The sequence below is a fragment of the Paraburkholderia sp. genome (genome assembly GCF_004298475.1).
In the GTDB taxonomy this organism is placed as follows: domain Bacteria; phylum Pseudomonadota; class Gammaproteobacteria; order Burkholderiales; family Burkholderiaceae; genus Paraburkholderia; species Paraburkholderia denitrificans.
On the sequence record NZ_SCRP01000033.1, the window covers coordinates 1 to 55,080 of the forward strand.

Annotated in this window: 55 protein-coding genes and 1 pseudogene; 33 read left to right on the forward strand and 23 right to left on the reverse strand. The window is 64.8% G+C overall.

Features of this window, described 5'->3' with window-relative positions; genetic code table 11:
- Positions 1 to 83: IS3 family transposase (locus EPN59_RS16320; protein ID WP_293032843.1), on the forward strand; the 83-nt coding region annotated here is incomplete at its 5' end.
- A 199-nt stretch (positions 84 to 282) separates the two neighbouring features.
- Positions 283 to 759 carry a carboxypeptidase-like regulatory domain-containing protein gene (locus EPN59_RS16325; RefSeq protein ID WP_293043214.1) on the forward strand — a complete coding sequence of 159 codons (477 nt, stop codon included), beginning with the start codon at positions 283 to 285 and terminating at the stop codon, positions 757 to 759.
- Between the two features lie 121 nt (positions 760 to 880).
- On the opposite strand, the gene EPN59_RS16330 is transcribed toward EPN59_RS16325, so the two are convergent.
- Both EPN59_RS16330 and EPN59_RS16335 read right to left on the reverse strand, forming a co-directional pair.
- On the reverse strand, positions 881 to 1,147 hold the full coding sequence (locus EPN59_RS16330; protein WP_293043217.1) for a Txe/YoeB family addiction module toxin: 267 nt from the start codon (positions 1,145 to 1,147) through the stop codon (positions 881 to 883).
- A complete protein-coding gene (locus tag EPN59_RS16335) occupies positions 1,144 to 1,404 on the reverse strand; it encodes a type II toxin-antitoxin system prevent-host-death family antitoxin (RefSeq protein ID WP_293043220.1) in 261 nt (86 codons plus the stop codon). Before EPN59_RS16335 ends, EPN59_RS16330 begins: the two co-directional genes overlap by 4 nt.
- 151 nt (positions 1,405 to 1,555) lie before the next feature.
- On the opposite strand from EPN59_RS16335, the gene EPN59_RS16340 reads away from it, so the two are divergent.
- From EPN59_RS16340 to EPN59_RS16370, 7 genes are all read left to right on the forward strand, one after another.
- The gene (locus EPN59_RS16340; RefSeq protein WP_293043223.1) at positions 1,556 to 1,759 is read left to right on the forward strand and encodes a hypothetical protein; all 204 of its coding nucleotides are present in this window, start codon (positions 1,556 to 1,558) and stop codon (positions 1,757 to 1,759) included.
- Between the two features lie 164 nt (positions 1,760 to 1,923).
- The gene (locus tag EPN59_RS16345; protein ID WP_293043225.1) at positions 1,924 to 4,725 is read left to right on the forward strand and encodes a monovalent cation/H+ antiporter subunit A; all 2,802 of its coding nucleotides are present in this window, start codon (positions 1,924 to 1,926) and stop codon (positions 4,723 to 4,725) included.
- Positions 4,725 to 5,066, forward strand: coding sequence for a Na+/H+ antiporter subunit C (locus EPN59_RS16350; protein ID WP_293043228.1), 342 nt, complete (start codon positions 4,725 to 4,727; stop codon positions 5,064 to 5,066). Before EPN59_RS16345 ends, EPN59_RS16350 begins: the two co-directional genes overlap by 1 nt.
- Entirely contained in the window at positions 5,063 to 6,826 is a 1,764-nt protein-coding gene (locus EPN59_RS16355; protein ID WP_293043231.1) for a monovalent cation/H+ antiporter subunit D, read from the forward strand. The genes EPN59_RS16350 and EPN59_RS16355 overlap by 4 nt, the downstream gene beginning before the upstream one ends.
- Before the next feature lie 2 nt (positions 6,827 to 6,828).
- Entirely contained in the window at positions 6,829 to 7,323 is a 495-nt protein-coding gene (locus EPN59_RS16360) for a Na+/H+ antiporter subunit E (protein WP_293043234.1), read from the forward strand.
- The gene (locus tag EPN59_RS16365; RefSeq protein WP_293043237.1) at positions 7,317 to 7,592 is read left to right on the forward strand and encodes a K+/H+ antiporter subunit F; all 276 of its coding nucleotides are present in this window, start codon (positions 7,317 to 7,319) and stop codon (positions 7,590 to 7,592) included. The genes EPN59_RS16360 and EPN59_RS16365 overlap by 7 nt, the downstream gene beginning before the upstream one ends.
- Positions 7,593 to 7,620: 28 nt before the next feature.
- A complete protein-coding gene (locus EPN59_RS16370) occupies positions 7,621 to 8,013 on the forward strand; it encodes a Na+/H+ antiporter subunit G (protein WP_293043240.1) in 393 nt (130 codons plus the stop codon).
- A gap of 258 nt (positions 8,014 to 8,271) precedes the next feature.
- On the opposite strand, the gene EPN59_RS16375 is transcribed toward EPN59_RS16370, so the two are convergent.
- Together EPN59_RS16375 and EPN59_RS16380 are read right to left on the reverse strand one after the other, a co-directional pair.
- Complete coding sequence (locus EPN59_RS16375; RefSeq protein ID WP_293043243.1) at positions 8,272 to 9,885, reverse strand: AAA family ATPase; 1,614 nt, start codon at positions 9,883 to 9,885, stop codon at positions 8,272 to 8,274.
- A gap of 329 nt (positions 9,886 to 10,214) precedes the next feature.
- Positions 10,215 to 11,123 (reverse strand): LysR family transcriptional regulator, encoded by a 909-nt coding sequence (locus EPN59_RS16380; RefSeq protein ID WP_293043246.1) that lies wholly within the window; start codon positions 11,121 to 11,123, stop codon positions 10,215 to 10,217.
- A gap of 156 nt (positions 11,124 to 11,279) precedes the next feature.
- On the opposite strand from EPN59_RS16380, the gene EPN59_RS16385 reads away from it, so the two are divergent.
- The 5 genes from EPN59_RS16385 (at position 11,280) to EPN59_RS16405 (ending at position 19,185) form a co-directional block, all read left to right on the forward strand.
- Positions 11,280 to 13,403, forward strand: a complete 2,124-nt coding sequence (locus tag EPN59_RS16385; protein WP_293046384.1) for a 3-hydroxyacyl-CoA dehydrogenase NAD-binding domain-containing protein — start codon at positions 11,280 to 11,282, stop codon at positions 13,401 to 13,403.
- A 37-nt stretch (positions 13,404 to 13,440) separates the two neighbouring features.
- A complete protein-coding gene (locus EPN59_RS16390) occupies positions 13,441 to 14,637 on the forward strand; it encodes an acyl-CoA dehydrogenase family protein (RefSeq protein ID WP_293046387.1) in 1,197 nt (398 codons plus the stop codon).
- Between the two features lie 11 nt (positions 14,638 to 14,648).
- Positions 14,649 to 15,797, forward strand: coding sequence for an acyl-CoA dehydrogenase (locus EPN59_RS16395; RefSeq protein WP_293036508.1), 1,149 nt, complete (start codon positions 14,649 to 14,651; stop codon positions 15,795 to 15,797).
- Between the two features lie 50 nt (positions 15,798 to 15,847).
- On the forward strand, positions 15,848 to 17,062 hold the full coding sequence (locus tag EPN59_RS16400; protein ID WP_293036510.1) for a CaiB/BaiF CoA-transferase family protein: 1,215 nt from the start codon (positions 15,848 to 15,850) through the stop codon (positions 17,060 to 17,062).
- Between the two features lie 77 nt (positions 17,063 to 17,139).
- Positions 17,140 to 19,185, forward strand: a complete 2,046-nt coding sequence (locus tag EPN59_RS16405; RefSeq protein WP_293036512.1) for a VTT domain-containing protein — start codon at positions 17,140 to 17,142, stop codon at positions 19,183 to 19,185.
- 81 nt (positions 19,186 to 19,266) lie between these two features.
- Here EPN59_RS16405 and EPN59_RS16410 read toward each other — a convergent pair whose 3' ends face one another.
- Complete coding sequence (locus tag EPN59_RS16410) at positions 19,267 to 19,539, reverse strand: hypothetical protein (protein WP_293036514.1); 273 nt, start codon at positions 19,537 to 19,539, stop codon at positions 19,267 to 19,269.
- 139 nt (positions 19,540 to 19,678) lie between these two features.
- Here EPN59_RS16410 and EPN59_RS16415 point away from each other — a divergent pair, with 139 nt between their 5' ends.
- The 3 genes from EPN59_RS16415 (at position 19,679) to EPN59_RS16425 (ending at position 22,101) form a co-directional block, all read left to right on the forward strand.
- The gene (locus tag EPN59_RS16415) at positions 19,679 to 20,764 is read left to right on the forward strand and encodes a Dyp-type peroxidase (protein ID WP_293036516.1); all 1,086 of its coding nucleotides are present in this window, start codon (positions 19,679 to 19,681) and stop codon (positions 20,762 to 20,764) included.
- Entirely contained in the window at positions 20,757 to 21,557 is an 801-nt protein-coding gene (locus EPN59_RS16420; protein ID WP_293036518.1) for a family 1 encapsulin nanocompartment shell protein, read from the forward strand. The genes EPN59_RS16415 and EPN59_RS16420 overlap by 8 nt, the downstream gene beginning before the upstream one ends.
- A gap of 223 nt (positions 21,558 to 21,780) precedes the next feature.
- Positions 21,781 to 22,101 carry a pyrimidine/purine nucleoside phosphorylase gene (locus EPN59_RS16425; RefSeq protein WP_293036520.1) on the forward strand — a complete coding sequence of 107 codons (321 nt, stop codon included), beginning with the start codon at positions 21,781 to 21,783 and terminating at the stop codon, positions 22,099 to 22,101.
- A gap of 103 nt (positions 22,102 to 22,204) precedes the next feature.
- On the opposite strand, the gene EPN59_RS16430 is transcribed toward EPN59_RS16425, so the two are convergent.
- The 4 genes from EPN59_RS16430 to EPN59_RS16445 form a co-directional block, all read right to left on the reverse strand.
- On the reverse strand, positions 22,205 to 23,350 hold the full coding sequence (locus tag EPN59_RS16430; protein WP_293036522.1) for an enoyl-CoA hydratase/isomerase family protein: 1,146 nt from the start codon (positions 23,348 to 23,350) through the stop codon (positions 22,205 to 22,207).
- Positions 23,351 to 23,353: 3 nt separating this feature from the next.
- Complete coding sequence (locus EPN59_RS16435) at positions 23,354 to 24,139, reverse strand: enoyl-CoA hydratase (RefSeq protein ID WP_293036524.1); 786 nt, start codon at positions 24,137 to 24,139, stop codon at positions 23,354 to 23,356.
- A gap of 20 nt (positions 24,140 to 24,159) precedes the next feature.
- Positions 24,160 to 25,863 carry an AMP-binding protein gene (locus EPN59_RS16440; RefSeq protein ID WP_293046391.1) on the reverse strand — a complete coding sequence of 568 codons (1,704 nt, stop codon included), beginning with the start codon at positions 25,861 to 25,863 and terminating at the stop codon, positions 24,160 to 24,162.
- A gap of 66 nt (positions 25,864 to 25,929) precedes the next feature.
- Positions 25,930 to 27,063 (reverse strand): acyl-CoA dehydrogenase, encoded by a 1,134-nt coding sequence (locus tag EPN59_RS16445; RefSeq protein ID WP_293046393.1) that lies wholly within the window; start codon positions 27,061 to 27,063, stop codon positions 25,930 to 25,932.
- 225 nt (positions 27,064 to 27,288) lie between these two features.
- Here EPN59_RS16445 and EPN59_RS16450 point away from each other — a divergent pair, with 225 nt between their 5' ends.
- The 3 genes from EPN59_RS16450 to EPN59_RS16460 all read left to right on the forward strand — a co-directional run bounded on the left by EPN59_RS16450 (position 27,289) and on the right by EPN59_RS16460 (position 30,333).
- Positions 27,289 to 28,359 carry an AraC family transcriptional regulator gene (locus tag EPN59_RS16450; RefSeq protein ID WP_293039883.1) on the forward strand — a complete coding sequence of 357 codons (1,071 nt, stop codon included), beginning with the start codon at positions 27,289 to 27,291 and terminating at the stop codon, positions 28,357 to 28,359.
- A 114-nt stretch (positions 28,360 to 28,473) separates the two neighbouring features.
- Positions 28,474 to 28,725 (forward strand): DUF4148 domain-containing protein, encoded by a 252-nt coding sequence (locus EPN59_RS16455; RefSeq protein WP_293039877.1) that lies wholly within the window; start codon positions 28,474 to 28,476, stop codon positions 28,723 to 28,725.
- Between the two features lie 309 nt (positions 28,726 to 29,034).
- A complete protein-coding gene (locus EPN59_RS16460; RefSeq protein WP_293039880.1) occupies positions 29,035 to 30,333 on the forward strand; it encodes an NCS2 family permease in 1,299 nt (432 codons plus the stop codon).
- A gap of 145 nt (positions 30,334 to 30,478) precedes the next feature.
- Here the strand turns inward: EPN59_RS16460 and EPN59_RS16465 are convergent, their stop codons facing one another.
- Entirely contained in the window at positions 30,479 to 30,772 is a 294-nt protein-coding gene (locus tag EPN59_RS16465) for a DUF1488 domain-containing protein (protein WP_293041078.1), read from the reverse strand.
- A gap of 302 nt (positions 30,773 to 31,074) precedes the next feature.
- Positions 31,075 to 31,299: a DUF2964 family protein gene (locus EPN59_RS16470; protein ID WP_293041054.1), complete on the reverse strand. Its 225-nt coding sequence runs from the start codon at positions 31,297 to 31,299 to the stop codon at positions 31,075 to 31,077.
- A 318-nt stretch (positions 31,300 to 31,617) separates the two neighbouring features.
- Between EPN59_RS16470 and EPN59_RS16475 the strand changes: the two genes are divergently transcribed.
- The 3 genes from EPN59_RS16475 (at position 31,618) to EPN59_RS16485 (ending at position 33,479) form a co-directional block, all read left to right on the forward strand.
- Entirely contained in the window at positions 31,618 to 32,748 is a 1,131-nt protein-coding gene (locus tag EPN59_RS16475) for a VIT1/CCC1 transporter family protein (protein WP_293041057.1), read from the forward strand.
- Positions 32,745 to 33,053 (forward strand): 2Fe-2S iron-sulfur cluster-binding protein, encoded by a 309-nt coding sequence (locus tag EPN59_RS16480; protein ID WP_293041060.1) that lies wholly within the window; start codon positions 32,745 to 32,747, stop codon positions 33,051 to 33,053. The genes EPN59_RS16475 and EPN59_RS16480 overlap by 4 nt, the downstream gene beginning before the upstream one ends.
- A 168-nt stretch (positions 33,054 to 33,221) precedes the next feature.
- Complete coding sequence (locus tag EPN59_RS16485; RefSeq protein ID WP_293041062.1) at positions 33,222 to 33,479, forward strand: DUF4148 domain-containing protein; 258 nt, start codon at positions 33,222 to 33,224, stop codon at positions 33,477 to 33,479.
- A 125-nt stretch (positions 33,480 to 33,604) separates the two neighbouring features.
- Here the strand turns inward: EPN59_RS16485 and EPN59_RS16490 are convergent, their stop codons facing one another.
- The 3 genes from EPN59_RS16490 to EPN59_RS16500 all read right to left on the reverse strand — a co-directional run bounded on the left by EPN59_RS16490 (position 33,605) and on the right by EPN59_RS16500 (position 34,393).
- Positions 33,605 to 33,865, reverse strand: coding sequence for a hypothetical protein (locus EPN59_RS16490; RefSeq protein WP_293041065.1), 261 nt, complete (start codon positions 33,863 to 33,865; stop codon positions 33,605 to 33,607).
- A gap of 101 nt (positions 33,866 to 33,966) precedes the next feature.
- Positions 33,967 to 34,164, reverse strand: a complete 198-nt coding sequence (locus tag EPN59_RS16495) for a YqaE/Pmp3 family membrane protein (protein WP_293041067.1) — start codon at positions 34,162 to 34,164, stop codon at positions 33,967 to 33,969.
- Positions 34,165 to 34,198: 34 nt separating this feature from the next.
- Positions 34,199 to 34,393, reverse strand: a complete 195-nt coding sequence (locus EPN59_RS16500) for a DUF1653 domain-containing protein (protein WP_293041070.1) — start codon at positions 34,391 to 34,393, stop codon at positions 34,199 to 34,201.
- Between the two features lie 406 nt (positions 34,394 to 34,799).
- Between EPN59_RS16500 and EPN59_RS16505 the strand changes: the two genes are divergently transcribed.
- From EPN59_RS16505 to EPN59_RS16530, 6 genes are all read left to right on the forward strand, one after another.
- Positions 34,800 to 35,015, forward strand: a complete 216-nt coding sequence (locus EPN59_RS16505; RefSeq protein ID WP_293041073.1) for a transcriptional regulator — start codon at positions 34,800 to 34,802, stop codon at positions 35,013 to 35,015.
- 84 nt (positions 35,016 to 35,099) lie between these two features.
- Positions 35,100 to 36,554 (forward strand): indoleacetamide hydrolase, encoded by a 1,455-nt coding sequence (iaaH, locus tag EPN59_RS16510; protein ID WP_293046395.1) that lies wholly within the window; start codon positions 35,100 to 35,102, stop codon positions 36,552 to 36,554.
- A 255-nt stretch (positions 36,555 to 36,809) separates the two neighbouring features.
- Complete coding sequence (locus tag EPN59_RS16515; protein WP_293034098.1) at positions 36,810 to 37,055, forward strand: FeoA family protein; 246 nt, start codon at positions 36,810 to 36,812, stop codon at positions 37,053 to 37,055.
- Positions 37,052 to 38,893: a ferrous iron transporter B gene (locus tag EPN59_RS16520; protein ID WP_293034099.1), complete on the forward strand. Its 1,842-nt coding sequence runs from the start codon at positions 37,052 to 37,054 to the stop codon at positions 38,891 to 38,893. The genes EPN59_RS16515 and EPN59_RS16520 overlap by 4 nt, the downstream gene beginning before the upstream one ends.
- Positions 38,890 to 39,192, forward strand: a complete 303-nt coding sequence (locus tag EPN59_RS16525) for a DUF6587 family protein (protein WP_293034100.1) — start codon at positions 38,890 to 38,892, stop codon at positions 39,190 to 39,192. Before EPN59_RS16520 ends, EPN59_RS16525 begins: the two co-directional genes overlap by 4 nt.
- A 147-nt stretch (positions 39,193 to 39,339) precedes the next feature.
- Positions 39,340 to 40,104: a CDP-diacylglycerol diphosphatase gene (locus EPN59_RS16530; RefSeq protein WP_293034101.1), complete on the forward strand. Its 765-nt coding sequence runs from the start codon at positions 39,340 to 39,342 to the stop codon at positions 40,102 to 40,104.
- A 123-nt stretch (positions 40,105 to 40,227) separates the two neighbouring features.
- Here the strand turns inward: EPN59_RS16530 and EPN59_RS16535 are convergent, their stop codons facing one another.
- Entirely contained in the window at positions 40,228 to 41,247 is a 1,020-nt protein-coding gene (locus EPN59_RS16535; RefSeq protein WP_293034102.1) for an alcohol dehydrogenase, read from the reverse strand.
- A gap of 235 nt (positions 41,248 to 41,482) precedes the next feature.
- Here EPN59_RS16535 and EPN59_RS16540 point away from each other — a divergent pair, with 235 nt between their 5' ends.
- Positions 41,483 to 41,950 carry a CBS domain-containing protein gene (locus tag EPN59_RS16540; protein ID WP_293034103.1) on the forward strand — a complete coding sequence of 156 codons (468 nt, stop codon included), beginning with the start codon at positions 41,483 to 41,485 and terminating at the stop codon, positions 41,948 to 41,950.
- A 74-nt stretch (positions 41,951 to 42,024) separates the two neighbouring features.
- Here the strand turns inward: EPN59_RS16540 and EPN59_RS16545 are convergent, their stop codons facing one another.
- A complete protein-coding gene (locus tag EPN59_RS16545) occupies positions 42,025 to 42,414 on the reverse strand; it encodes a hypothetical protein (protein ID WP_293034104.1) in 390 nt (129 codons plus the stop codon).
- A gap of 326 nt (positions 42,415 to 42,740) precedes the next feature.
- Positions 42,741 to 44,723, reverse strand: a complete 1,983-nt coding sequence (locus EPN59_RS16550; RefSeq protein ID WP_293034105.1) for a multicopper oxidase domain-containing protein — start codon at positions 44,721 to 44,723, stop codon at positions 42,741 to 42,743.
- A gap of 135 nt (positions 44,724 to 44,858) precedes the next feature.
- Here EPN59_RS16550 and EPN59_RS16555 point away from each other — a divergent pair.
- Positions 44,859 to 45,060: pseudogene (locus EPN59_RS16555) on the forward strand (IS3 family transposase); the annotation flags it as partial.
- A gap of 13 nt (positions 45,061 to 45,073) precedes the next feature.
- Here the strand turns inward: EPN59_RS16555 and EPN59_RS16560 are convergent.
- The 6 genes from EPN59_RS16560 to EPN59_RS16585 form a co-directional block, all read right to left on the reverse strand.
- Positions 45,074 to 45,475, reverse strand: a complete 402-nt coding sequence (locus EPN59_RS16560; protein ID WP_293034106.1) for a hypothetical protein — start codon at positions 45,473 to 45,475, stop codon at positions 45,074 to 45,076.
- A gap of 351 nt (positions 45,476 to 45,826) precedes the next feature.
- Entirely contained in the window at positions 45,827 to 46,894 is a 1,068-nt protein-coding gene (locus EPN59_RS16565) for an alpha/beta hydrolase (RefSeq protein ID WP_293046397.1), read from the reverse strand.
- Between the two features lie 248 nt (positions 46,895 to 47,142).
- Entirely contained in the window at positions 47,143 to 49,152 is a 2,010-nt protein-coding gene (locus tag EPN59_RS16570; RefSeq protein WP_293034816.1) for an acetyl/propionyl/methylcrotonyl-CoA carboxylase subunit alpha, read from the reverse strand.
- A 64-nt stretch (positions 49,153 to 49,216) separates the two neighbouring features.
- A complete protein-coding gene (locus EPN59_RS16575) occupies positions 49,217 to 50,014 on the reverse strand; it encodes an enoyl-CoA hydratase/isomerase family protein (RefSeq protein ID WP_293034818.1) in 798 nt (265 codons plus the stop codon).
- Between the two features lie 27 nt (positions 50,015 to 50,041).
- The gene (locus EPN59_RS16580; RefSeq protein ID WP_293034820.1) at positions 50,042 to 51,649 is read right to left on the reverse strand and encodes a carboxyl transferase domain-containing protein; all 1,608 of its coding nucleotides are present in this window, start codon (positions 51,647 to 51,649) and stop codon (positions 50,042 to 50,044) included.
- 32 nt (positions 51,650 to 51,681) lie between these two features.
- Positions 51,682 to 52,863, reverse strand: a complete 1,182-nt coding sequence (locus EPN59_RS16585; RefSeq protein WP_293034822.1) for an isovaleryl-CoA dehydrogenase — start codon at positions 52,861 to 52,863, stop codon at positions 51,682 to 51,684.
- A gap of 288 nt (positions 52,864 to 53,151) precedes the next feature.
- Between EPN59_RS16585 and EPN59_RS16590 the strand changes: the two genes are divergently transcribed.
- Positions 53,152 to 53,898, forward strand: a complete 747-nt coding sequence (locus EPN59_RS16590) for a TetR/AcrR family transcriptional regulator (RefSeq protein ID WP_293034824.1) — start codon at positions 53,152 to 53,154, stop codon at positions 53,896 to 53,898.
- 48 nt (positions 53,899 to 53,946) lie between these two features.
- On the forward strand, positions 53,947 to 54,957 hold the full coding sequence (locus tag EPN59_RS16595) for a DUF2891 domain-containing protein (protein WP_293034826.1): 1,011 nt from the start codon (positions 53,947 to 53,949) through the stop codon (positions 54,955 to 54,957).
- Positions 54,958 to 55,080: the final 123 nt, after the last annotated feature.

Here is a 55,080-nt window from a genome sequence, read left to right on the forward strand (position 1 = left end):
ACTACTACAACCACGAGCGCATCAAGCTCAAACTAAAAGGCCTGAGCCCCGTGCAGTACAGGACTCAGGCCTTGCCCACCTAGCTATTTAACCGTCCAACTTCGTGGGGTCAGTTCAGAACAGGGCCTGTTTTAAGGGACTTTTAAGTCACCCGCCCTACGCTCGATTCGTCCGGCCCGCCTCGCCCGAACACGGCGGCGGCAGGGGCCGCTCGTGCCCGGCGGCACCTGTCACGCCTCTTTCGCTCGCCGGGATTCGACGGACCAGTCAATGGAGGTAAATATGAAAGCACGCTCGACTCCGTGGATCGGCGCGGCGCTCGCGCTCGCTGCCGTGGTCGGAATGCCTGCGGCCTGGGCCGCGAACAGCGGCGCTGCACCCACCGCACCGGCAACGGATGCAGCCTCGGTGCTCCCGCCCGTGCAGCACGCGGGCGATATCGCGTATCTGTCCGGCGGCGTCGGCAGCGACCAGTCGGCGGCGTTCAAGGACGCCATGCCGCGCTACCCGCTCTCACTCGAATTCGCGCGCCACACCGCTTCGAACGGCAACGAATACCTCGCCAACGTACCCGTGACGATCGCCGACGCACACGGCAATGCGCTCGTGACCACGACGACGCACGGCCCGTTCATGCTCGTCTCGATCCCGCATGGCCGCTATGTCGTGACCGCCAGCCACGACGGCAAGACGGAACGGCGCACCGTCGAGATCGGTGCGGCGGCGCACATCCACGAAGCATTCATCTGGTCGATGTAAGGCCTTTGGCATCCTCCCCCGCCTGCAGGCGGGGGACTTTCACCGCACAGACAGCAGAGGCTTCTCGCGAACCGGGTCGATCCGCAACATCTGCACGGCGCATTTCCCGCTGTGCTGGCCGTCAGTAGTGGTAGCGGCACGAAACGATATTGATCTGTGTGTTCGCAACTTCATAGACCAGGCGATTCGTTTCATCAATGCGACGCGACCAGAAACCAGTCAGGTTTTCCTTCAGCGGCTCGGGCTTGCCGACACCCTCGAACGGCGAGCGCTGCACGTCCTTGATGAGTTGATTGATGCGCCTCAACATCCTTTTGTCCTGCCCCTGCCAGTAGACGTAATCGTCCCAGGCCTCGGCAGTCCACACGATGTTCAACGCGCCGCTCATTCGGCGTCGTCAACCAGCTTGCGGGGCTTGACCTTGCCGGCGCGCGCCTGCGCGATGGAGCGTTCCAGATGCGCGACGTTTGCCGGGGAGCGCAGAAGATGGACCGTTTCCATCAAGCTATCGTAGTGCTCCTGAGACATGACAACCGCATTGGGCGCGTCGCGGCGGGTAATGAGCGTGACGTCCCTATCGTCGACGACCTGGTCGATAACGCGCTTCAGATTGGCGCGAGCGTCGGTGAATGCGATGGTGCGCATATGTCCTCCTTCATGGCTTACCTGTACCGAAACAGGTACAACTTTAGCGCGCTCGGCGTGACGTGTACATGTCACTCTGCGGCTGCTTATGGCTGCGCGATCCCAAACCTGATTGTCTTAAAGACCGGCGGAACCTCCGCAGCCAGTCTCGTTGCTCCCCGGAATCGACAGCGTCACACGCCGCCGATCGCGCGCCAGGCCGTCGTGCTCGGCGCGCAGCTTCCGCAAGAACGCGCTGCAACTGCCGGTCGGCAAGCCGGTCGATCTGCCCCACAAGAACGTCGCGGTCATCGGCAGCGCGCTGTTCGCGTTTTCGCTCATGCGCTTTCGCAAGACGCTCAGCCAGATGGCCTGATCCCGCTTTCCGCGACGGCCCGCGATGGCTGCGACGACCTGTTTCGTGGCGCGCGCGCTCATCCTGGCGAGCTACGGCCCCATTTGCGGCTATGATCGTGTTCTGCGACGCATGGCATGCCCGGCGTCCCGTTCATCGTGCAGGAGATTTCCGGAGACGTCTGAATGGCTTTAGGGTGGTTAGTTGTCTTACCGTTTCTTGCCGCGGCGCTCGTCGCGCTGGCTGCACGGTTCGTGCGGCCGCTCGCGACGTGGATCGCCTTCGCGGCGGCGCTCTTCGGCCTTGGCCTGCTCGCGAGCGAACGCGTCGGCATGGCCACCCACGGCGTGCTGCTGTGGCGCCGCGAGTGGCTGCCCGAACTGGGCCTCGCGTTCGCGCTGCGGCTCGACGGGCTCTCGTTCATGTTCGCGCTGCTCGTGCTGGCGATCGGTCTCCTGATCTTCGTCTACGCGAACTATTACCTTGCCGGCAGCGAGTCGCTGCCGCGCCTCTATCTGCTCCTCTTGCTGTTCATGGGCGCGATGCTCGGCCTCGTGCTTTCGGACAACTTGCTATTGCTCGTGATCTTCTGGGAGCTGACGAGCCTCGTCTCATTCCTGCTGATCGGCTTCTGGCCGTCGCGCCCCGACGCGCGGCGCGGCGCGCGCATGGCGCTCACGATCACCGCTGCGGGCGGCCTCGGGCTGCTGGGCGCCGTGCTGCTGCTCGGGCATGTCTGCGGCAGCTACGACCTCGCGCAGATCCTCGCGCAAAGCGGCAAGGTCCAGCGCGATCCGCTGTATCCGGCGATCCTGCTGCTGTTCCTGTTCGCCGCGTTCACCAAATCCGCACAGTTCCCGTTCCACTTCTGGCTGCCGCACGCGATGTCCGCGCCCACGCCCGTCTCCGCCTATCTGCACTCGGCAACGATGGTGAAGGCCGGGGTGTTTCTGCTCGCGCGGCTCTATCCGGTGCTGGAGGGCACGGACTGGTGGGTCTACACGGTGAGCATCGCGGGCCTCGTGACGCTGACCGGCGGCGCGGCCATGGCGCTCGTGCAACGCGATCTGAAGGGCCTGCTCGCCTATTCGACGATCAGCCATCTCGGCCTCATCGTGCTGCTGTTCGGTCTCGACACGGATCTTTCCACCGTCGCCGCGCTGTTCCATACCTTCAACCACGCGGTGTTCAAGGCGTCGCTGTTCATGGCGGCCGGCATCATCGACCACGAGACCGGCACGCGCGACCTCGGGACGCTGCGCGGGCTGCGCCGCTACATGCCCTACACGGCCGCGCTCGCGGGCGTCGCCTCGCTCGCCATGGCGGGCGTGCCGCTGCTCAACGGCTTTCTTTCGAAGGAGATGTTCTTCGGCGAAACGCTCGCGCAAGGCCTGCTCGGCGACTTCAACTGGGTGATTCCGGCGCTCGCCGTCGTGGCGGCCGGGTTGTCCGTCGCGTACTCGCTGCGCTTCGTCTACGGCGTGTTCTGGGACGGCGCGACGCCGCGCAATCTGCCGCACTTCCCGCCTCACGAGCCGCCGCGCTTCATGCGGCTGCCGGTCGAAATCCTCGTGGTGCTGTGCCTGCTCGTCGGCCTCGTTCCGCAGCAGACCATCGGACGCATGCTCGAATCGGCGGCGTGGATCACCCTGAACGGCAGCGTGCCCGTCTATAGCCTGAGCATCTGGCATGGTCTGAATCTGCCGCTCGCGATGAGCGCCATGTCGTTCGCGGCGGGCGCGATGCTGTTCTTCTTCCGTCGCGACGCATTCCGCCACCATCGCTCGCTGCTCTCCGAAATGAACGCGAGCGAGGGCTTCGACCGCTTCGTGCAGCGCCTCGAACAGGTCGCCGCGCGCATCGTGCGCGTGTTCGAGAACGGCTCGCTCCCGTCCTATCTCGCGTGGATGGTGGGCGCGATGATCGTCGTGCCCGGTTCGGCGCTCCTCGCCCTCACGCACATCACCGGCCCGCGCGCCGGCCTGCCCGTCGATCCGGTCACGCTGACCGGCCTCGCACTCGCGGCGCTGCTCGCCGTGGCCGTGGTCCGGGTGCGCGCGAACACACTTTACGCACTGATCCTGCTCGGCACCTGCGGCCTGCTCGTGACGCTCGCCTTCGCGCGTTTTTCCGCGCCCGATCTCGCGCTCACGCAAATGTCCGTCGAAATCGTGACGGTCATGCTGCTCGTGCTCGCCATCTACTTCCTGCCCGTGAAGCAGCGCGCCATCGAATCCGTGAGCGCGCGCGTGCGCAACGGCGTGCTGGCGATTGCGGGCGGGACGATGATCGGCGGCGTCGCCTACGCGGTGATGACCCGCACGCCGGGCGAAGGCATCGCACCGTTCTTTCTCGCGAACGCCCTGCCCGCCGGCGGCGGTCACAACGTCGTGAACGTGATTCTGGTGGATTTCCGCGGCTTCGACACGATGGTCGAAATCAGCGTGCTCGTGGTCGCCGGGCTCGCCGTGAAGGCGCTGCTGCGCGGCCTGCGGCTCGCCGCGCCCGCCACGGGGCCGGGCGGCCTGCCGTGGTCGTCGCAGTCGCACCCGCTGCTGCTGGCCATCCTCGCGCGGCTCATGCTGCCGCTCACGACGCTCGTCGCGATCTTCATCTTCCTGCGCGGCCACAACCTGCCGGGCGGCGGCTTCATCGCATCGATCATCGCTTCCGTCGCGCTGCTCTTGCAGTACATGGCGAGCGGCGTGCTGTGGGCCGAGTCGCGCATGCGCATCAACTACCGCGCGCTGGCCGGGCTCGGCATTCTCGTGGCTGCGGGCACCGGCCTCGGCAGCATCGCGTTCGGACGGCCGTTCCTCACGAGCGCCTTCGGGCATTTTCATCTGCCGCTCGTGGGCGAAATCGAATTGAGCACGGCGATGCTGTTCGACCTCGGCGTGTTTTGCGCGGTGATCGGCACGACGCTCACGATCGTCTCGCACCTCGGCGTGCGCGACAAAGATCTGCAATCCGTGGAGAAAAGCTGATGGAAGCCGCTTATGCCGTGACACTCGGCGTCCTTTGCACCTGTGGTCTGTATCTGTTGATGTGCGCACGCGTGCTGCCCGTGATCCTCGGCATCACGCTGTTCTCGTATGCCATCAACCTGTTCCTGCTCGGCATGGGCAGGCTTTCGACGGGCCAGCCGCCCGTGATTTCCACGCTCGGGCACCTCGGGCACTATGCCGACCCCGTGCCGCAGGCGCTCGTGCTGACCGCCATCGTGATCGGCTTCGCCATGACCGCCTTCACCGTCGTGCTCGCGCTGCGCTCGCTCGCGCTCAACGGCAGCGATCACGTCGACGGCAAGGAGACGCGCGGCGAATGAACCACGGTCTGCTCCTTCCCATCGCGATTCCGCTCGTCGCAGCGGGCGCCATCGTCGCGCTGCCGCTGCGCGCGCGGCGCGTGCAGCGCATGATCAACGTCGTCGCGACGCTCGCCCTGCTGCCCGTGGCCGTGTGGCTGGCCGTGCGCGCGTCGTCGGGTGAAATCGTCACCTATGCGCTCGGCGCGTGGCCCGCGCCAGTCGGCATCGTGCTGCAGCTCGACCGCCTCAGCGCGCTCATGCTGCTGCTCCTCGCCGTGCTCGCCTGCTGCTGCCTGCTCGGCACCTCGAGCGCCGACGCGCGGCGCGGCCGTTACTTCCGCGCACTGTTCCAGTTCGAACTGATGGGCGTGAACGGCGCGTTTCTCGCAGGCGACCTCTTCAATCTGTTCGTATACTTCGAACTCCTGCTGATCGCCTCGTATGCGCTGCTCCTGCATGGCGGCGGACGCGACCGGGTGCGCAGCGGCCTGCATTACCTGCTGCTCAACCTGGTGGGCTCGTCGTTCTTCCTGATCGCCGTGGGCGTGCTGTACGGACTGACCGGCACGCTGAACATGGCCGACATGGGCGAGCGTCTCGCGCATCTCGATCCCGCCTCGCTGCCGATCGCGCAATTCGCGGGCGCGATGCTGATGCTCGTGTTCGGGCTGAAGGCCGCGGTCTTTCCGCTCTCGTTCTGGCTGCCGCAGGCGTACCGCAGCGCGATCGGTCCGGTCGCCGCGCTCTTCGCGATCATGACGAAGGTGGGCGTCTACGCGATGCTGCGTTGCGATGCGCTCGTGTTCGGCGCGGCGGGCGGCCTGCTCGAAGGTTTCATGCACGACTGGGCGTGGTGGCTCGCCATCGCGACCCTCGTTTTCGGCGCGCTCGGCGCACTCGCGGTGTCGAGTCTGAAGACGACGACGGGCTATCTCGTGCTGACCTCCGTGGGCCTGCTGATCGCGACGGCCACGCTACAAAGCGCGGCTGCGTGGGCCGCGCTGCTCTACTACCTGATCAGTACGACGCTGTGTTCGGCGGCGCTGTTCCTGCTCGCCGACACGCTCGAACCGGAAGCGCCCGAGCGCACCGCCGACCTCGAACCGGCCTCTCACGCTGCGCTCGACGACACCACCGCCCCGGCCATCTCGCCCGATGCGGACGGCGAGCCAGCGGTGGGCGTGGCCGAGGCCGTAGCCGAGCGCACCGTCATTGAAGTCATTCGCCCTGTCGTGAAACCTGTCGTGCGACCTGTCGTGAAACCTGTGATACGCCCGAAGCGCGCCACCGCGCCGTGGCCGTGGAAAAGTGCGGCGCTGCTCTATCTCGCGGGCGCGGTGGGCGCGGCGGGCCTGCCGCCGCTCTCGGGCTTCCTCGGCAAGGCCATGGTGCTCGCGGCCACGCCCATCGCACAGGCCGTCGTGCTGTGGCCCGCCGTGCTACTGTCGAGCCTCTTGCTGATCGTCGCGCTAAGCCGCACCGGCACGCGCCTGCTCTGGGCGATCCCGGCTTCACAGGCCGCTTCACAGGCCGCTTCACAGGCCGCTTCGCAGACCGCTTCACAGCCCGCCTCGCAGACCGCTATTGCCGCGCCACCCGCCGCCCCGCACGGCGCTCGCGCGAAGCTCGCCGCGTGTGCGTTGCTGCTCGCCTGCGCGGTAGCCGCGACGCTCGGCGCGGGGCCGCTCAAGCGCTATCTCGACGCGACCGCCGTGCAACTGCTCGACCGCGACGCCTACGTCCGCGCGATCCTGCCCGCGCCTGGCAACGGGAGCTGACCATGCTGAAACGGCTCTTTCCTCATCCCTGGCTCGCCACGCTGTTGCTGCTGTGCTGGCTGCTGCTGATGAACGACATGTCGCCCGGCAACCTGCTGCTCGGCACCGTGCTCGGCTGCGTGATTTCATTCGTGATCGGCGAAGGCCTGTGGCTGCAGCCGGTTTACTTCGGCCGCCCGTGGCTCCTCGTGCGGCTCTGGCTGCACGTGCTCATCGACATCGTCGTCGCGAACGTCGAAGTCGCGCTGCTCGTGCTCGGGCCGACGCGGCGCATGCGGCCCGCGTTCATCGAAGTGCCGCTCGACAGCACGCACGAAATCGCGCTCACGTCGCTCATCGCCATTGTTTCGCTGAGCCCCGGCACGCTGTGCGCGGAACTCTCAGACGACCGCACGTGCCTCATCGTGCACGTGCTCGACCTCGACGACGAAGCCGCGCTCATCGCCCAGATCAAGTCCCGCTACGAAGCCCCGCTGCTGGAGATTTTCAAATGTTAGCCATCGCCATTCCCGTGTCGCTCGCGATCCTCGGCGTCGCGTTCCTGCTCACGCTCGTGCGCCTCGTGCGCGGCCCTTCGCTGCCCGACCGCATCGTTGCGCTCGACACGCTCAACGTCAACGCGATTGCGCTGATTGTCGTGTACGGCATCAGCCTGCGCTCGACGATCTTCTTCGAAGTCGCGCTGCTGATCGCGGTCATGGGTTTCATCGGCACGGTCGCGCTCACGAAGTACCTGCAGCGCGGCGACATCATCGAACTGAATTGAACTGATAACGCCCACGCGAGGCCGCCGGATGCAAACCGTCATCGAAGCACTTGTCTGTGCGCTGCTGCTGCTCGGCAGCCTGTTTACGCTGGTCGGCGCGATCGGGCTCGTGCGCCTGCCGGATTTCTTCATGCGCCTGCACGGCCCGACCAAATCGACGACGCTCGGCGTGGGCGGCATCGTGTTCGCTTCGGTGCTCTACTTCAGCACGCACAACGATTTTGCTAGCCTGCATGAGCTGCTGATTCCGGCCTTTCTCTTTCTCACTGCGCCTATTAGCGCGCACATGCTCGCGAAGGCGGGCATCCAGCAACGCGTGCCGCTTTCGCCCGCCACGCGCGGGCGGCTGCCGGAAACGGGGGGCTCCGCAACGGGAAATGCATCGGCGCAATCACCCGACGACAAAAGCGGCAAACGCTAGCCTTTAGCGCGTGCCGACAGGGGCGGCTAGCCGCGAAGCCGCCGCGTTTTCCGGCGTATTAGGATTCGGCGGTTGATGTTCGCCTTGTATGCGGCAGTGCGAAAAGCGAGCGCCTTGGGTAGACATAGAACATTTGGCACATTCCGCCCCGAAGCGGAAGTAGCGGCTACTGGAATGCGAAAGTTGAAAAGCATAGAAGTGCGCGGCGCCGTGCGGTTCCACCGCGCAGCGCAATCGCTTAATTCTGGATCACTGCTGTCACGTACTCGCCAGATCGGCAACGAGGGATCCAAATAGAGATTTCAAAAATTCAAGTGTCGCCGCATCGTCTATTAGCAATCTTCTTACAGCTCCCTCGTACTGGTCGCGGGTCTGGAAACCGAGCTTCCGAGTTATCTCCGTCAGCATTGGCGTCTCCCGCACCGGGTATCGAGCGATTATTTTTTCGAGATCTTCTTCAGCTATTGCCCGATTAAATACGGCCACCTCCTGATTAACCGTGGCAGCCACGTCAATCGTGATATTTATCGGAATTCCAGCAGAAATCTCGGCACGTTTTGGCCACTGTTTATCAAGTTCGTCCCGCAGCGTCTTCTCGACCGCCCGTTCGCTGAGGCGTTGTACGTGCGAAGCAGCAGCTGCCAGCGCAGCGGTTTTGGCTGCCTGAATAAGAGATTCGGCGTTTTCCCCAGTCACTGAAGCGTGCCGAATCGCTAGCTTTTTCTGAACCTCAGGGTGGTAGTAAATTGATTCAACCGCGTAGACAGATACCGCATACACGCCTTTCTCTTTTAATCGAGCAGCGTCCGCTAGTGTCCTGCGATCGTCATCCACAACACCAAATGCACGCAGCCAGTGAAGTTCAGTTGCCCCTCTGATCCCTGAGACAGCATGATCTACATCACGGCAGCTTGATTTTGCAATTACCGTCACATTTGGGAAGATGAGGCTATAAAGAGGGAGATCCAGACTGTCTTCCTGGCCTTCAATAAATAACAATGTGCGGCGCGAACCAAGTATATCCTTTTTGAGTTCCTCATCAATGTTAGATTCTGACGGAACCAGATCAGCATCCCATGATGTGACCGTCGACCCATTATAGGTACATCCCCGAATAAGCAAGGTGCGCGCATGAGGATTGTCGAGTGGAAGCATTACGTCGTGAGTTGAAACGACGAAAGCGCAGTCCCGACGCTTCGCAAACAGAAGTGTTAGCAAAGGCGAGATTATTGATCTGTGGAGATGCCGCTCAGGTTCGTCAATGAGAAGCAAAGTCCCAGTGGGGACTGTAAGCACGCTTGCAGCAATTAAAAGTGCATTCCTCTCGCCGTCAGAAAGTTCGGCCACGCTATACGGGGCACTCCCAGACTTGCTCGCAAGGACCTGTTCATTGGCCTTTACTGATATTTCGATTGGTATGTTCGACAGTCGAAGCAATTCGTTGATTATTTTGATCGGAGCATCTTTTTTTGATAATGTTTTTGCTAGATCAATATTATTGCAATCTACCGCGGTGGCGATATTGCGTGCCCGGATATTTTCTGCGTCGATGAGATCGTAAATTGCTATGTTTGCTCGATGTGCTGCGTAGTCGTCTTTCCAACGCGATTCCGCATTTACGTCGCTATTTAGAATATTGTTTTCTGTGTTTCTTTTTTGTGCAGGTGATAGATTTATAGAAGCGGATGCAAACCAAGTCTGTCGATGCGCAGAAATGCGCTGAGCCTTGCCGTGATGTGCACTATAAAATTTTTGCATCAGGCTAGATTTTCCCGTTCCGTTGGCTCCCAATATAAAAATATTTTCACCGGCTTTAAGCGAAATAGTTAGATGCGGATTGCCCGATGTAGGAATTGTAAAGTTGAATGTCATGGCGCAGATGGGTCGGTGTATATGCGAAATAGTTCAAAACGCCGAATCTAGGGGGTAACGGCATGAAAGCGGTTGTGCTAGCCCGAGCGTGAACTGCCGTTCGGAAACCGATTATGCATCTTCGATGTGTCGATTTACAACGAACTTCCCAACTTAGGATGCGTGCAGCAGATTGCGCCGAGACGGAGCTCCGAGGATCCGCTACCGGGGCGAAAATCTCGATGACCGCCTAGCCACTCTGCGCCATCAAGCTCAACGATCACTCAACGCAGATGCCACCGCGCCCCACAAGCGGAAATCAACCCCGGAATCCGAATACCCGCTTCCCCTCATCCCGCCGCCCCACGCCCGGTCTTCCCCGCTTCGCCGAGCACGAATTCGATGAACGTAGTCGCCGCGCGCGTGTGATGACGGTCCGGCATGTAGAGCATGTACATGTGCGTGCCGAAGATGCTGAGTCTCCACGTATCGAGCGACGTAACGACCTCACCGCCACGGATATCGTCGTGCACCACGTAATCGGGCACGATGCCCACGCCGAGCCCCGCCAGAATCGCCTGGCGCAGAAAAAGAAAATTCTCCGAAATAATCGACGGCTCCAGCAGGACTTCATGGCGCGCATCGCCCAGGTAACCCGCGAGGCGTAATTGCCTGCCCACCACGGCGGCCGTGATGACGGGCGCGGCGCGCAGGTCCTCAAGCCGCTGCGGCATGTCATGCGCGCTCGCCCACGCCTTCGAAGCACACGCCACGTAACGCACCGGCCCCATGTCGCGCGCGACGAGATTCTGCGGCGGCTCCGACATCACGCGCACCGCGATATCGACTTCGTCGCGCAGCAGATCCTCCACGCGATTTTCGAACATCACGTCGAGCACGATGCCGGGGTAAAGCCGCTTGAACTGGATCAGCCAGTCGGACATGACAAGCTGGCCATAGCCGCTCGGCACCGAGAGCCGCACGCGGCCTTGCAGCGTCTGCCCGAGCGTCGTGACCGACTCGCGCGCAGCGACAAGCGCGTTCTGGATCGCCCGGCCATGCTCGTAGAGTTTCAGGCCGATTTCGGTCGGCTCGACCCGGCGCGTCGTACGCCGCACGAGTTGCAGCCCGATCGACTTTTCGAGGTGATTGAGGTGGTAGCTGACGTTCGCGCGGCTCATCTTCAGCCGCCGCGCCGCCTCGCTCAGATTGCCCGCATCGAGGATCTCCACCAGCAGGGTCAACGCATTGACGTCCACGGTCGGCTCACTGTCAAGGGTAATTTGACAGTCTGTCAACAAGGAATACGATTGTCAACGAAGCCTGACCAGTCCAAAATCGCCCGACATCCAAGACATCCAATCATCGGGCGCGCATGCGCCACGCCGCCCGACCCGCCACTGGAGATCCGCTACATGGCATCCGAGAGCATCCATCCTTCCCCCGTTCTGCATGCGTTGCACGGCAAAGTCCTGCTCGTGACGGTCGACCATCCGCCCGTCAATGCACTGAGCGTCGACGTGCGGCGCGGCCTCGCCGCCGCAATCGAGCACGCCGAATCGAACGACGCCGTAGAAGCCGTGCTGATCGTCGGCGCAGGGCGCAACTTCATCGCGGGCGCCGATATCCGCGAGTTCGGCTTGCCGCCGCAGCCGCCCGCACTACCTGACGTCTGCAACCGCATCGAGGCGTGCCGCAAGCCAGTCATCGCCGCGCTTCACGGCGCGGCGCTCGGCGGCGGGCTCGAAGTCGCGCTCGCGGCGCACTACCGTCTTGCCGTGGAAGGCGCGAAGCTCGGCCTGCCCGAAGTGCAGCTCGGCCTGCTGCCCGGCGCGGGCGGCACGCAGCGCGCGCCGCGCCTGATCGGCGCCGAAGCCGCGCTCTCGCTGATGCTGAGCGGCCGTCATGCGAGCGCGCAGGAAGCGCTCAAGCTCGGCCTCGTGGATCGCGTGGGCGCAAGCGACGACGTCCTCGCCGAAGGTCTCGCCTACGCGCAGGAACTGCTTGCCGCACATGCACCGGCACGCCGTACGCGCGACGCGCAAGGCCTCGCGAACCGCGAAGCCGCACAAGCCGCCATCGACGCGGCGCGCGCCGAGACGGCGAAGAAATCGCGCGGCCTCTTTTCGCCGCTGAAGATCGTCGATTGTGTCGAAGCCGCACTGCGCGAATCGTTCGAAGACGGCCTGCGTTTCGAGCGCAAACAGTTCCTCGCATGCCTCGACAGCCCGCAGCGCGCGGGCCTCATCCACGCGTTCTTCGCCGAGCGCGAGGTACAGAAGGCACCCGAAACGCGCAACGCCTCGCCGCGCGCCATCGATACGCTCGGCGTGGTCGGCGGCGGCACGATGGGCGCGGGCATCGCCGTCGCCGCGCTCGACGCGGGCCTGCCCGTGACGATGATCGAGCGCGACGACGCCTCGCTCGCACGCGGTCGCGCGCACATCGAGAAGGTCTACGACGGCCTGATCGCGAAGGGCCGCATGACGCCCGAAGCGAAGGCGAAGATTCTCGCGCGCTTCACCGGCAGCACCTCGTACGATGCGCTCGCGCAGGTGGATCTCGTGATCGAAGCCGTGTTCGAAGAGATGGCCGTCAAACAGGCCGTGTTCGCCGAACTCGACCGCGTCTGCAAGCCGGGTGCCGTGCTGGCGAGCAACACGTCGTATCTCGACATCGACGCCATCGCGGCAAGCATTTCGCGTCCGCAGGATGTCGTGGGGCTGCACTTCTTCTCGCCCGCGAACATCATGAAGCTGCTCGAAATCGTGGTGCCGAAGCAGGTTGCGGCGGACGTCGTCGCCACCGCTTTCGAACTCGCGAAGAAGCTGCGCAAGGTGCCCGTGCGCGCGGGCGTGTGCGACGGCTTTATCGGCAATCGCGTCCTCGCCGTGTATCGCGCAGCCGCCGATCATCTGATGGAAGACGGCGCATCGCCGTATCAGATCGACAAGGCCGTGCGCGACTTCGGCTTCGCGATGGGTCCGTACCAGGTGGCCGATCTCGCAGGCGGCGACATCGGCTGGGCCACGCGCAAGCGCCGCGCCGCGACGCGCGATCCGAAAGCACGCTATGTGCAGATCGCCGACCGCCTGTGCGAGCGCGGCTGGTTCGGCCAGAAGACGGGCCGCGGCTACTATCTCTACCCGCAAGGCGCGCGCACCGGCACGCCCGATCCCGAAGTCGAAGCCATCATCGACGCCGAGCGCGCACGCGCCGGCATCACGCCGCGCAGCTTCACCGATGAGGACATCATGCGCCGCTACATGGCCGCGATGATCAACGAAGGCGCGAACGTCGTGCACGACAGGATTGCGCTGCGCCCGCTCGACGTCGATGTCACGTTCGTCTACGGCTACGGCTTTCCGCGCTATCGCGGCGGCCCGATGAAATACGCGGATACGGTTGGCCTCGCAACGATCCTCGCCGACATTCGCGAGTTCGCAAAGGCCGATCCGCTGTTCTGGCGCCCGTCGCCGTTGCTCGTCGAACTGGTGGAACGCGGCACGAATTTCGCGAGCCTGAATCAATCGGCGTGAGCGTGTCGTCTCGCCGCCCGGACGGAGTCAAACCAGCATGGACCTGAAATTCACGGCGGAAGAGGAAGCCTTCCGCACCGAAGTGCTCGATTTCCTGCGCGAACGGCTGCCGCAGCGCATCGCCGACAAGGTGCACAACGGCCGCCGCCTCACGCGCGACGACATGGCCGCGTGGCACGCGACGCTCAACGAGAAGGGCTGGCTCGCGAACCACTGGCCGCGGGAATACGGCGGCCCCGGCTGGAGCGCCGTGCAGAAGTTCATCTTCGAGAACGAATGCGCGATTGCGGGTGCGCCGCGCATCGTGCCGTTCGGCGTGAACATGCTCGGGCCCGTGCTCATCAAGTACGGCAGCGAGGCGCAAAAGCGCTACTGGCTGCCGCGCATTCTCGACGGCTCCGACTGGTGGTGCCAGGGTTATTCGGAGCCCGGCGCGGGTTCCGATCTCGCGTCGGTGCGCACGACGGCGGTACGCGATGACGACCACTACGTCGTGAACGGCCAGAAGACGTGGACCACGTTGGGCCACTACGCGAACATGATCTTCTGCCTCGTGCGCACCGCAACCGACGTGCGCAAGCAGGAAGGCATCAGCTTCCTCTTGATCGACATGAGCACGCCGGGTATCGAAGTGCGGCCCATCATCACGCTCGACGGCGAACATGAAGTGAACGAAGTGTTCTTCACCGACGTGCGCGTGCCGGTCGCGAACCTCGTGGGCGAAGAGAACAAGGGCTGGACCTACGCGAAATATCTGCTCACCTACGAGCGCACGAATATCGCGGGCGTCGGTTTTTCGGTGGCGGCGCTCGCGCGCCTGAAGCGCGCGGCGCAAAAGGTCATGCGCAACGGCAGGCCGCTTGCGGAAGATCCTTCGTTCGCGGCGCGTCTCGCGAAGGTCGAGATCGATCTCGAGAACATGAAGACCACGAATCTGCGCGTGATCGCAGCCGTGGCGGGCGGCGGCGTACCGGGCGCCGAAAGCTCGATGCTCAAGATTCGCGGCACCGAGATCCGCCAGGAGATTTCGTCGCTGCTGCGCCGCGCGATGGGACCGTACGCAGCGCCGTTCGTCGAAGCCGCGCTCGACGAGGGCTACGCGGGCGAGCCCATCGGGCCCGACGAAGCCGCGAGCGCCGCAGCGCTCTACTTCAACAACCGGAAGCTGTCGATTTTCGGCGGCTCCAACGAAATCCAGAAGAACATCATCGCGAAGATGATGCTCGGTCTGTAAAGGGCGCGGCCATGAATTTTCAGCACACTGAAGAGCGCCGGATGCTCGCGGATTCGCTCAACCGCTTCATCGCCGATCAGTACGGCTTCGAGACACGCGATAAAATCGCGCGCTCCGATGAGGGGTTCAGCGCCGGCATGTGGCGGCGTTTCGCCGAACTCGGCACGATCGGCGCGCTCTTTCCCGAAGCGCACGGCGGATTCGGCGGCGAGGGGTTCGATGTGGCCGTCGTGTTCGAAGCGCTCGGGCGCGGGCTCGTGGTCGAGCCGTTTCTCGATACGCTGATCGTCGGGCGCGCGCTCGCGCATGCGGGCGGCAACGCGCAGCAGAAGCAGCTTGCCGCGCTGATCGACGGCTCGCTGATCGCCGCGCTCGCGCACGACGAACCGGGTTCGCACTACGAAGCCGCGCGCGTCACGACACGCGCGGACAAACGCGGCGACGGCTGGGTGCTGAAGGGCGCAAAGGGCGTCGTGCAGCACGGCGAACAGGCGGACGTGCTGCTCGTTTCCGCGCGCACGGCGTTCGATCAGTCAGGCGGTGCATGCGACGAAAGAGGCATCTCGCTCTTTCTGGTGCCGCGTGGCGCACAAGGCGTGAAGGTGCGCGGCTATCGGAAGATCGACGGCGGGCGTGCTGCGGAAATCACGCTCGACGACGTGACGCTCGGCATGGACGCGCTGGTCGGGGCCGAGGGCAGCGGCTTCGCGACGCTTGAGCACGCAACCGGTTACGGCCTGCTCGCGCTCGCAGCCGAAGCGGTCGGCGCGATGGACGTGACGCGCGACGACACGCTCGAATACCTGCGCACGCGCAAGCAGTTCGGCGTGCCGATCGGCAGCTTCCAGGCGTTGCAGCATCGCATGGCCGACCTGCTGCTCGAAATCGAGGAGGCGCGCTCGGCGGTCATCAACGCGGCGGCGGCCATCGACGCGCCGCGCGGCGAACGCGAACGCGCGCTGTCGGCGGCGAAATACTCGATTGGACGCATCGGCGCGCGCGTGGCCGAGGAGTCGATCCAGTTGCACGGCGGCATCGGCATGACGTGGGAGCTGCGGCTTTCGCACTACGCGAAGCGTCTCGTCATGATCGATCATCAGCTTGGCGACGAGGATCATCATCTTGCGCGCTACATCACGCTCGGCCGCACGGAGACGTAGCGCGAAACCCGGCGGGACGCGCCCCGCCAACGAACCAGGATCACTTGCTGATGCAGACCGACACCCGAACCTTGCCGCTCGCTGGCGTGCGCGTACTCGACCTTTCCCGCATTCTGGCGGGACCGTGGAGCGGGATGGTGCTCGGCGACCTCGGCGCGGAAGTCATCAAGGTCGAGCATCCGGGCCGCGGCGACGATACGCGCGACTGGGGCGTGCGCATCGGCGTGACCGAGACCGCGTATTTCAACAGCGTGAACCGCAACAAGCGTTCGGTGACGCTCGATCTGCAAACGCCCGAAGGCCGGCGCATCGCGCAGGATCTTGCGAAAACCTGTGACGTCGTGATCCAGAATTTCCGCTTCGGCGGTGCGGAAAAACTCGGGCTCGGCTATGAAACGTTGAGCCGCGAGAATCCGCGCCTCATCTATTGCTCGATCTCGGGCTACGACCGCACCGGCCCCGAAGCGACGCGCCCCGGTTACGACCTCGTCGTGCAGGGCGAAGCCGGTCTCATGGCCATGAACGGCGAAGCCGGCCAGCCGCCGCTGAAGTTCGGCGTCGCGGCGGTGGATCTGTTCACGGGCATGTACTCGGCGCAGGCGATGCTCGCCGCGCTCTTCGAGCGCGAGCGCACCGGACGCGGACGTCACATCGAAATGGCGCTGTTCGACTGCGGGCTCATGATCACGGCCTACTACGGCCTCGAAGCGCTGTTGCAGGGGGAAGATCCGCCGCGCTACGGCAACGCGCATCCGTCGATCGTGCCTTATGGCGTGTTCGATGCGGCGGACGGTCCGCTCGTGATCACGGTGGGCAACAACAGCCAGTACGAACGTTTTTGCCGCGACGTGATCGAGCGGCCCGATCTCGCCGACGACGAGCGCTTCAAGACCAACATCCAGCGTGCGCACAATCGCGCCGAACTGCTGCCCGAGTTCACGCGCGAACTGCGCAGCCGGCCGCGCGCGCTGCTGCTCGAACGACTCGCGCGCGCGGGCATTCCGTGCGGCGAAGTCGCCGGGCTGCGCGAAGCGCTGCTCTCCGAGCGCGCGAGCGCAGCGGGCCTTGTCACCACACAGCCGCACCCGCGCACGGAGAGCGGCACGGTGCCGGTGCTCGCGCCGCCCTGGCGCTTCGACGGCGAGCGCATGCCCGTGCGGCGCGCGCCGCCGCAACTGGGCGAAGGCACGCGCGACGTGCTGCAGTCGGTGCTCGGGCTGTCCGAAGACGCCATCGATGCATTGAAGGACAAAGGCGTGATCTGATCAGGCGAGCGTGCACACGGGTATATTGCCCATGTCGCCCGCACGTTCCCCCAATCGCCACCCAGCCCGGCCCATCGATGGAGCACGCCTACGCCCACCTGCTGCACCAGCTCGCCGACCATGCCGGGTTGCTCCTCATTTTCGTGTTCGCGGCGGCCTTCCTCGAATCGATGGCGATCATCGGCACGTTCATTCCGGGCAGCACGGCCATGTTCATTGCGGGCGCATTCGTCGGCACGGGGACGGTCAATCTCGGCTGGCTGTTCGTCGCGGCCATCGCGGGCGCCGTGGCGGGCGACGCCCTGAGCTACTGGATCGGCCATCGCTATCGCGACTCGCTCACCGAGATCTGGCCGTTCTCGCGCTACCCCGAGATTCTCGCCAGGGCGAGGGCCTATTTCGCGAGCCAGGGCGCACGCAGCGTGATTCTCGCGCGCTTCGTCGCGCCGCTGCGCGCGGTCGTGCCGGTGGTCGCCGGCATGGCCGGCATGACGCCGATGCGCTTTCTCACGATGAATGTGCTGTCCGCGCTCATCTGGGCGCCCGCGCACATCCTGCCGGGCGTGGTATTCGGCGCCTCGCTGCAGATCGCGGGCGTGGTGTCGTTCCGGCTCGTCGTGATCGTGCTGATACTCGCGCTCGCGGGCTGGCTCATCTGGCGCGTCACGCGCATCCTGCTCCAGCATATCGACGCGTGGGCAAACGCCTCGCGCCTCGCCGCCGCGCGCTGGGTACAGCGGCACCACGGCGCAGCGGCACGACGGCTCGAACGCCTGCTCGACCCGCAGCAGCCTGCGCTGGGCGCCGTCGTCATGATCACGGGCCTCGTGCCGGTCTTCGCGGCCATCTTTTCGTATGTGCTGAGCAATGTGCTGCGCGGCGATCCGCTCATGCGGATCGACCAGTCCGTGCGCCAGTTCCTGGGCTCGATCCACAGTGTCTGGGCCGACGCCGCACTCGCGCGCATCGAAACGCTCGGCAGCAACATCACGCTCGCGGCGCTCATCCTGACCGTCACCGTCTGGATGGCGTTAGAGCGGCGCTTGCGCACGGTCGCGTACTGGGTCGCGGCGGCGGCGGTCTCGCAACTGGTGATTCTCGCGATCCGCCTTGCGGTCCATCACGCGCTGCCGGGCAGCGAGAGCGTCACGGCGTTCGTGTTCCCGAGCGACCGCGTGACGTCGATGGTGATCGTCTACGGCTTCCTGATGTTCCTGCTGGTGCGCCGCGCAAACCGGCTGCAGGCCGCGATGGTGGCCTCGTTCGGCAACGTGATCATCGTGGCCGTGACGTTCGCGGGGCTGTATTTCGAGCGCTTCCTGTTCTCCGATGCGATCGGCGGCGCGGCGCTCGCGTCGATCTGGGTCACGGCTGTCGTGCTGATGTCGCTGTGGCGCTATCCGCACCGGCCGCCGCAGCGCCGGTTCATGCCTGCGGTGGTGCTCGCCGTGCTGGCTGCGGCGCTCGGCTTGCAGCGCGGCACGGAACTGCGCAAGGTCCCGCCCGTCGAAACGCCGCCGCTCGTCATCACGCAGATGGCCTGGACCGATTCGATGTGGAAGACCTTCGCGTGCTACCGGCTCGACATGAAAGGCGAGCGCCGCGAACCGATGACGCTCCAGTGGGCCGCCGATGCCGACGGCCTGCGCGCTTCGCTGCGCGACGCGGGCTGGAGCGAGGGCGCGCATTTCTCGATGCGCAACCTGCTTTCGCTCGTGGCGCCGCAGGTGGACGTGCTGTCGCTGCCGTTGCTGCCCAAGCTGCACAACGGTCTGCCCTCACCGCTCGTGTTCGAGCGCGCACCGGCGCCCGCCGATGCCGCGCACCTGGGCGGCCGGCGCGACGTGCTGCGCTTCTGGCCGACGGGTTACGCGCTGATGCCCGACGACGACAGCAATGGCAGCAGCGGCGCGGTGCCGATCTGGACCGGCTCGCTGATCCACGAGCGGCTACGGCGCGGGTCGTGGCCGTTCAACGTGCTCACGGCTTCGCCCGAGGAGGACGGCAGCGCGCTCGACCTCGCGGCGGCGGGCGAACCCATGGCATGGCGCGTGCTCACGGTGCCGGGCGGGGCTCGCTGCGAAGGCCGGCCGGTGACGCTGATCGCTTCGCAACAGCGCTAGCGGCACTAGCCACCAGCGGCACCAGCGGCACGAAGGGCCGCGCGCGGCCCTTCGGATGCGGCAAAAGCCGCAGCGTTCCCGTCAATCCACGCGTTCCGCCCAGCTTCCGTTCGCACGGAAGCGGTCGATGCGCTTGCGCGCGTCGGCATAGGCGGCGTCGAGCGCCATGTCGGCTCCAGTGAAGTTGCGCATCATGTCGTGAAAGCGAATGCTTTGCCCTTCCAGATGCGCGTCGGCGCCGTGGCGGCAGATATAGCCGCTGTAGTGAAACAGCGGTTCCGGCGAGCGCGGCCCGAAAGCCGGAATCGGCAGCACCCAGATTTCGAAGCCTTCGTGCTCGGTGTGATCCCACATGGTGTATCTCCATAGCCAGGATGACGACTATCGTCGCATGCGGCGCGCCCCGCCTGCAAACGCCCTTTTCTCCAGTTGACTACACTATGCGCTCACGGGGTTTTTCCTTTTCGACCTACGCCAGGGAATCCATCTGATCATGACGCCTTCCAGCGCCCCGCCCCAACCCCAGTCCGTTTCCACTTCCGTCACGCGCAGCGCGTTCTTCATCGTCGCGACCGTCAACGACGACGACGCCAGCCACGCAACCGTGCGCGCCTGGTGCGCCGATGTCGCGAATCTCACGCGCGCGGTCGGCAAACGCGTGCCTTCGGGCAATCTCACCTGCGTCGTGGGCTTCGCCTCCGACGCATGGAATCGACTCTTCGGCGCGCCGCGTCCTGCCGAATTGCATCCGTTTCGCGAATTCGGCACGGGCGAGCGCATCGCCGTGGCGACGCCGGGCGATCTGCTCCTGCATATCCGCGCCGATCAGACCGACCTGTGTTTCGAACTGGCGACGCAGTTGATGACCCGCCTCGAAGGCGCGGTGACGACCGTGGACGAAGTCCACGGCTTTCGCAACTTCGACATGCGCGCGATCATCGGTTTCGTCGACGGCACGGAAAATCCGGTCGGCGACGAGGCCGCGCATTTCACGGTGATCGGCGACGCCGATCCCGGCTTCGCGGGCGGCAGCTACGTGCTGGTGCAGAAGTACCTGCACGACATGAAAGGCTGGAACGCGCTGCCGGTGGAGGCGCAGGAGCACATCATCGGCCGCACGAAGCTCCAGGACATCGAACTCGACGACGCCGTGAAGCCGAGCTGGTCGCACAGTTCGCTCACGACGCTCGAAGACGCCGATGGCGACGAGATCAAGATCCTGCGCGACAACATGGCGTTCGGCCAGCCCGGCAAGGGCGAATTCGGCACCTACTTCATCGGCTACGCGCGCTCGCCGCAGCCCATCGAACAGATGCTCGAAAACATGTTCGCCGGTTTGCCGCCCGGCAACTACGACCGCCTGCTCGACTTCAGCCGCGCCGTGACGGGCGGGCTCTTCTTCGTGCCGTCCGAGCCGCTGCTCGAAGCGCTCGCCGGGCGCGAGCCGCCCGCTGCGCAACCCGTCGCGACACCCGCCGTTGCATCCGAAGTTGCACCCGCCGTTGCACCCGCAGTTGCAACGTCCGGCGACGGCTCGCTTGCCATCGGATCCCTCAAAGGAGCACCACGGTATGAATAATCTCCATCGAGAACTGGCGCCCATTTCCACGGCAGCCTGGTCGCAGATCGAAGAAGAAGTTGCGCGCACATTCAAGCGTCTCGTCGCGGGCCGCCGGGTCGTCGACGTCACGGGTCCGGGCGGAGCCGGTCTCGCAGGGGTCGGCACGGGCCGCCAGATCGGCATCGAAGCGCCGCTCGAAGGCATTCGTGCGCGCCAGCGCGAGGTGAGGCCTTTGGTCGAGCTGCGCGTACCGTTCGTGCTGTCGCGCGAGGCGATCGACGACGTCGAGCGCGGCGCAGAAGACTCCGACTGGCAGCCCGCCAAGGACGCAGCCATGCAGCTCGCCTTCGCGGAAGACCGCGCGATCTTCGACGGCTACCGCGCGGCGCAGATCACCGGCCTCCGCGAAGGCTCGTCGAACCCGGTGCTGGCGCTGCCCACCAACGCCACCGACTACCCCACGCTCATCGCGAATGCACTCGAAGAACTGCGCCTGCAAGGCGTGGACGGCCCGTACACGGTGCTGCTCGGCCCGGAGGCCTATACCGCGGTAAGCGAAGCGAGCGACCGCGGCTATCCGGTCCTCGAACACCTGCGCCACCTCGTGAGCGGCGAAATCATCCTCGTGCCCGCCATCGCCGGAGCCAGCATCCTAAGCACGCGCGGCGGCGACTTCGCATTCCATCTGGGCCAGGATGTATCGATCGGCTATCTGAGCCACGACGACCAGAGCGTGCGCCTCTATCTGCAAGAGAGCTTCACGTTTTTGCTGCTGACCGCCGAGGCCTCCGTGTCGGCCAGGCCGGAATAAGCGCGCTCGCGCGGGCGGGGCGCTGCATTCTCACCCGCGCAGCCGGAAAGTCGCTAATGGCGTGCGTGGCCGGTATGATGTCGGGTTCGTTTCGCGCAAACGCGCGCAGCAAGGTGCACCGCAAGGCGCGGCTGCCGCGCGGTTGCCGCGCGGTTGCCACGCGGCAGCCGCGCTGTTGCCCACTAACCCCGAATCCAATCACGACGACCAGAGGAAGACCGCCATGACTAAAAGCACGCAATTCGACCAGGTTTCCGTTCTCAAACGCGCCAACGTCTATTTCGACGGCAAGTGCGTTTCGCACACGGTGCTGTTCGCCGACGGCAGCCGCAAGACGCTCGGCGTGATCCTGCCCGGCACGCTCAATTTCGGCACCGATGCGCCCGAATTGATGGAAGTGCAGGCGGGCCAATGCCGCATCCGCCTCGACGGCAGCAGCGAATGGAAGACCTATGGCGCGGGCGATACGTTCGAAGTGCCGGGCAAGAGCCGCTTCGATATCGACGTGATCGAAACGCTCGACTACGTCTGCAGCTATCTGTGAGCGTCCGGGCGGCGAACGCCGCCCGTTCCGCGCGCCTGCCTTGCAGTCTGCACGCGCAGGTTGATCGTGCAAACTGCGCGTGCAACTTGCGCGTGCAACCTTCTTATGCGCCCAGATCCGCGAGCGGATGAACTTCGCTGCGCCAGGGCGACGCGAGAAAATGCTGTACGCTCTCGGGCCGCACTTCGGGCAGCGTGGCCGGAGCCCAGCGCGGCGTACGGTCCTTGTCCACGAGATGCGCGCGCACGCCCTCGCAGAAATCCCCCTCTTCGATCGCACGCGACACAATGCCGAGTTCCATGCGGAAGCTCTCCGCGAGCGTCGACTGGCGGCCGCGCAACAGCGCTTCGCGCGTGACTTCCAGCATCGTCGGCGAATAGTGCGTGAGCGCGTCGAGCGTTGCCTTCCGCCATGCCTGCGTGTCGGGCGGTGCGGTTTCGTCGTCGAGATCCGTCTGCAACGCGTGGACGATCTGCTCCACCGTCCGGCGCCGCGTGAAGTACTGCTCGATCAGCGGCGCGTGCGCGGCGAGCGCAGCGGGCTGTGCATCGTGGCACGGCGCGTCGAACACGCGGCGCAGCATCGCATTCACGCCGCCTTCCATCGTCGCCTGCGCGAGCCGCGCTTCGAATCCGTCGATCCATTCGCCCGGCACGCAGAGATCGGCAAGACTGCAATGGAGCGCGTCCGCACCGGACAACATCACGCCGGTCAGGCCCACGTAGAGTTCCATCTCCACGGGCATCGACGCGAGGAAATGCGTCGCGCCGACATCGGGCAGCAAGCCGATGCGCGTCTCCGGCATCGCGATCTTCGTGCGCGAGGTCGCGACCCGCAGCGTCGCGGCCTGGCCGAGCCCCATGCCGCCGCCCATCGTCACGCCGTCGAGCAGCGCGACGATCGGCTTGGAAAACGTGTGCAGCGCGTAATCGAGCCGGTATTCGTCGACGAAGAACTGCCGCCAGCCCGTCCCGCCGAGCACCTCGCCTTGCCGCGCCAGTTGATACAGCGCACGCACGTCGCCGCCCGCGCAAAAGCCTTTTGAACCGGCGCCGTTGAGGACCATCGCGACGATTTCGTCGTCGGCGCGCACGCGCTCGATCACGGCCGCGAGATCCCGCACCATCGCGTGCGAAAGCGCATTGAGCGCGGCGGGACGATTGAGCGTCACGATCGCGACGCGGTTGACGACGCGATACAGCACTTCAGCTTCCTGAGCGGTCTGCAAGGAAGCGGGTGTTGCACTCATTGGTTAATTCTCCGTTTCTATATGCCAGCGCGGTTTGCGCTTTTCGAGGAATGCATTGACGCCTTCGCGCTGGTCGGGGGAATCGAACAGATCGACAAAGCGCTCGCGCTCGAGCGCCAACGCAGCGCCGCGCGGCACGCCGTTACGCGCCTGATGGATCAGCGTCTTGCTGAATGTGATGGCCTGCGGACTCTGCAACGCCACGCGCGCGGCCATCGCCACCGCGGCTTCGCGCGCGCCGCCGGTCGCGACGACCTCTTCGACGAGGCCGATGCGCAGCGCCGTCGCCGCATCCACGCGCTCGCCCGTGAGAATGATGCGCTTGGCCCAGCCCTCGCCCACGAGCCAGGGCAGCGTTTGCGTGCCGCAGCCGCACGGCAGCAGGCCCACGCTGGCCTCGGGCAGCGCCATCTGCGCATGAGATTCGGCGATGCGGATATCGCAGGCCAGCGCGCATTCGAGGCCGCCGCCCATCGCGTAGCCGTTGATGGCGGCGATCACGACGGGCCGCGCATTCTGCAGCGTTTCGAACGCCGCGCCGAACGCGCGGGCCGCTTCGCGCGCCACGTCGCGCTTGCCGTCGGCGAACGCGTTGAGATCCGCGCCCGCGCTGAAGAACTTCGGCCCGCTGCCCGTGATGACCACGGCGCGCACCTTGTGCTGCACGTTGAACGCTTCGACAACCTGTTGCAGCTGCAACAGACCGTCGACGGTGAACGCGTTCGCGGGCGGACGCGTGAGCGTAATGACGGCGACGGCGCCATCATGCGCGTATTCGAATTCGATCATGCGGGATACTCCGGTCGGAATTAGCGCAGTTCGGGGAAGTCCTCTTCCCAGTACTCGTCGGGCAAACGCGCGGTGTCGGCGGGACGGTCCATTTCGCGGCGACGCAGTTCCACGCGACGGATCTTGCCAGAGATCGTCTTGGGCAGCTCACTGAACTGCAGGCGGCGAATCCGCTTGTACGGCGCAAGCTTTTCGCGCGAGAAGCGAAACACTTCGCGTGCGAGATCGGGCCCGGCCTCATAGCCCTGGCGCACGATCACGAAGGCCTTCGGCACCGAAAGACGCAGCGCATCGGGGCTCGGCACGACGGCCGCCTCGGCAATCGCCTCGTGCTCGATCAGCACGCTCTCCAGTTCGAACGGGCTGAGCCGGTAATCGGATGACTTGAACACGTCGTCGGCGCGGCCAACGTAGACGTAGGAGCCGTCTTCGCGGCGCATCGCGACATCGGACGTGTGGTAGTAGCCGTTGCGCATCGCGTATTCGGTTGCGCTCGCATTGTTCGCATAGCCCGTCATGAGCCCGAGCGGCCGGTGCGCGAGCGGCAGCGCGATCTCGCCTTCGGTCGCGAGCTGGTCGTCGGGATCGACGAGTTCGACGCGATAGCCGGGCAGCGGACGGCCCATCGAACCGGGCACGACGGGCTGGCCCGGCGAATTGCCGATCTGGCAGGTGGTTTCGGTCTGGCCATAGCCGTCGCGAATCGTGATATTCCACGCGTGGCGCACGCGCTCGATGATCTCGGGATTGAGCGGTTCGCCCGCACCGATGATCTCGCGCAGCTTCACCGGATAGGTTGCAAGCGGCTCCTGCACGAGCATGCGCCACACCGTGGGCGGCGCACACAGCGTGGTCACGCCGCATTGCACGAGCGCGTTCAGTGTGTCTTTAGGCACGAAGCGCGCGTAGTTGTAGACGAACACGCAGGCCTGCGCGTTCCAGGGCGCGAAGAAGCAGCTCCATGCGTGCTTGGCCCAGCCCGGCGAGCTGATGTTCCAGTGCACGTCGCCGGGCATGAGGCCGATCCAGTACATCGTCGAAAGATGACCGACCGGGTAGCTCTCGTGCGTGTGCTGGACGAGCTTCGGCTTCGATGTCGTGCCCGAGGTGAAGTAGAGCAGCATCGGATCGCTCGCGCGCGTCGGGCCGTCGGGTACGAACGTGGCGCTCGCCTCGCTGGCGCGCGAGAGGTCGATCCAGCCGTCGCGCTGCGCGCCGACCGAAATGCGCTTCACGTTGGCTGCGAGCGCATCGAATTTGCCGAGTTCCGCCGCATCGACGATGACGTAACGCGCGCCGCCCGTTTCAACGCGCTCGCGCACGTCGTCGGGCGAAAGCTGCGTGGTGGCGGGCAGGACCACGGCGCCGAGCTTCATCGCCGCGAGCATCACGTCCCAGAGTTCGACGCGGTTCGGCAGCATGAGCAGCAGGCGGTCGCCGCGCACGACACCATGTTCGCGCAGGAAATTCGCCACGCGCGAAGAGCGCCCGGACATCTGCGCGAACGAGAGACGCGTGCCGCCGCCGGCGGGATCGTCGACGATCCATAGCGCCGGGTTGTCGTTGCCGCGCGCCATGACGTCGAAGTAATCGAGCGCCCAGTTGAACGTATCGAGCTTGGGCCATGCGAATTCGCTGTATGCGCGCGCGTAGTCGGTGCGGTGGCGCAGCAGCAGGTCGCGTGCGTCGAGAAAGGCCTGCGCGGAAGGGGTAAACCCGGTCATCGTCGTCTCCTGTCGCCTATATAGTCATCAACCGTACCGCACCTGCTACTTCGCCATCCTTCCCACTCAAAGCTGCCGTGCAATCACCATGCGCTGCACTTCACTGGTGCCTTCATAGATCTGCGTGATGCGCGCATCGCGGTAGTGGCGCTCCACCGGGTAATCATTGAGGAACCCATAACCGCCGTGAATCTGGATCGCATGCGAGCACACTTCCTCGGCCATTTCGGACGCGTAGAGCTTCGCCTGCGACGCCTCCGAAAGACACGGCTTGCCGAGCGTGCGCAGCCGCGCCGCGTGATGCACGAGAAGGCGAGCGGCGTTGATCTGCGTGTGCATGTCGGCGAGCATGTTCGCCACGCTCTGGTGCCGCACGATCGGTTCGCCGAATTGCACGCGCTCGTGCGCGTAGTTGCGCGCCGCATCGAACGCCGCACGCGCGATGCCGAGCGCCTGCGCCGCGATGCCGATGCGTCCGCCTTCGAGATTCGACAGCGCGATCTTCAAGCCCTCGCCGCGCTGGCCGAGCAGATTGGCTTCAGGGATCGTGCAGTGATCGAGCGTGATCGGGCAGGTGTCGGAAGCGCGAATGCCCATCTTCTTCTCGGACGGGCCGACGTTGAATCCCGGCGTATCGGTCGGGACAATGAAGGCGGAAATGCCGCGCTTGCCCGCGTCGGCGTCGGTGACGGCAAACACGATCGCGATCTGCGCACGCGAGCCGTTCGTGACGAACTGCTTGTTGCCGTCGAGCACCCACTGGCCGTCGAGCAACTGCGCGCGCGTGCGCAGATTGTTGGCCTCGGAACCGGCCTGCGGCTCGGTCAGGCAGAACGCGCCAATCATCTCGCCTGCGGCGAGCTTGCGCAGATAGCGGTCCTTCTGCGCTTCGGTGCCGTACTTCAGGATCGGCCCGCAGCCCACCGAGTTGTGCACGCTCACCAGCGTTGCGCATGACGCGCAACCCGCAGCGATCTCCTCCATCGCGAGCGCATAAGCCACGTAGTCGGTGTACGAGCCGCCCAGCTCCTGCGGCACGATCATGCCGAGAAAGCCCAGCTCGCCCAACTGCTTCACGATCTCGTCGGGCAGCTTGCCGTCGCGATCCCATTGCGCTGCATTCGGCGCAAGTTGTTCGGTCGAGAAGTCGCGCGCGGCGTCGCGGATCATCCGTTGATCCTCGGTGTAGAACTCATCCATGTCTGTCCCCTTCCTGTCTCTGCGCACGTCTTTGCACAAGACGCGCGTGCTGCACTGCGGCGAAACGCGCGGCCCGTCGTGCGGGCTGCGCTCACTGTCGCGCCCCTCGGGCGCGGCTGCAACACCTGAGAAAAGTGTAGGCATCCGCGCGACGGCGTTCCATGTCCGCCACGATCAAACTCGTTGATCGGATTTACCATATCACTTCCGGCAACCCTTCAGGAGATGCATCTCGTGCCGAACGCGAAACCGATCAAGCTGAGCGAAAAAGGCACCATCGCGATGAGCCTCGTCAACGAGACGCTTGCGCTGGCACGCGAACGCAAGCTCGACGTCGCCCCCATACTCGAGGCCGCGGGCATTGCGCGGGCCGCGCTCGCAACGCCTCGGGCGCGCGTGAGCGCCGCGCAATACGGCGCGCTGTGGATGGGGATCGCGCACGCGCTCGACGACGAATTCTTCGGCCAGGACTCGCATGCGATGAAGAGCGGAAGCTTCGTCGCGATGACGCACGCGGCGCTCACCGCGCGCACCGGCCGCCAGGCGCTGCAGCGCGCGGTGAGCTTCATGCGGCTCGTGCTCGACGACCTGGCAGGTCACGTCGATATCGACGCGGCGCGCGTGCGCATTGCGTTCGTGCATCGCGAAGGCACGGCCACGCCGACGATCTTTGCGTACGCAACGTGGTTCATCCTCGTCTACGGGCTCGTGTGCTGGCTGGTGGGGCGGCGCATTCCGCTCATCGCCGCGCGTTTTCGCTGCGCGGCGCCGGATGCGGTGGACGAGTACCGGCTCATGTTCTGCGACGACATGACGTTCGGCGAGGACGCCTCGTATGTCGACCTGTCACCGGCGTTTCTCGAGTTGCCCGTGATCCAGACGCCCGGTTCGGCGCGCGCGTTCCTGCGCAACGCGCCGGGCAACTTCGTCGTGAAGTACCGCAATCCGGGTTCATTCGCGGCACGCGTGCGCCGGACGCTGCGCGCGCTCCCGGCCACGGCGTGGCCCGATGCCGATACGATCGCGCGGCGCCTGAACGTCGCGCCCGCCACATTGCGCCGCCGGCTCAAACAGGAGGGCCACAGTTGCCAGTCGATCAAGGACGCGTTGCGGCGCGACCTGGCCATCGCGGCGCTACAGGATTCGCGCCGCTCGGTCGCGGACGTTGCGGCAGCCGTGGGCTTCGCCGAGCCGAGCGCGTTCCACCGCGCCTTTCGCAAGTGGACGGGCATGCGTCCGGCCGACTATCGGCTGGCGCGCCAGTGGACAGGCGCGCAACGCCCTGACGACGCCTGATGCACGCCTGACGCACGCCCCCGCGCGGCCACGCCACATCCGCTTTGAATGCTTTGATTTAGCGCAACAACGCCTATACTTTTTAGGGTAATCCCTAATACAAAAGGCATGGCCATGATCTCTCCCTCTCGCATCACGCTCGCCGTGCTGGTGGCAGCCGGCGCGGCAGCTTCGACGGCTGCGCTGGCGCAGCCCGTCGGCTCCCAGGCTCCCCTGACACGCGCTCAGGTCCAGGCCGATCTGGTCGACTGGCTTCAGGCGGGCTATGACCCGTTCGACTGGATCGACTACCCCGCCAATGCACAACGCGCAGGCGCCATCGTGGCGCAGCGCCGCGCCGCCGCGGGCCAGACGCAACCGCAGTAGCAATAACGCCCTCCCCCTCGACATCACGTCTCTCATCGCTGGCGCGCGGCCTGCACCTCGCGCCAGTGCAGCCTCAAAGCCCCGCACGACATCGCCGGGCAGCGCCGTGGCCGCCTCCACCCGCCGCCCGCGCTGACGCACCTGCGCCACGCACGCTGACGGAATTCGGCACCGCGACTGTCAAGCTTGTTTACAATCCCGCCCGGAACCGGCTGTTTCCAGGCTCCGCGACGCCCTCGCCGCACCCTCCGCGCCGGCTCCGATCTCCACAACAAGACCATCCGCTCGACACTCAAAGGCTCAATCCTCATGGACGCCATCAAGCGCTATTTCGGCTTCGAAGAAGCAGGCACCGACCTGCGTACCGAAATCCTAGCCGGGATCACCACCTTCCTCACGATGGCTTACATCATCTTCGTCAATCCGGCCATCCTCGGCGATGCCGGCATGCCGAAGGAATCGGTGTTCGTCGCCACCTGCCTGGTCGCGGCAATCGCGTCGATCATCTTGGGCCTCTACGCGAACTACCCGATCGCGCTCGCGCCCGGCATGGGCCTGAACGCCTATTTCGCCTACACCGTCGTCAAGGGCATGGGCTTCACGTGGCAAGCGGCGCTCGGCGCCGTGTTCATCTCGGGGTGTCTCTTCTTCATCGTGACGCTGCTACGCGTGCGCGAAGCCATCATCAACGGCATTCCGCATTCGATCCGCGCCTCCATCACAACCGGTATCGGTCTCTTTCTCGCGCTCATCTCGCTCAAGAACGCCGGCATCGTCACGGGCAACCCGGCCACGCTCGTCACGCTCGGCAATCTGCACGATCCGCACACGATCCTCGCGATCATCGGCTTCTTCGCGATCGTCACGCTCGACGTGCTGCGCGTGCGCGGCGCGATCCTGATCGGCATCGTGGGCGTGACCGTCCTCTCGTTCTTCTTCGGCGGCAACGCGTTCCACGGCGTCTTCTCCGCGCCGCCCTCGATTGCGCCGACGTTCCTGCAGCTCGACGTGCGCGCCGCGCTCTCGACGGGCGTGCTCAACGTGATCCTCGTGTTCTTCCTCGTCGAACTGTTCGACGCCACCGGCACGCTGATGGGCGTCGCCAACCGCGCGGGGCTGCTCGTGCACGGCAAGATGCACCGCCTGAACCGCGCGCTGCTCGCCGACAGCACGGCGATTCTCGCGGGCTCGGTGCTCGGCACGTCGTCGACGACGGCGTACATCGAAAGCGCCTCGGGTGTGCAGGCAGGCGGCCGCACCGGCGTCACGGCGCTGACCGTGGCCGTGCTGTTCCTCGCGTGCCTGTTCGTCGCCCCGCTCGCGGGCGTCGTGCCCGGCTACGCGACCGCGCCCGCGCTGCTCTATGTGTCGTGCCTGATGATGCGCGAGATCGCCGCGCTCGACTGGGAAGACGCCACCGAAGCCGTGCCCGCCGTGCTGACCGCGCTCACGATGCCGTTCACGTATTCGATCGCCGACGGCGTGGCGTTCGGCTTCATCTCGTACGGGGCGCTGAAGCTGCTGACCGGCCGCGTGCGCGGGGTCAAGCCGATCGTGTGGATCATCGCGGCGGTGTTCCTGTTCCGCTTCTTCTATCTGAAGGCCTGATTGAAGGCCTGAAAAGCGCACAGCAGCAAAACCGGGCGCGCGGCCCGGCATGCATGAAGATCACGAGAGGATGCGCGCCGCGACGCGCCCGCCGTGGGTCAAAGGCGGCTCAAAAGGCGGCTGAAGAAGCGGCGCAAAACACGGCTCAAGAAGCGGCGATATTGGCCTGCACGAAACGGACATAGCCGCTACGCAACACGCGGCACCGTGCATCGGTTTCCGACAACAGCCGGCGCGCGACGGCTTCGATCCGGTCGCGATGGTTGTCGAACGCGTGGAGCATGTCTTCGGCTCGGGGCGATGCTGCACCGAAATGATCTTCCAGCGCCGCCGACGTGATCGTGCACTCCACTCTCTGCCCATCGATCATCGCCGGAAACGCCAGCGTCAAGTCGGGCCCCGAATACTCGGGGACTACCTTCGGAAAAATGATCTGCATGGGCAAGGCCTTTGGTTGAGGTTGGGCGGGCCGCGCTGCTGTTGCCCCTCCCCTGGCGCGCGCGGAATCTCATCAGCCGCCATCAGTTCGCGTCCTGGGCGACACGTTTTCGCCGGTTGATTGGATTTACTTTAGACGACTTCACACGGGTCGCAAGGCCGGCGTTGTCGCAGTCGGAAAATCACGCGCCCGGTCCCGCTTTTTGCACGCTTCCTGCCCGCTCGCTGCCCTTTTCTGTGCGCGCACAGACGCGCCCCATGCACCCGCGCGTATGCCGCATCGCAGCGAAATGACGTCGCACGTTACGTTTCGCGATGCCGCTGCTGATGCTGCTGATCGTCGATATCCGTCGGGTACAGGGTCAGCATCACGACGAACGCAACGACGCTCGCGCCAATGGTTGCCGCGCCGTACAACACGACATTGCTCAGATCGAAGAACAGCCCGTGAAGCACCAGCGCCACGCCGAACAGCGCGGCGAACGTGGCGAGCGTCGCGCCCACAATCCTCAATTCACCATGCACCATGATGTACTCCGTCAAACGGAGCCCGCCGCGGTCCATCGGCCGCCGCCGGGGCGCGAGACCGCTACGCGCTTCTCTTCATCCTGGCACTCGCGCGAATGAACGCAAGCGGAATCTGAGGGCTTGCGGGGAATTCGAAGCTGGTCAGCAATCCTGAATCATGACGCAGTGCAAAACCGCACTAAAAATTGCACGCAAATGACCTGCTGCATTGCAACGCAGCAGGTGCGTGCAATGTGCGTGCAATCCGGTTTGCCTGCCGCCGTGCGGGCAGGCTGCGGGCCAGGTTAAGCTTGGCGAATCCTCTCGCCCACGCATGCCATGGCCTCTGCCCAGGAACTCAAACGCTTCAGGCGCAATCTCGCCGACGAACTCGATAGCGCTGCCGTCTACGACACGCTGTCTGCCGTCGAGCAGGACACAGGGCGCCGCAAGATCTTCGCCGAACTCGCCGCGTCCGAGCGTGAGCATGCGCGCGTGTGGCACGACAAGCTCACGGCTAACGGCGTGCGTCCGCGGCCGCATCGGCGCAGCGCGAAAACGCGGCTGCTTCAGGCGCTTACGCGCGTATTCGGCCCGTCGATCGTGCTGCCGACCGTCGCCGCCGCCGAATACGCCGACCGCGACCGCTACGCGCACGAACCGGGCGCCGAAAAGCTCTCCGCGCAGGAACAGCAGCACGCGGCGATCGTGCAGTCGTTCGTCGCGGCCAGGACCGCGCGCAAGCGCCCGAAAGGCGAGCAGATCGCCGCCGCCGAGTCGTGGCACAAGGGCGCGACGTCGGGCAACGACCTGCGCGCCGCCGTACTCGGGGCCAACGACGGACTCGTCTCGAACTTCTGCCTCATCATGGGCGTCGCGGGCGCGGGCAGCGCCAACCACACGATCCTGCTCACGGGGCTCGCCGGGCTCGTGGCAGGCGCGTGTTCGATGGCGCTCGGCGAATGGCTGTCGGTCACCAACGCGCGTGAGCTCGCGCGCACGCAGCTCGCGCGGGAAGCCGACGAACTCGAGCACACGCCCGACGCCGAACGCCACGAACTCGCGCTGATTTACCAGGCGAAGGGCATCGACGCCGACGAATCGCGGCGCGTCGCCGCGCAGATCATGCGGGACCGCGATCAGGCGCTCGACACGCTCGCGCGCGAAGAACTGGGCATCGATCCGAAGGAACTGGGCGGCAATCCGTGGTCGGCGGCGGCGGTGTCGTTTTGTCTCTTTTCGCTCGGCGCAGCGTTTCCCACCGCCGCATTTCTGTGGGCGCGCGGCACGTCGGCAATCGTGCAGTCGGTCGTGCTGAGCGCAATCGGGCTCGCGGCAGTCGGCGTGTTCACGTCGCTTTTCAACGGGCGCAGCGCAACGTTTTCTGCGTTGCGGCAGATCGTGATCGGGCTCGTCGCGGCGGCGTTTACGGCGGGCGCGGGCCGACTGCTGGGCGTATCGATTTCATGAGCGCGGACGATTGCAAGCGCACGCCGCGCGTGCGCATCGAACCGCTCGGCGTGACGTTCGAGGCGCCGCCGGAGCTCACGTTGCTGGAGGCGGCGCGCCGCGCCGGCATCCGCCTGCCGCGCATGTGCCGCAACGGAACGTGCCGGACGTGCATCTGCCGCGCCGTGAGCGGCGAAGTCCGCTTTACGATCGAATGGCCGGGGCTGAGCCGCGAGGAGAAAGCCGAAGGCTACGTACTGACATGCGTGGCCATCGCGCAGACCGACCTGGTGCTCGACGTGCCGGACGCAACGTTGTCTTCATGATGGATTCGTAAGATGAATACCCAGGGCGACTGTTGTCGCCGCACGAACAGTGAATTCGCTTCCCAGGTATTTACCCTGATCATGCGAGCACCTACATTGACGCCATGGCCAGCGCAATACCACCGCAATACGCCGAGGCCACTCACAAAATCTATTGGAGGTAGCGTCATGAAACCGATTCTCAAGGCCGCCGTGGTCGCCGCAGTGCTCACCGTTCCGGCTCTTTCGTTCGCCCAGCAACAACAACCCGTGACCCGCGCACAGGTACGCGCCGAACTCACGCAACTGCGCGCCGCCGGCTACAACCCGAGCGACTGGATGCACTATCCCGACAATATCCAGGCCGCCGAAGCGAAGGTCGAAGCCCAGCGCGCTGCGACCGCTTTTGGTCCGTCGACGAACGGTACGTCGCAATCGGGCCAGTAACCGACCTGAATCGAACGGGCCTCGGCACAAGCCCGAGGCATTCAAACAATCAGGCCCGCCCTCGCGAGAGAGGCGGGCCTGATTGTTTTCAGCCTGCGCATGCGTGCAGGCCGGTTTTTGTACGGTTAGCGCCTGCCACCGCGACCGCCGCGTCCACCGCGTTCGCCGCGTTCGCCGCCCCACCAATCGTGGTCTCCACGGCCATGCCAGCCGCCGTCGCCGCCGCCCCAAATGCCGACATCCACGGTTCCGTAGGCAGGCGCGTAGCCGTAGTAGCCGGGATAGGGCTGTCCATAGCCATATCCGTAGCCATAGTCATAACCGGGCGCGACCACACACCCGCTCAGCAGCGCAATCGCGCCTGCGACAAAGACGATCTTGATCATTGTTCACCCCCCTTTCTATGCGTAAGAAAACAGAGGCGCCATGAAGTTCTCACCGAATTGTTAGCCGCCATTACACGTGTCATGGCGGCTTTCACACCCACTCATGATCGGCGCTTGCCGAAAGCTGCGTCGATCTTGCGGTCGGTGTGGAACTGGCTGAGTGAATAGACGGCCCAGATAGCAGCCGGAATCCAGCCGATCAGCGTGATCTGGAGAATCAGGCAGATCACGCCCGCCAGCGGACGGCCAATCGTGAAAAACAGCAACCAGGGCAGAAAGATCGCGATCAGAAGACGCATGGTCGTGAGCGCCGCGCAGGGCGAAGTTCAGGTTTCAGTTGACGGGCGCAAAGCGCGGCACCAGCGCACCTTCGTGTTCGACGAGTTCGAAGAACACCGAAGCTGGCCGCGTCCAGATCGTGCCGTTCGCCGCGCGGTACACGATCATCGTGACCGACGGGTCGGATTCGAGCGTCGCCTCGCAGACCAGTTCGTAGACGCCACCCTTGTAGTGCCGGTACCGCACCATTGTGTTCCCCTCGTGGATTGCGCAACGCGTGTTTGCGCGACTCCCGTAGTTTAGCAACGGATCACGCAGCGAATCGGGACAGAATCGGGACAACGTCGGGTTTGGGCGCTGCGGCAACGCGGCACGGCGCAGCAATTCGTAGCTGCGCAACGTCCGCCACCGCACGCATGGGGCAAATCCACCGGGGCCGCTGGTACGCCACCCCACAGACACCGGGCGGCCTGTGAACGACATTGACTCCGGACACGCAACTCGCCTCATCCGGATCATTTCGCCGACCGTTCCAGTCCGCCCGTGATTAGCTTGCGACGAACGCCTGGTTGCACCCGCACGCGCGCCCCGATGCGTACGTGCCTGCGCCGCCCAGTTTGCGCGCCGCCCGGAACGCAAGCAGAGATCGATCGCCATGAACCCAGTTTTCCGCTACAAGGGCTACGACATTGCCCCGGCAGCGCAGCGCCTGCCAAACGGCCTGTACGCGGCCAACCTGACCATCGGCACACAGCCGGGCGACGCCCGCTCGTTCGATGCGCTCGACTACTTCTTCGACGAAGCGAACGCACTGGCCTACGCGTACCGCTGGGCGTGCATGTGGATCGACGAGCAACGCCACTACGCGTAGCGCAATACGCTTCCTGACCGTTGTGACAGAATGGCCTTCACATAGTGAGAACGGTACGAACGCTACGTCGAGGAGAACGACCGCATGACGTGGACTGTCGACAAGCAGATCGCACTCACCGCGACGCAAGCCGTCGAAGCGATCCAGTCAGGCCAGTTGAAGGCCGCCGAATATGCCGCCACGCTGCTGGCGCGCGCGCAGGCGCTCGCGAATCTCAATGCGCTCACCGTGCTCGACGTCGAAGGCGCGCTGGCCGCCGCGCGCCGCATCGACGCACTCGGCGCGAGCGAGCGTGCGCGCCTGCCGCTGGCCGGGCTGCCCATCGTCGTGAAGGACAACATCAACACGCGCGGCCTGCAAACGTCGGCGGCCACGCCCGCACTCGAAGGCTTCATGCCCGCGCGACATGCGCCCTCGGTGCAGCGGCTCGTCGATGCGGGCGCCATCCTGCTCGGCAAGGCCAACATGCACGAACTGGCGTTCGGCATCACGAGCACGAATCTGAGCCCGGCCGCAGGGCCCGTGCGCAATCCCTACGATTGTGAACGGATCCCCGGCGGATCGTCGGGCGGCACCGCCGCCGCCATCGCCGCACGCATCGCGCCCGCCGGACTCGGCACCGACACGGGCGGCTCGACGCGCATTCCCGCCGCGCTGTGCGGCATCGTCGGGCTGCGGCCGTCCGTCGGCGACGGCGGCACGCAGCGGCGCTATCACGATCCGCAAGCCGTCGTGCCCATCAGCCACACGCGCGACACGGTCGGGCCGATGGCGCGCACGGTCGCCGACGTGACGCTGCTCGACGGCGTCATCACCGGTCACGGCCCGCTTGCGCATGCAACGGTTACGAACCTGCGCATCGGGTTGCCCGCACCGCTCTGGGCAGGGCTCGAGCGCGCGCTGGAAGACGTGGCGCGCGCAGCGCTCGGCAAGCTCGAAGCGGCTGGCGTAACGTTCGTGCCCGTCGAAATGAGCGAGCTGCTCGCGCTCAACGAACGCGTGAGCGGCGCGCTCGCGCTGCACGAACCGATCGAGGATCTGCACGCGTGGCTCGTGGCGAACCACACGCCGGTCCAGAGCGTCGCTGCGGTGGCGGCGCGCATCGCCAGCCCGGACGTGCGCGCGGCCTACGATGCGGTGCTCGCCGACCGGCGCGGCGGCGACTATCAAACGGCGATCTCGGTCTGGCGCCCGCAGCTGCAACGGCTTTACGCGCAGACGTTTGCCGCTGGCGGACTCGACGCGCTGCTGTTTCCGACCACGCGCCTCGCCGCGGTGCCCATCGACACGCTGAACGGCTCATCGCGCGTTTCGATTGACGGGGCCGCGCCCATCGACGAGATGAACGCCTACCTGCGCAATACCGATCCGGCCAGCAACGCCGGGATTCCAGGGCTTGCGCTGCCTGCCGGGCTCGCCTACAGGCGGCTGCCCGTGGGCCTCGAACTCGACGGGCCGCTCGGCAGCGACCGGCGCCTGCTCGCAATCGGGCTTGCATTCGAGCAGATACTCGGCACCCTGCCCGCACCCAGGATTTGACGCGCGGCGGCACGCGGACCGGCATCGCCATCCCGAAGCGCCGCGCTTCACGTTCCCTCCCTTCACGCCCTTCGCGTCCTTCACGCCCCTCACGCCCCTCACGCCTGGCCGCAGCGCGCCTTGCGCCCGCACAACCGCGCCCCCATTGCATCGGCGCGACACATTGACCCTACCGGCGTCAGGCCGCCGCCCCGTGCGCGCCCGGAGGCGTACAATGCGAATCGTTCGCATTCTAATTAATTGCACTTCCTAATCATGCGTCTGACAGACCTCTCCAGAGGCACCCCAGCCTACGTCGAGCGCGTTGACGACGCGCATGAACGCGATCCCATCGCCCAGCGCCTGCGCGATCTCGGCTTCGTGCCGGGCGAGCCGGTCCGCGTCGTCGCCCATGCGCCCTGGAGCGCCGATCCGCTGCTCGTGCAGATCGGCTCGACGCGCTTCGCGCTGCGCCGCGCCGAAGCACAACGCGTGAGCGTTCATGAGGCGAGTGCATCGTGAGCCAGGCCTCACTGCGCATCGCCCTCGTCGGCAATCCCAACTGCGGCAAGACCGCACTCTTCAATCTGCTCACCGGCGCACGCCAGAAGGTCGCCAACTACGCGGGCGTCACCGTCGAGCGCAAGGAAGGCCGCTTCGCGACGCCTTCGGGCCGCAAGGTCCAGCTGCTCGATCTGCCCGGCGCGTACAGCTTCGACTCGACAAGCCCCGATGAGCGCGTCACGCGCGACGTGCTGCTCGGCCGCTATCCGGGCGAAGCCGTGCCGGACCTCGTGGTCTGCGTTGCGGACGCAACGAACCTGCGCCTGCATCTGCGCTTCGTGCTCGAAGTCAAACGGCTCGGCCGCCCGGCCGTGCTCGCGCTGAACATGATGGACGCCGCGAAGCGGCGCGGCGTGACCGTGGACGTGGCCGAACTCTCGCGCCTGCTCGGCATGCCGGTGGTCGAAACCGTGGCGGTGCAGCGCGGCGGCGCCGAGGCGCTGATCGATCTGCTCGACCGCACCGATGCGCAAGCCGCGAACGGCAGCGCGCGCCCCGAAGACGCGGACGATCTGCACGCCACCGTGCGCGGCATCCTCGCCGCAGCGGTGACGATGCCGCGCGCCACCGACGCGCGCGACGACGCCCTCGACCGCTGGACGCTGCACCCGTTCTTCGGTCCGCTGATCCTCGCGATCGTGATGTTCCTCGTGTTCCAGGCGGTCTACTCGCTCGGCAAGCCGCTCACCGATGCGATCGGCGACGCCTTCACGTGGCTCGGCGCCATGGCGGGCGCCGTGCTGCCCGAGGGGCCGCTGCGCAGCCTCGTGACCGATGCGATCTTCAGCGGGGTCGGCACAGTGCTCGGCTTCCTGCCCGAGATTCTCGTATTGTTCTTCTTCATCCTCGTCCTCGAGGAATCGGGCTATCTGCCGCGCGCGGCGTTCCTGCTCGATCGCGTGATGGTGTCGGTCGGGCTCACGGGGCGCTCGTTCATTCCGCTGCTGTCGAGCTTCGCATGCGCGATTCCCGGCATCATGGGCACGCGCAGCATCACCGATCCGCGCGACCGTCTCGCGACGATACTCGTCGCGCCGCTCATGACCTGCTCCGCGCGGCTGCCCGTCTATGCACTCCTGATCGGCGCGTTCATTCCGCACCAGTTGATCTTCGGCGTGTTCAACCTGCAGGGGCTCGTACTGTTCGTGCTCTATGTCGCGGGCATCATCGGCGCGATGGTGGTGGGCTGGGTGATGAAGCATCTGCGACGCGACCGCCGCGAGCACGCACTGCTGATGGAACTGCCGTCCTACCGTATGCCGCGCGCACGCGATATCGGCATCGGCCTGTGGGAGCGCGGCATGATCTTCCTGAAGCGTCTCACCGGCATCATCCTCGCCCTGAGCGTGCTGATGTGGTTCATCTCGACATTCCCTTCGCCGCCCGCGGGCGCGACCGGTCCCGCCATCGACTACACGTTCGCGGGCTATCTGGGCCGCTTCCTGCAGTATCCGTTCGCGCCACTCGGCTTTAACTGGCAGATCACCCTTTCGCTGATTCCGGCGTTCGCCGCACGCGAAACCGCCGTCGCCGCGCTCGCAACGGTCTACTCCGTGGCAGGCGGCGACACCGACGTCGTCGGGCTTGGTCACACGCTCGCGCATAACTTCTCGCTCGCGAGCGCGCTCTCGCTGATGGTGTGGTTCGCGTTCGCGCCGCAATGCATGTCGACGCTCGCCGTGATCCGGCGCGAGACGCGCTCGTGGCGCGCCGTGTCGGCCTCATTTGGCTATATGTTCGTGATGGCGTATCTGGCGGCGCTACTCACGTATCAGATCGCGAGCCGCTTCTCATGAGCACCGGACTGATCGCTCAATATGCGGTAATCGTCGTGCTCGTCGGCCTGAGCGCGCTCTACACGCTGCGCAAGCTCGCGCCGACGCTGGTGGCGCGCCGCCAGGCCGCCCTCGCCGCCAGCCTGCTCAAGGCGGGGCGCGGCGCATTCGCGCAACGCATCGGCCGCGCGCTGCAGCCGCGCGGCGCGACCGGCAATTGCGCCGACGGTTGCGGGACATGCGGCTCGTGTGGCCCGAAGCCCGCCGCCGACAACGAAGACGACGAGCATCCGCTCACGTTTCATCCGCCGCGTAAATAAGCGGCGCGAAACCGACTTTAAAGCGGCGGCCTGAAACCGGCCTGACACAGGCATTCCGCTACACTCGCGGCTGCAACGGGCCGCTCGCCATCGCGACACAGTGAAGCGCGGCCTGCCCCGCTCTCCCGTCTCGATTGCGCCGCGTCCATGCGATACACCACCCTGCTGAAGACCTTCTTTCTCGCGGCCATCGCCACTGCGCTCATGGCCGCCAGCGGCTGCGCGCGACTGTCCAAGGTCGACTCGAACGCACTCTGGGAAATCGTCGGCGGCCAGTGCGTCCCGAACGCGCGCGACACCGGCAAGCCTGCGCCATGCACAAGCGTCAATCTCGACAAGCGCTATGCGGTGTTCAAGGACATACGGGGCCGCGCGCAATATCTGCTGATTCCGACCGACCGCGTATCGGGCATCGAAAGCCCCGAAATTCTCTATGCGGGCTCGCCTGAATATTGGGTGGGCGCATGGAACGCCGGACGCCATGTCGATGCGAAGCTCGATATGCAGCTCGCCGCCTACCAGCTTGGCCTCGAAATTAATTCGCCTACACAGCGTTCGCAAAACCAGTTGCACATTCACGTCGATTGCATGCGAACCGATATCGCCGAAGCGCTCGCGCCGCACCGCGCCGACGCACCCGGCGCGTGGAACTGGATCACGCTCGACGGCAAACGCTATCGCGTCACGCGCGTCACGAGCCTCTACGACCGCAACAATCCGTTCCGCGTCGTGGCGCGAAACCTTGGCGCGCAGCAGACGATGGACGCGCAGACGATCCTCGTGACCGGCGCCGGTCCCGACGCCGCGCGCGACGGCTGGCTGATCGTCAACAGCGGACGCGACATCGAAGGCGGAACCGGCAACGCGGAGGGTCTGCTCGATCACGCATGCAGCGTCGCACGCGCGCACTGATGCACGGATCTCGCACGTAGCCGCCCGGTAGTCGGCAATCGATCCGGACGCCTATGTTGCTGACTCAACGAAATGATGACCGGAGCGGCGACCGGAGCGCGCGATGCTCGACGAGCATGCGACTCAACTTCCCGGCTTGAGCACCACGCGAAAGCGCGCTTTCCCGCTCATCATCCGGTCATAGGCTTCGGCCGCGCGGGAAAGCGGATATTCCTCGATCATCGGCTTCACGCCCGAGAGCGCGCTGAACGCCAGCGTGTCCTGCGAATCGGCGGCGGTGCCCGAGGGCCAGCCCTGCACCGAATGGCGCCCCATGATGAACTGCGCGATCGACACTTCCACGGGCTCCTCCGACACGCCGACCATGATCATCTTGCCGTTCAAGCCCAGGCCGCCCAACGCCGCCGTCATGGCCTTGCCGCTCGTGGCCGTGGCGAGGATCACGCGCGCGCCGCCAAGCGCCTGCAACGCTTCGGCCACATTCTGCGAGGCGCTGTCGATGTAGTGATGCGCGCCGAGTTGCGTGGCGAGCGGCGCTTTGTCTTGCCCGCGCGCGATGGCCACGGTGAGGAAACCCATCTTTCGCGCGTACTGCACGCCAAGATGGCCGAGGCCGCCGATGCCGAGGATCGCCACGACGTCGCCCGCGCGCGCGCCGCTATGGCGCAGTGCGTTGAAGGTGGTGATGCCCGCGCACAGGAGCGGTGCGGCATCGACGTCCGGGAGATCGTCGGGCATGCGCGCGAGCGCTTCCTGCGGCGCGGTCATGTAGTCGGCGTAACCGCCGTCGTAGCTGATGCCCGGAATGCGCCCGCTCTTGCACAGCACGAAGTCGCCGCGCCGGCAGTGTTCGCAATGGCCGCAGTGCCCGCCATGCCAGCCCACGCCGATACGCTGCCCGACCTGCCATTCATCGACACGCGGGCCCAGCTTTTCGATTACGCCTGCAATCTCGTGTCCCGGCACGCGCGGAAATTGCAGGCCCGGCCAATGGCCTTCCTTCGTGAGCGAATCGCTATGGCAGATCCCGCAAGCCTGCACCTTGACGAGGACATGCCCCTCGGTCGGCTCGGGCACGTCACGCTCGACGAGTTCCAGCGGCCCGCCGGGCTTTGCCACTTGCACTACCTGCATCTTTCGCATCGTCTGCTCCCTGGAAAAAGGGCGGAAATCCGGTGCCGCAACTGGGGCACTTTCCGAAGAAAGAACGAAGGGAAATTGTGGGTTCCGCCGTTAGCCAGGCGATCTACACTGCAAAACAACGACGACAAAAAAATCGGCCAGCTTTCGCGGACCTGGTGATTCTATTCCGATCCGGCTTTGCTCAGGCTCAGCCCGTACGTACTGTCCTTACTGCCCTTTCTGTCTGGAGGCGGTCATGAAAAAGGAAAGGAAAACAGCACGGCAGATTTTGTCCGTGAACGCCAGGGAGGTTATTGCGGTCGGCCCCGATGACACAGTGCTTGCCGCACTGCACCTGATGGCCGACAAGGATGTCACGACCGTGTTGGTGCTGCAGGGCAGCAATCTTGCTGGTGTTTTGTCTCAGCGCGATTACGCGCGCAAAGTCGAGGTGCTCGGTCGCGACGCCGCTCATACCAGGGTTGGCGAGATCATGACGACGCAGGTGTTCTATGTGACGCCCGAGCATACCTGCGACGAGTGCCCGAGCTTGATGCATACAAAGCGGATCCGGCATCTACCCGTTATTGAATCCGGGCGCGTCGTCGGCGTGCTTTCCAACAGCGATCTCCTGGAAGAACTCTTTCAGGAGGACGAGCATTTCATCCAGCTGCTGGAGCGTGACATGCTCTATCTGACGATCGATACCGGCGGCGCCTATTAAAACAGACGAAACAGGCGCGCTAAAGCCGGGACCGATCGAGCGCATTATCGGGGTTAAAGTCAGCGCTGTTAAAACTAGCCGTCTTCCGGCCAGATCGTTATGCCACGGCCCTTGCAGGCGCCGTCAATCGCGTGCAGCACAATTTTGCTCATCGAGTTCCCCCATTGCGACGGGTTTTTCTCGACGTACGTGTCGACGATCGTATCCAGTTGGCCCAGTGTCATGTGCATCGTGCATTGTTTGAGCGCGAGGAGGGTGTCATCGGCTCCACCCAAAGCACCTGCAACCAGCACACCGTCGAAAACGCCCGCTACATAGGTCACTTTCGCCGCGGATGAAAAGCTCCGATACGTGTTTCCGTCGACGATGTGTCCAAGCGATTCGAATTGCGGCTCAGCGTTGGAAATCGTAGCCACCCAGATTGCGAGTACCCCAACTGTCAGTTGCTTGATCGTCCGGTGCATGTTCGCCCTCCTTCTGATCCAGTCACGTCTCGTCTGTTTGCGAATGCCAGTTTGCAAAAGCAATTTGAAGTGTAGTCCAGCGCAAGATCCGGTGATCTTCTGATGCGTGCGCGGAACCGCACATAGTCCAGGCGAAAGCGTCGCCAATCCGTTTTACTTCCGATCAATAGCATCGAGGAATAGCATCGAGGTTTGAAATCACCTTATGCACACGCTGGCTGAACGACAACGGCGCGATGATGAATTTCCGCTTCAGGCTGTGCCGGCCTCCATCGTCATCCGGTTCAATGATGTCTGGCGTGCCAAAGCTCGCGTCCAGGTATGACTCACTTGCCCCTGGCCGCCTTCACCTGGTCGGCCGTGATCAGCCTGGCCTGGTTGCCCCACGAACTGCGCTCGTGGTTCGCGATGTCGGCGATGTCCGCATCATTCAATGTCGCGGCAAACGGCGGCATCGCGCTGGGGTAGCTGATGCCGTTGATGGCCTCGCCATGCAGTCCGTTGAGGATCACGCTGATCTGCTTGGCGGGATCATCGTTTAGCACCGCGGGGTTGTCCTTGAGCGGCGGGAACGCACCGGGCAGACCCATGCCGGTGGCCTGGTGGCAGGCCATGCAGCTGGCTGCGTACAGGGATGCACCACGCGCCGGGTCGAACTTGTACGGGCCTGCGGGCGAGGCGGGAGTCGTGGGGGCTGTTTCCGCCACGGGCGCCCTGGTGATCGGCGGCGCGGCCACGGACGCCTCGCCCGGCACCGACACTTTCAGCACGCCCTGCGCGCCCATCACCATGTGCGCCATCGCGTGATCCACGAACGGATACTTGCCCGGTTCATCGACGCTCAGGTCGAAGATCGCGCCCTCGCCCGGCCCCACGCTGTAGGTGGAGACGCCGTCGATAGCCTGGGCCGGATTACCACCGGGATAAACTTTCTGGAAGATCGCGCCGATCACGTGGAACGCGCTCCACAGACTGGGGCCGGCGTTCACCATATAGATGCGCACGAGGTCGCCCGGCCTGGCCGTGAGCGGATGATCGCGGTACTGGAACGCGGTGCCGTTGAACACGACCTCGTCGGGGCGCATCTCCTGCATCTTCCCGTAGTCGCCGGCCATCAGCTTGCCGCTCACCTGCTGGGTGTACCACTCGCCCTGCACCAGCACGTAGCTCTCTGCGGCGGGCGGCAGCGGCGTCGCCGGGTCGACGATGATCGCGCCGTACATGCCGTTGGCGATGTGCAGCAGCACAGGTGGCGTGCCGCAGTGGTAGAGGAACGCGCCCGGCACCTTGGCCACGAACGAGAACTTGATCGACTCGCCTGGATTGATGTCCACGTAATGCAGGCTGGGCGGCGTGATTGCGGCATGGAAGTCGATCGAGTGCTGCATGGTGCCGTGATTGGTGAGCACCACGTTCACGGTCTGCCCCTGGCGCACATGGATGACCGGTCCGGGTACGCTCTTGCCGAAGGTCCACGCCTGGTACTGCACGCCACTGGCGATTTCCACGGTCTGGTCGGAGACGTCGATGGACACGCCCACGCTGTTGCCAGGCGTGAGCGGCGGCAGGTGCGCGTCACGCGCCTGCGCGACGGGCTGGCTCGACGCCAGCGACAACGGCTTCACCGCGGCGGCGGCGGCTGTCTGCGAAGGTGACTGGACATGCAGCGCGCTGTGCAGGCCCGCTAACAGCAATGCCACGAGCAGTGCGATGCCCGCCAGCACCGGCGCCTGCACATGCCATGGCAGCGGCGCCACGGGAGGTGCATCGACGGCGGGCCCCCACTCGGCGACCTGCCGCCAACCCGGCCAACGCCGTTCGATCAGGTAGTCGACGCTATACGGATTGAGGCCGGCCCGGTGGTCGATAAGGATCAGTGCGATGAAGACCAGCACGTAGCTGATCGCCGTGCCCATGTTGGTGGCGCCCACCGTGTACGGGCCGCCGAAGCCCTCGGCGGTGGACCAGATCAGCAGGCTGAACAGGGCGCCGAGCACGTAGATGTACTTGCGCGCGAACCCCAGCAGCAGGGCGAAGGCCAGCGCCGTCACGGCAAGGCGCGTCAGCCACACGAACAGCCCGGCATGCGGCGTGACAAGCGCAAGCCACATCCCGAACCACCAGGCCGACCAGCGCGGCTGCCCATTGGCGGCGTTGTGCAGGTAGCCCACATAGTGGCTTGCGAATCCCGGCGCCCAGGTGAGCGCCGCGCCCACGATCCAGATGACGCCGAAGGCTACCCGCAACGCGGCGCCGGTGAGTACCGGCCAGGCTTCGTGCCGGGATTCGCGACGATTCGAGTCGGTCATGCCACTTCCTCCCAGAGAGTCGAATTGCGGACAGCAACGTGCTGTAGCAGCGACACGGGCCGTGAGCCTGCACCCAAAAAACGTATCTTTTGCTGAGGCTTGAACTACAGCGAGGATAAACGAAGATGCGCAAATCTGAAGCGTGCGCGATACGCGCGGGAATTCAAGCTGGAGGAAGTACGGCTGGTGAAGTCAGGTCAGAGTCTGGTGGCGGTATCGGCCATTTTGGGCGTGACGCGCCGGACGGTTTCGAACTGAATGCAGGCGGATCGCAACGGCCCGCCTGCGTGCGGAGAATGCGCGACTGAAGAGGGAGCGCGACATTCTAAAAAGAGCGGAGCTGAGCGGCGTTAATCGCGACCGTGTGCATGCGCATCGAGGCTGCGTTCGGCAGCTTCGCCCACGAGGCCCGCGTAGTACAGATGCACGCCGACGGCGAGCGAATCGTTGCGGATTTCGTGGAAGGTCTTCCACGCCTTCACGGGGTCCTTGAACACGAGGTAATGCGCTTCCTCGGAAACGAGGCGCGCGACTTGATGCAGGCCGTGACCATGCAGTGCTGCAATAAGCTCGTCGAGGCTGCGGTGCGTGCGCGCGTCGGTGCGAGGATAGAGCATATGCAGGACGGCGACGCGTTCTTTCGCGAGCGCGGCGGACAGCGCGACCACGATGTCCTGATGATTGAGTGCCGTAACAACGGCGTCTTCGGCAAGTTCTTCTTCCGAGAACAGGGTATCGATCGAAATGTTCATCTACTCATACCTTACGTTTTGCTTCTGGTGCGGATGGCCAGATTAAAAAGGCCCGCCGAAACAGGCGGGCCGTCGAAAGCGATCACCGTAAGTCGCTTTCGTGAGATGCAGTATGGCAGATTGTCGCAGGCAGGTGATGCACTGCACAGGCAAAACATTGTTGCAGTAAACAGCGGAAAATGGCCGAAAAATCGATGTGTTCGCATCGATTGTGCCGGGCAGAAGTCGTGCATGAATCGGCTGCGGCGGCGTACGACGCGAGCACCCGGGTGATCTGGTCCTGGGTTGCGGAGAGGCTGCCGGATGCGCGAGCAAATAGCTGCGCAAGGCCGCTCCAGGCAGCCGGTTGCGTTACACAACGAGTTGGTCGACTTCCGTTTGCACGGCTGCCGGGAAAGGCTCGCGCGTGCCCGATTCCGTTGCCCACGCAATAGCTTCACGAATACGTTCCAGCGCGTTGCTACTCTCTGCAACCTCATGCCCGTACGCATGAAACTCGTGAATCATGTGTTCCCAGACATCCAGCCGGATCCGTCCTCCCTGCTCCTGAACGGTTTGTGCGAAGTCTCGGATCATGTCGACAAGAATCTCTTTCCCACCCGCCTGGATATAGATCGGCGCGACACCCGCAAAAGACTGGTTGATCGGCGAGAGTTCTGCGTTCTCATATCGGCCTTCGCCTTTGAGCCAGGCAGAAAATTGAAGCGTCATGTATCCCTGTACCAGATCGTAATGATCGTTGCCGAACTGGCTTGCGCCGCGCAGGCCCGTATCCGTCCACGGACTGAGGCCAATCGCCAGCGCGGGCTGGGGAAGCGCTGCATCGCGCAGCTTCGACAGTGTCATCAAGGTCAGATGCCCGCCGGCCGAGTCTCCGCATACCACCAGGCGCGAAGGATCGACGCCTTGCCGAAGCACAAACCGAAACGCCTCCAGACCGTCCTCGAGTTGCGCGGGGTGGGGATACTCGGGCGTGAGTCGATAGTCCGGCGCGAAGATGCGCACGCCAAGCCAGTGAGCGAGCAAGGCGATGAATTCGCGTGTCACGGTCGCGTAAAACGTATAGCCGCCGCCGTGAAAGTAAAGCATCGTGATATCGCTGGTTCGCTCGCGAGGAATAAACCAGTCCCCTCGGGGCTCGCCTTCGCCCGCTGGACGGATTTCGACAGCCGGGCGCATTTCGGTAAGGGTAATCAAACTATCCAGATATGCCCTGCCGTCCGCAATGTCTTTCAGTGCGAAAGCCCGATTAAATTGGGCTCTCCAGAATAATGTTCCGATTTCGAAAGAAATTGACCACTCGCGTACCAGCGGTTTGCCGATCGTGCGCCGAAACAGCACCGTGATCGAAATTGCGAGGAGCGAGGCGAGACTGCGTGCCTTATGCGAAAAACGGCCCCGGAATACGGTTCTCGACATGCAGTGCCCCCGATCATTGTTTGTCGGCGATTGTAATCGCCAACAGGGCCTTTTTCTTCCATTAAGCAGGACAAAATGCCATACACATCGAATCGCTCGGGCACACGAACGGGCGCTTCACCCCGGTTTATGTTTGTTGCATGAGCCGGTCGGCAAGCGCCGGCCATTCCCCGGAAATCCGCGAAAAAGCAAAAAAAAAAGCGCCCCGTATTGCGAGACGCCCAGGGGAAAACAGCCTGTTGCTGCCGTCAGCCCATTTCGAGCACCAGCAATTGCGCGCCATCTGTAACCTGATCGCCCACTGCGTACAACACCTCCGTCACCGTACCGCCGAACGGTGCGCCAATCGTGTGCTCCATCTTCATCGCCTCCATGACGACGAGCGGCGAGCCTTTCTCCACCACCGCGCCCGGCTCCACGAGCACCGCAATCACCTTGCCCGGCATGGGCGCCGTGAGGCGCCCTTCTCCGTGGTCCGAATCGGCGGCGTGCGCGAGCAGGTTTTGCCATTCGAACGACATGGCTGTGCCGAGGCAGAACACGTGAAAAACATCGCCGTCGATAAACACGCGGCCCGTCACGCGCGTGTCGCCGATAGTCGCGGCATATTCGTCCGCCCCGCGCCCACGCGACCACGTATACGCATCGACGCCGCCTGCGCAACCGAGCGTTTGCGCGCCGCCGTCCTGCGCAAACGTCGCCGAGAACGTCGTGTCGGTTTCGCGATCGCGCCAGCCGATCGTCTGCTGATAGCCGCCGTTCAGCCGCCAGTGCACAAGCGATGCCCACGGCGACGCGTCCCGTGTCGATGCGTCTTCGCGGGTGAGCAACGCGGCGCTGGCCAGCGCGAGCGCTTCGCGGACCGGCTTGTGATGCGCCGCGAAAAGCGCGTCGTGATGACGTTCGATGAGGCCGGTGTCGAGGTCGGCAGCGGCAAACGGCTCGCACGTCACGAGCCGGTGCAGGAACTCGACGTTCGTATGCGGCCCCACCACCTCGCAGGCTTCGAGCGCGCACCGCATGCGCGCGAGCGCATCTTCGCGCGTCGTGCCGTGCACGATCAGTTTCGCGATCATCGGATCGTAGAACGGCGTGATCGTGTCGCCTTCGCGCACGCCGCTGTCGATCCGCACCGAGGCGCGCTGCCCGGCGGCTCCAATCGCAAACTCCACGCCTTCAGGCATGCGCAAATGCTTGAGCGTGCCCGTGGATGGCAAGAAGCCGCGTGCAGGATTTTCGGCGTAAATCCGTGCTTCGAGCGCATGCCCCTGAACGGCAAGCTGCGACTGTGCGAGCGGCAACGGTTCGCCCGCGGCCACGCGCAATTGCCATTCAACGAGATCCTGTCCCGTGATCATTTCGGTCACCGGATGCTCGACCTGGAGGCGCGTATTCATCTCCATGAAATAGAATTCGGCGCCGGTCATGATGAATTCGACCGTGCCCGCGCCCACGTAGTGCACCGCGCGCGCCGCCGCCACGGCGGCTTCGCCCATGGCGCGCCGCACGCTCGCATCGAGCCCCGGCGCAGGCGCTTCTTCAAGCACTTTCTGATGGCGCCGCTGCACCGAGCAATCGCGATCGAACAGATACACCGCGCCGCCATGCTTGTCGGCGAACACCTGCACTTCGACGTGACGCGGACGCAGCAGATATTTCTCGATCAGCACGCGGTCGTTGCCGAAGCTGCTTGCGGCCTCGCGCTTGCATGACGCGAGCGCCGCGGCGAAGTCCTCGCTGCGCTCGACCACGCGCATGCCTTTTCCGCCGCCGCCCGCGCTCGCCTTGAGCAGCACCGGGTAGCTCATCGCATCGGCTTCGCGCTGGAGCAGTACCGCGTCCTGATCGTCGCCGTGATAACCCGGCACGAGCGGCACCGAAGCCGCCTGCATCAGCGCCTTGGCAGCCGCCTTCGAACCCATCGCGGCAATCGCCCCGACCGGCGGTCCGATAAAAACAATGCCCGCTTCGTCGCATGCGCGCGCAAATGCTTCGTTTTCGGAAAGAAATCCATAGCCCGGATGAATCGCCTGCGCGCCCGTTGCGCGCGCTGCGGCGATGATGCGCTCGATGCGCAAATAGCTTTGCGCCGCTGCCGCCTCGCCGATGTGCACGGCTTCGTCGCACGCCGTGACGTGCTTCGCGCTGGCGTCGGCATCGGAGTAGACGGCCACGCTCTTGATGCCGAGTTTCCGGCAGGTCGCCGCCACGCGGCATGCAATTTCGCCCCGGTTGGCGATCAGGATCTTGTTGAACATGTGTGATCTCGCTGTCGTTCGCTCGTTGCTGTTCGCTCGTTGCCGTTCGTATGTGCCCTGAACCTCAGCCGTTGGACTGGCTGCGCCAGCGCGGCGTGCGCTTTTCGAGGAACGACGCGACGCCTTCGCGCCCTTCGTCGCTTGCACGGATGCGCGCGATACGAATGGCCGTGTCCTCGATCAACGCGTCGTCGAGCGGCCGTCCCGCGACGTCCTGCACCAGTTGCTTGCACTCGCCCACGGCGTTCGGGCTGTTCGCCGCCAGCGCCTCGACGATGCGCTGCACGGTGGCGTCGAGCGTATCAACGCTCACCGCCTCGCTCACGAGGCCGAGGCGCTGGGCCGTCGCGCAGTCGAATGCCTCGGCCGTGACGAAATAGCGGCGCGACGCCTGCTCGCCCAGCGCGCGAATCACATACGGCGCAATGGTCGCCGGCATCAGGCCGAGGCGCGCTTCGGAGAGGCAGAAATGGGCGGTCTCGACGGCAACCACGATATCGGCCGCGCAGACGAGCCCCATGCCGCCCGCGTACACGTCGCCGTGCACGCGCGCGACGACCGGCTTCGGACAGCGATACAGCGCCGAGAGCATCTGCGCGAGACGCATGGCATCGGCGCGGTTCTCCTCGTCGGAGTAACCGGCCATCTTGCGCATCCAGTTCAGATCCGCGCCCGCGCAGAAAGCACGGCCACTGCCCGCCAGCACGATCGCGCGCACGTCGTCGCGCGCGCCGAGCGCCGTGAATGCCGCAGTGACGTCGGCGATCATCGTTTCGTTGAAGGCGTTGCGCACATCGGGCCGGTTCAACGTGACCGTTGCGACATGACCTGCGATGTCGACCAGCAGCGTTTCGTATTGCATCGTCAAGTTCTCCTTCCCGGGCGACGCTTACATGCGGAACACGCCAAAGCGCGTGTCCTCGATAGGCGCGTTCATCGTCGCGGAAAGCCCGAGACCGAGCACGTCGCGCGTCTGCGCCGGATCGATCACGCCGTCGTCCCACAGCCGCGCGCTCGCATAGTACGGATGGCCCTGGCGTTCGTACTGGTCGCGGATCGGCTGTTTGAACGCCTCCTCTTCTTCCACGCTCCACGTACCGCCTTTCGCTTCGATACCGTCACGGCGCACCGTGGCGAGCACCGATGCAGCCTGCTCGCCGCCCATCACGGAGATGCGCGCATTCGGCCACATCCAGAGAAAGCGCGGCGAATACGCACGGCCGCACATGCCGTAATTGCCTGCGCCGAACGACCCGCCGATGATCACCGTAAACTTCGGCACCTTCGCGGTCGCCACGGCCGTCACCATCTTCGCGCCGTTGCGTGCGATGCCTTCGTTCTCGTACTTGCGGCCCACCATGAAGCCCGTGATGTTCTGCAGGAACACGAGCGGGATCTTGCGCTGGCAGCACAGTTCGATGAAGTGCGTGCCCTTGAGCGCCGACTCCGAAAACAGGATGCCGTTGTTCGCGACGATCCCCACCGGATGGCCCCAGATGTGCGCGAAGCCGGTCACGAGCGTCGTGCCGTAGCGCGCCTTGAATTCGTCGAACGCGGAATCGTCGACGATGCGCGCGATCACTTCGCGCACGTCGAACGGCTTGCGCGTATCGACGGGAATCACGCCGTACAGGCTCTTCGCGTCGTAGCGCGGCGGCAGCGGATCGCGCAGCGCGAGCGGCGGCGTCTTCGTGCGGTTCAGATTGCCGACGATGCTGCGCGCAATCGCAAGCGCATGCGCATCGTTCTGTGCGAGATGATCGGCCACGCCGGAAAGGCGCGTGTGCACGTCGCCGCCGCCGAGATCTTCGGCGCTGACTTCTTCGCCGGTCGCCGCTTTCACGAGCGGCGGGCCGCCCAGGAAAATCGTCCCCTGGTTCTTCACGATGATCGACTCGTCGCTCATGGCGGGCACGTATGCGCCGCCCGCCGTGCACGAACCCATCACGACCGCGATCTGCTCGATGCCCTGCGCGGAGAGATTCGCCTGGTTATAAAAGATGCGGCCGAAGTGATCGCGATCGGGAAACACGTCGTCCTGGTTCGGCAGATTCGCGCCGCCCGAATCGACGAGATACACGCACGGCAAGCGGTTTTCCTGCGCGATTTCCTGCGCGCGGACGTGCTTCTTTACCGTCACGGGATAGTACGTTCCGCCCTTCACGGTGGCATCGTTGCAGACGATCACGCATTCCTGGCCCGCGATGCGGCCAATGCCCGTGATGATGCCCGCGCCGGGTGCAGCGTCGTGGTACATGCCGTAAGCGGCGAGTTGCGAAAACTCGAGGAACGGCGTGCCCGGATCGAGCAGTTGCGCAATACGATCGCGCGGCAGCAGCTTGCCGCGCGAGAGGTGCTTGTCGCGCGCCGCCTCGCCGCCGCCGAGCGACAGCTTCTGGATCTTTTCGCGCAGGTCCGCGACGACTGCTTCGAGCGCGGCGGCATTCGCCTTGAAATCGTCCGAGCGCGGATTGAGCTTCGATTCGATGATCGGCATCGCGTGCTTCCTTTTGTGACGTGCAGCGGGGGTTACATCGTTTCAGCAAACAGCTCGCGGCCAATCAGCATGCGACGGATTTCGCTTGTGCCCGCACCGATTTCGTAGAGCTTCGCGTCGCGCCACAGGCGGCCGACCGGATACTCGTTGATATAGCCGTTGCCGCCGAGAATCTGGATCGCTTCGCCGGCCATCCACGTTGCCTTTTCGGCGGTATAGAGAATCACGCCCGCGCAATCCTTGCGCACCTGGCGCACGTGATCCGTGCCGAGCGTGTCGAGCTGGCGGCCCACGGCGTAGAGATACGCGCGGCAGGCCTGGAACGTGGTGTAGAGATCGGCGACCTTGCCCTGGATAAGCTGGAATTCGCCGATTGCCTGACCGAACTGCTTGCGGTCGTGAATGTACGGCACGACTGCATCCATGACTGCGGCCATGATGCCGGTCGGGCCGCCCGCGAGCACGGCGCGCTCGTAATCGAGGCCGCTCATCAGCACCTTCACGCCGCCGTTAAGCTGACCGAGGACGTTCTCTTCGGGCACTTCGACGTCCTGAAACACGAGTTCGCCCGTGTGCGAGCCGCGCATGCCGAGCTTGTCGAGCTTCTGTGCCACGGAGAATCCCTTCATGCCCTTCTCGACGATGAAGGCCGTAATGCCGCGCGAACCGGCTTGCGGATCGGTCTTTGCGTACACAACGAGCGTGTCGCAGTCCGGGCCGTTGGTGATCCACATCTTGGTGCCGTTGAGCACGTAACGGTCGCCTTTTTTCTCGGCGCGCAGTTTCATGCTGACAACGTCCGAGCCCGCATTCGGCTCGCTCATGGCGAGCGCGCCCACGTGTTCGCCCGAGACGAGTTTTGGCAGGTATTTGCGCTTTTGCGCTTCGGTGCCGTTGCGGTGGATCTGGTTCACGCACAGGTTCGAGTGCGCGCCATATGAAAGACCGACCGATGCGGACGCACGCGAAATCTCCTCCATCGTAACCATGTGGGCGGTGTAGCCCATGCCGGCGCCGCCGTATTCCTCGGAGACGGTCATGCCGAGCACGCCCAGATCGCCGAACTTGCGCCACAGATCCATGGGGAACTGGTCGGTGCGGTCGATTTCTGCCGCGCGCGGCGCGATTTCCTTTGCCGCGAAGGCGGCGATGCTGTCACGCAGCATTTCGACTTCTTCGCCGAGGGGGAACTGCAGTCCGGGTACATTGCTCATGAGTGTCTCCTGTCGATGGGAGCTGGCGCTTCAGCGCTTACTCCCATCCCACGCAAAGCGGATGATTGCAGCATCGGTCACGCCCGCGCTGCCGCAACCCCATAAAAGTGCAAAAGGGGCATCCAGCATCGCCCCACGGATGCACATTTCACGCCACATTTACGTGTGCGTCAATAGGTATTATTGAGCAACGCTCAAATTCATCTATCCGGGCAAAACGCTTGCCTGATCCGCAAAAATTCATCAATAATAAGCCGCAATTCCGCCATAAACTGACCAACACTCAACATGCAGGCCGCAACCAGAACCGCCCTGCCCGCCTCGCGCCGGCAGCCCGCCGGGCGCAAGTCGCAGCAGCGCGTGAAGGAGATCCTTCAAGCCGGCCGCGACGTGTTCTCCGAAAAGGGCTACGAGCGCGCAACCACGGCCGAGATCGCGCAGCGGCTCGGCGTATCCGAAGCCACCGTGTTCAGCTACTTTCGCGGCAAGCGCGAACTCTGCGCGCGCGTTATCGGCGACTGGTATGACGAATCGATCGAAGCAATCGAGGCGGGGCTGCCGCGCGACGGCACCGTGCGGCAGCAGTTTGCTTTCATCGTGCGCATGCATCTGCGCCTGATGCTCGAAAGCGGCACGGGCATCTGCGCGCTGGTGCTCTCCGAGGGCCGCACGCGCCATCACGACCTGAGCGAAGCACTCACCGAAATGCAGCGCCGCTACACCGCGCCGCTCATGCGCGTGCTCGCGCGCGGCCAGGATAGCGGCCAGATCCGCAACGACATACCGCTGCGCCTCCTGCGCTCGCTGATCTTCGGGCCGATGGAGCACGTCCTCTGGGATGCGGCGCTCGGCAACCGTCGCACCGATATCGAAGCCACTGCGCAGCGGCTCATCGACGTGCTGTGGGCCGCGCTGCAGCCGCCCAATATCGAGCTGGCCGCACTCGCGCAATTCAGCCAGGACGTGGGCGAAGCCATGCACAGGCTTGAGAGCGCGCGCACGGCGGGCAAGGCGGGCGACACCACGCCCCGCTAAATCTGCCGTACGCTGGCGGCTATCCTCCCGCCGCCGCGCACCGCAGCCATGACCCGAACGCTCACCGCCCCGATCGCCTCCCGCTTCGCCTCGCTCGCGCTCTCGCATCTCACGCGCGAATATCCGAACAAGCTCACGCACTCACTGGCCGGTCCAGCGGACGTGCAAGGGCCGCGTGCGTTGCATCCGGTGTTTTACGGCAGCTACGACTGGCATTCGTGCGTGCATGGCTACTGGCTGATTGCGCGTCTGCTCGCGCGATTTCCGGATCTGCCCGAAGCGCCGCACATCGTCGAGGTGATCGACGAACACTTCACCGACGAGAAAATGGCTGGCGAGCGCGCCTATCTCGACCTGCCGCACAACCGCAGCTTCGAGCGACCCTATGGCTGGGCGTGGCTGCTCGCGCTCGCAAGCCAGCTCGATGCGATGAAAACGCCGCAAACTACACGCTGGGCGCGCACGCTCGCACCGCTCACGCTTGCATTCGTCGAGCGTTTCGAGGCATTTTTGCCGAAGGCGACGTACCCCATCCGCGTGGGCACGCACTTCAACACGGCATTTGCGTTGACACTCGCGCTGGCATTCGCGCGGCAGACCGCCCGGGACGGGCTGGCGAGGTTAATCGAGCAAACCGCGCGGCGCTGGTATCAGAACGATGCCGGGTGCCAGGCCTGGGAGCCTTCAGGCGACGAGTTTCTCTCGCCAGCGCTGATGGAAGCCGTGCTGATGAGCCACGTGCTGCCCGCCGCCGAATTCGCCAGCTGGTTCGCCGCCTTTCTGCCGGATCTGGCCGCGCGCCAGCCAGGCACGCTCTTCACGCCAGCCACGGTCACGGATCGCACAGATGGAAAAATCGCGCACCTGGACGGCCTCAACCTGAGCCGCGCGTGGTGCCAGCGCACGCTCGCGCGCACGTTGTCGCCTGACGATGCGCGCGCAGCCGTATTGCGCGAAGCCGCGCAGACCCATCTGCAAAGCGCACTCGAACACGTCGCGGAAGATTACATGGGCGAGCACTGGCTCGCTTCTTTCGCGACGCTTGCGCTCGAAGCGTGAACGCCTGAGGGTTCGCTGCAGCGCAGCGCCGCATAGGCCGCATTCAGCGCGCGCGCCTGCACGACCAATCGCCGCACAGGCGTCATCGAATTGTTACTGGCGCTATCCTTGCTCACACGAACC

Excerpts from the sequence above, each read along its gene's own strand:
- EPN59_RS16325 (WP_293043214.1), top strand. The coding sequence starts at position 283 with ATGAAAGCACGCTCGACTCCGTGGATCGGCGCGGCGCTCGCGCTCGCT.
- EPN59_RS16330 (WP_293043217.1), bottom strand. The coding sequence starts at position 1,147 with ATGAGCGGCGCGTTGAACATCGTGTGGACTGCCGAGGCCTGGGACGAT.
- EPN59_RS16335 (WP_293043220.1), bottom strand. The coding sequence starts at position 1,404 with ATGCGCACCATCGCATTCACCGACGCTCGCGCCAATCTGAAGCGCGTT.
- EPN59_RS16345 (WP_293043225.1), top strand. The coding sequence starts at position 1,924 with ATGGCTTTAGGGTGGTTAGTTGTCTTACCGTTTCTTGCCGCGGCGCTC.
- EPN59_RS16350 (WP_293043228.1), top strand. The coding sequence starts at position 4,725 with ATGGAAGCCGCTTATGCCGTGACACTCGGCGTCCTTTGCACCTGTGGT.
- EPN59_RS16355 (WP_293043231.1), top strand. The coding sequence starts at position 5,063 with ATGAACCACGGTCTGCTCCTTCCCATCGCGATTCCGCTCGTCGCAGCG.
- EPN59_RS16360 (WP_293043234.1), top strand. The coding sequence starts at position 6,829 with ATGCTGAAACGGCTCTTTCCTCATCCCTGGCTCGCCACGCTGTTGCTG.
- EPN59_RS16365 (WP_293043237.1), top strand. The coding sequence starts at position 7,317 with ATGTTAGCCATCGCCATTCCCGTGTCGCTCGCGATCCTCGGCGTCGCG.
- EPN59_RS16370 (WP_293043240.1), top strand. The coding sequence starts at position 7,621 with ATGCAAACCGTCATCGAAGCACTTGTCTGTGCGCTGCTGCTGCTCGGC.
- EPN59_RS16375 (WP_293043243.1), bottom strand. The coding sequence starts at position 9,885 with ATGACATTCAACTTTACAATTCCTACATCGGGCAATCCGCATCTAACT.
- EPN59_RS16385 (WP_293046384.1), top strand. The coding sequence starts at position 11,280 with ATGGCATCCGAGAGCATCCATCCTTCCCCCGTTCTGCATGCGTTGCAC.
- EPN59_RS16390 (WP_293046387.1), top strand. The coding sequence starts at position 13,441 with ATGGACCTGAAATTCACGGCGGAAGAGGAAGCCTTCCGCACCGAAGTG.
- EPN59_RS16395 (WP_293036508.1), top strand. The coding sequence starts at position 14,649 with ATGAATTTTCAGCACACTGAAGAGCGCCGGATGCTCGCGGATTCGCTC.
- EPN59_RS16400 (WP_293036510.1), top strand. The coding sequence starts at position 15,848 with ATGCAGACCGACACCCGAACCTTGCCGCTCGCTGGCGTGCGCGTACTC.
- EPN59_RS16405 (WP_293036512.1), top strand. The coding sequence starts at position 17,140 with ATGGAGCACGCCTACGCCCACCTGCTGCACCAGCTCGCCGACCATGCC.
- EPN59_RS16410 (WP_293036514.1), bottom strand. The coding sequence starts at position 19,539 with ATGTGGGATCACACCGAGCACGAAGGCTTCGAAATCTGGGTGCTGCCG.
- EPN59_RS16415 (WP_293036516.1), top strand. The coding sequence starts at position 19,679 with ATGACGCCTTCCAGCGCCCCGCCCCAACCCCAGTCCGTTTCCACTTCC.
- EPN59_RS16420 (WP_293036518.1), top strand. The coding sequence starts at position 20,757 with ATGAATAATCTCCATCGAGAACTGGCGCCCATTTCCACGGCAGCCTGG.
- EPN59_RS16425 (WP_293036520.1), top strand. The coding sequence starts at position 21,781 with ATGACTAAAAGCACGCAATTCGACCAGGTTTCCGTTCTCAAACGCGCC.
- EPN59_RS16430 (WP_293036522.1), bottom strand. The coding sequence starts at position 23,350 with ATGAGTGCAACACCCGCTTCCTTGCAGACCGCTCAGGAAGCTGAAGTG.
- EPN59_RS16435 (WP_293036524.1), bottom strand. The coding sequence starts at position 24,139 with ATGATCGAATTCGAATACGCGCATGATGGCGCCGTCGCCGTCATTACG.
- EPN59_RS16440 (WP_293046391.1), bottom strand. The coding sequence starts at position 25,863 with ATGACCGGGTTTACCCCTTCCGCGCAGGCCTTTCTCGACGCACGCGAC.
- EPN59_RS16445 (WP_293046393.1), bottom strand. The coding sequence starts at position 27,063 with ATGGATGAGTTCTACACCGAGGATCAACGGATGATCCGCGACGCCGCG.
- EPN59_RS16450 (WP_293039883.1), top strand. The coding sequence starts at position 27,289 with ATGCATCTCGTGCCGAACGCGAAACCGATCAAGCTGAGCGAAAAAGGC.
- EPN59_RS16455 (WP_293039877.1), top strand. The coding sequence starts at position 28,474 with ATGATCTCTCCCTCTCGCATCACGCTCGCCGTGCTGGTGGCAGCCGGC.
- EPN59_RS16460 (WP_293039880.1), top strand. The coding sequence starts at position 29,035 with ATGGACGCCATCAAGCGCTATTTCGGCTTCGAAGAAGCAGGCACCGAC.
- EPN59_RS16465 (WP_293041078.1), bottom strand. The coding sequence starts at position 30,772 with ATGCAGATCATTTTTCCGAAGGTAGTCCCCGAGTATTCGGGGCCCGAC.
- EPN59_RS16470 (WP_293041054.1), bottom strand. The coding sequence starts at position 31,299 with ATGGTGCATGGTGAATTGAGGATTGTGGGCGCGACGCTCGCCACGTTC.
- EPN59_RS16475 (WP_293041057.1), top strand. The coding sequence starts at position 31,618 with ATGGCCTCTGCCCAGGAACTCAAACGCTTCAGGCGCAATCTCGCCGAC.
- EPN59_RS16480 (WP_293041060.1), top strand. The coding sequence starts at position 32,745 with ATGAGCGCGGACGATTGCAAGCGCACGCCGCGCGTGCGCATCGAACCG.
- EPN59_RS16485 (WP_293041062.1), top strand. The coding sequence starts at position 33,222 with ATGAAACCGATTCTCAAGGCCGCCGTGGTCGCCGCAGTGCTCACCGTT.
- EPN59_RS16490 (WP_293041065.1), bottom strand. The coding sequence starts at position 33,865 with ATGATCAAGATCGTCTTTGTCGCAGGCGCGATTGCGCTGCTGAGCGGG.
- EPN59_RS16495 (WP_293041067.1), bottom strand. The coding sequence starts at position 34,164 with ATGCGTCTTCTGATCGCGATCTTTCTGCCCTGGTTGCTGTTTTTCACG.
- EPN59_RS16500 (WP_293041070.1), bottom strand. The coding sequence starts at position 34,393 with ATGGTGCGGTACCGGCACTACAAGGGTGGCGTCTACGAACTGGTCTGC.
- EPN59_RS16505 (WP_293041073.1), top strand. The coding sequence starts at position 34,800 with ATGAACCCAGTTTTCCGCTACAAGGGCTACGACATTGCCCCGGCAGCG.
- iaaH (WP_293046395.1), top strand. The coding sequence starts at position 35,100 with ATGACGTGGACTGTCGACAAGCAGATCGCACTCACCGCGACGCAAGCC.
- EPN59_RS16515 (WP_293034098.1), top strand. The coding sequence starts at position 36,810 with ATGCGTCTGACAGACCTCTCCAGAGGCACCCCAGCCTACGTCGAGCGC.
- EPN59_RS16525 (WP_293034100.1), top strand. The coding sequence starts at position 38,890 with ATGAGCACCGGACTGATCGCTCAATATGCGGTAATCGTCGTGCTCGTC.
- EPN59_RS16530 (WP_293034101.1), top strand. The coding sequence starts at position 39,340 with ATGCGATACACCACCCTGCTGAAGACCTTCTTTCTCGCGGCCATCGCC.
- EPN59_RS16535 (WP_293034102.1), bottom strand. The coding sequence starts at position 41,247 with ATGCGAAAGATGCAGGTAGTGCAAGTGGCAAAGCCCGGCGGGCCGCTG.
- EPN59_RS16540 (WP_293034103.1), top strand. The coding sequence starts at position 41,483 with ATGAAAAAGGAAAGGAAAACAGCACGGCAGATTTTGTCCGTGAACGCC.
- EPN59_RS16545 (WP_293034104.1), bottom strand. The coding sequence starts at position 42,414 with ATGCACCGGACGATCAAGCAACTGACAGTTGGGGTACTCGCAATCTGG.
- EPN59_RS16550 (WP_293034105.1), bottom strand. The coding sequence starts at position 44,723 with ATGACCGACTCGAATCGTCGCGAATCCCGGCACGAAGCCTGGCCGGTA.
- EPN59_RS16560 (WP_293034106.1), bottom strand. The coding sequence starts at position 45,475 with ATGAACATTTCGATCGATACCCTGTTCTCGGAAGAAGAACTTGCCGAA.
- EPN59_RS16565 (WP_293046397.1), bottom strand. The coding sequence starts at position 46,894 with ATGTCGAGAACCGTATTCCGGGGCCGTTTTTCGCATAAGGCACGCAGT.
- EPN59_RS16570 (WP_293034816.1), bottom strand. The coding sequence starts at position 49,152 with ATGTTCAACAAGATCCTGATCGCCAACCGGGGCGAAATTGCATGCCGC.
- EPN59_RS16575 (WP_293034818.1), bottom strand. The coding sequence starts at position 50,014 with ATGCAATACGAAACGCTGCTGGTCGACATCGCAGGTCATGTCGCAACG.
- EPN59_RS16580 (WP_293034820.1), bottom strand. The coding sequence starts at position 51,649 with ATGCCGATCATCGAATCGAAGCTCAATCCGCGCTCGGACGATTTCAAG.
- EPN59_RS16585 (WP_293034822.1), bottom strand. The coding sequence starts at position 52,863 with ATGAGCAATGTACCCGGACTGCAGTTCCCCCTCGGCGAAGAAGTCGAA.
- EPN59_RS16590 (WP_293034824.1), top strand. The coding sequence starts at position 53,152 with ATGCAGGCCGCAACCAGAACCGCCCTGCCCGCCTCGCGCCGGCAGCCC.
- EPN59_RS16595 (WP_293034826.1), top strand. The coding sequence starts at position 53,947 with ATGACCCGAACGCTCACCGCCCCGATCGCCTCCCGCTTCGCCTCGCTC.